Genomic DNA, 53,714 nt, shown 5'->3' with positions numbered 1-53,714 from the left:
ACGCCAGTTGCTGCGGAGCCGCTGTTGGGATACCACCCTTGCAGTACTGGGCTTCTAACCAGCCGCCGTGAACCGGCGGTGGGACAATGCCAGACGGGGAGTTTGACTGGGGCGGTCGCCTCCGAAAGGGTATCGGAGGCGCCCAAAGGTTCCCTCAGAATGGACGGAAACCATTCGAAGAGTGCAAAGGCAGAAGGGAGCTTGACTGCGACACCGACGGGTGGAGCAGGTACGAAAGTAGGGCTTAGTGATCCGGTGGTATTAAGTGGGAATGCCATCGCTCAACGGATAAAAGCTACCCTGGGGATAACAGGCTTATCACTCCCAAGAGTTCACATCGACGGAGTGGTTTGGCACCTCGATGTCGGCTCATCGCATCCTGGGGCTGTAGTAGGTCCCAAGGGTTGGGCTGTTCGCCCATTAAAGCGGTACGCGAGCTGGGTTCAGAACGTCGTGAGACAGTTCGGTCCCTATCCGGCGTGGGCGTAGGATATCTGAGAGGAGCTGTCCTTAGTACGAGAGGACCGGGATGGACGGACCGCTGGTGTACCGGTTAGACTGCCAAGTCTACGGCCGGGTAGCCAAGTCCGGAAGGGATAAACGCTGAAGGCATCTAAGCGTGAAGCCCCCCTCAAGATGAGATGTCCCATTCGAAAGAAGTAAACCCCCTTGAAGACGACGAGGTAGATAGGGCAGAGGTGGAAGTGCAGTAATGCATGGAGCTGACTGTTACTAATAGGGTGAGGGCTTGACCAAAAATCGCAAGGTTTTGAAAAAGATTCTTGACAAATATTCCACAAGGATGTAACATGTATGTAGTTTTGAAGGTGCAAACCTTTATATTCCTCCTTAGCTCAGTCGGTAGAGCATTCGGCTGTTAACCGAAGTGTCGTTGGTTCGAGTCCAACAGGGGGAGTTTAATCGGAGCATGAAGCCCGATTTGATAAGGCTCCATGGTCAAGCGGTTAAGACACCGCCCTTTCACGGCGGTAACAGGGGTTCAAATCCCCTTGGAGTCATTCGCTTCTGCGAAGAACTAAATAATATGGTGCCATAGCCAAGTGGTAAGGCAAAGGTCTGCAACACCTCTATCCCCAGTTCAAATCTGGGTGGCACCTCTTAAAGCTCTTGATTTATTCAAGAGCTTTATTTGCGCACAAAATTCCGGTGCAAAATAGGTTTGGCTTGATCTGAAGGGGGGGCGAGCTGCATTGAAAGTTCTTAACAGTTTCGAGGTGCAGTGCCGGAAGAAATTTTGGATTTGACGAAGGAGAAGAATTGAAATGAAAGAGGACAGACAGGACCTGACCACAGGCTCTATCTGGGGGAAAATGCTGTTTTTTAGTATCCCTCTGGTGCTGACCAACTTTTTGCAGGTGTTGTTTAATATGGCGGATATCGCGGTTATTGGTCAGTTTGCGGGCTCTTTATCATTGGGGGCAGTGGGATCCACTACTACGCTTGTAACTCTTTTTACGGGCTTTCTGATCGGTATGGGCGGCGGTACCAATGTTCTGGTGGCAAGATTTTTCGGAGCGAAGGATAAAGAGAGTACGATCAAGACGATACATACGGCTCTTTTGGTAAGTATGGCTGCGGGGATGATCGTACTGATCTTTGGACTGCTCTTTTCAAAAGGAATTCTGGAGCTGTTGAATACCAAGGAAGAACTTCTGGATGGTGCAGTACTGTATATAAGGATCTATTTTCTGGGAATGCCGGCAATGGCTCTTTATAATTTTGGTAATGCGGTGTGCAGTGCTTTTGGAGATACGAAGAAGCCTTTGTATTATCTGGGTGCAGCTGGCATTGTAAATATAGTATTGAATCTGTTTTTTGTAATTGTCTGTAAAATGGATGTGGCAGGTGTTGCAGCTGCGAGTATTATTTCCCAGTATTTATCTGCGTTTCTGATCCTCCGGGCTCTGGTAAAAGTGGGCGGGGATTATGCACTTCGTCTTTCCAAACTGAGGTTTGACAAGAGAATGGCAGGATACCTCATTCAGATCGGTCTTCCGGCAGGATTGCAAAATGGTATTTTTCAGGTGGCAAATCTGTTTATCCAGGCAGGCGTCAATACCTTTGATGCTATAATGGTGGCAGGTAATTCCGCTGCGGCAAATGCAGATGCTCTTTTGTATGACTCCATGGCTGCTTTTTATACAGCCTGCGGAAGCTTTATGGGGCAGAATTACGGTGCAGGGAAAAGAAAAAGAGTGCGAAACAGTTATCTGGTCAGCCTGGCTTATTCCTTTGGAATTGGAACCATAGGTGGTATTGCACTGGTTATATTCGGCAGACAGTTCCTGGGACTTTTTACCAATGATCCTGCGGTTGTGGATGCCGGAATGAAACGACTTACGATTATGGGATTCAGTTATGGATTTTCTGCATTTATGGACAGTGCCATTGCAGCTTCCCGTGCTCTTGGAAAGAGTGTTATTCCTACGGTTATTGTAATTATAGGATCCTGTATTTTCCGAATGGTATGGGTAAATACGGTGTTTGCCTACTTTAAGACGATTCCGTCTTTATATCTGCTGTACATTTTCTCATGGGGAATTACGGCAGTGGTGGAAATTATATATTGGGTACATGTATACAGGAATACAAAAATTGGATAAAAAATCCCGGGCATATGTGCTTCATAAAGGAAGCGGTGCCCGGGTGTTTTTTGTCTGGAATTATGTGAAATTATTCAGCTGCTGTAACAGATGTAATGTGCGGGTTTACGCCCTCATACCAGTACAGGAAGCCTTCCATATCGATCTTATCGCCAATGTTCAGAGCTTCTACGGCTTTGTAAACATCGCTGTCTTTGTCACAGAGATAAGACTCTACTGTGAAAGTATAGGTTTCGCCGTTAAGGGAAACGTTGAAGTAAAGGTCATCTCCCTCAGAACCGGATCCATCGTAATTGTAAAGGTAAGCTACATCATTTCCGTCAGCATCCTGTCCGGCAGCTTCTACGGTCATTCCCTTGAAAGATACCAGCTCGTTCTGATGATCGATCAGCTCGTCCTTACCAAGAAGATCTGTTACATCAAGCGGCTCTGCGATGTATTCACCGTCCTCAATCTCGAAAGAGGAAACATCAGCAACCTCAATCTCGCCAGACCATTCTGCTTTATATCCGGTTACTTTGATCTTAGTTCCCGGAACCAGCTTCTCATAGTCTTCTTCGGAGCATGGCATGTTATAAATGAAGTATGCGCCATCTTTGTCCTGGGTATAGAAGGTAGCCTTATCTTCCCACCAGGACTGCTTTGCCTGTACATAGGTCTCGATGGTAACCTCGTCATCAACAGCTGCTGCAAGGTACTCGTCATGGGTCATAACACCTTCGGATTTCACATCTGCGTCTTCTGCAGTGCTGTCAGCAGCTTCTGTGTCATCAGCAGTTTCCTCTGCAGCAGTGGTATCCTCAGCCATAACAGCTGCCGGGAATGCAAAGGTAAGAGAGAGAGCCATCAATAATACAAGTCTTTTTTTCATAGTTTCTCCTTTCTGGGTACGTAAGTTTCAGATGTCTGACAAGGTGAGTGTAAAGTCATCTGTCAAAAACGATTGTACACAATCACCTTTATTATAAACAAAATTATGGGGAAATCAAGCTTAAATATTACGCTTTTTTCTTTAATCTTTCGATGAAAAGATAAAGTAGGATCAGACCCCAGACTATTGCCAGACTTCCAAGAAGAATTCTGGATTCTGCCGGAAGAGGACCAAGCTCTTTTTTTCCAGAGGACTGGTCTGAGGAAATCTGATCCAGGTGATACAGGGAGGTTACATCGCTGTAAAGTTTATCAATATAGGCATCATCAATCTCCTGTTTTCTTCGGACAGATTTGGTCACGCTTTCAATCAGCTGTCCTGCGGCATCACGTAAAGAAGCGGAGCCGTTAAATACAGGGGTGACAAAAGTATGCTCCATATTGTCAAGGAGCAGCCTGGAAGCTTTTATTTTTACATCGTAGTAAGTGGAATTGTCTTCCCCTTCCCTGGAAAGATAATCCTGATACTGGTCGGATTCCTGGGCTTTGCTGGTAACCGGCACATAACCTTCCGTTTCAGAATAAGCGGTCTGTACGTCATTTGTGAGCAGATACTGGGTAAAGAGCCAGGAGGCCAGCACTTCCTGAGGATCTTTCTTATTGAAGATACATACAGAAGGTCCCTGTGAAATCATCTGCGGATTATCCGGGTCAAACTGTGGAATGGTCATAACCTCTGTTTCAAAATCCACCAGAGCATCAGAACTGATGTCCACAAGAGGGGCGTTTGTACCCATCCAGGTGGAGCCTGCTGTGGAATCTATGGCAAAGATACATTGCCCTGCATTCAGGAAGTTAGCCGGATAACTGGAAATTTTAAAAGTGGAAAAAGCACCGGTTTTTACATGTTCAGCGATGGTATCCAGCAGACTTGCCGTGGTGTCGTTAAAAAGCTGGATTTCTCCGCTGTCAGTGGAATATCCTGCTTTTTTCTGCTTTAGCATTTCAATCATCATATTGTCTGTGGATTTGTCTATAAATGGAATCAGTACATTCTGATCGTTGACCTTGTAGGTTCCATCTTCATTTTGCGCCATGGCGGCTTCACTTACTTCCCACACAAAATCCCATGTGAGGGTTTCCGGAAGGGTGTATCCAAGCTTTTCCACATAGGTTTTATTTACATAGCAGGCTTCTGTGGAGCGCATGAAGGGAAGGGCATAATAGTGACCGGAAAATGAACACTCCTGTAAAAAACCGGGAATGATCTCATCTTTTTTCACTGAGGAGAACGCAAGGTTGTCGCCGCCAAGTCCGTAGCTGGAATCTGCCATCAGATCGTCCAGAGGGACAACGGTATCGCTTCCCGTAAGGTAGGTGGCAATATGGTCCGGGTAGGTGATACATACGTTCGGAGTGGTGCCAGTGGCGATGTTGGTGATTACATCGTTGTAGATTTTGCCGTAGTCCGTGTAAAGCCGAAGATCTACGGTGATATTGGGGTACAGGGCTTCAAAATCGGATATTGCCTTTTTATAGATTTCGGTCTGGGTTTTGTTTGTGTCGTTTTTGGCCCAGAAAGTGATCTCGTAATCTCTGGAGGTGTCAAATTCCCCGGGAATGGTAAAGGCACTTTGGTCCTTCGCGCCATGACAGCCTGTAAGCAGAGTCACGGAAGAAAGGGCAGCCAGGGAAAAAAGCAGGAAAGGCTTTTTGTGGAACGCTCCAGGATGTTTTTGTCTGAATAATCTCATCCTTTTGTACCTCCTCTTGAAACTCCTGACATAATCTTGTTTCTGAAAAGCAGGAACAAAATGATCAGGGGCAGGGAAATCACAACCACTGCCGCCATCATGGCAGGGACATTTTCACGCCCAAAACCGTTTTCGCGAATCTCCTGAATTCCGTTGGAAACCAGATAGTAGTTCTGGTCATCGGTGATCAGTCTTGGCCATATGTAGGAATTCCAGCATTCGATTACCTTCAGGATAGCAATGGTGACCATGGTAGGCTTACAGATGGGAATCATTACCTTGCAAAGGTATTTCAGATCTGAGGTTCCGTCCACTTTGGCTGCACGGTAAAGCTCATCTGGTACCTGTTCAAAATTCTCTTTCAGAAGATAAATATAAAATACGGAGGTGACAGATGGCAGGATCAGCCCAAGGAAAGTGTTCCGCATATCCAGGTTGGTGATGGTCACAAAATTGGTAATGATCACAAGTTCGTTTGGAATCATCATCAGGGAAAGGAATAAAGTGAAAGCCAGATTTTTCCCTCTGAATTCAAGCCTTGCAAAAGCAAAGGCGGATAGTGTGATCACAACCATCATAATAGCGGTGGTGGCAACTGTGAAAATCAGTGTGTTCAGCAGATATTTTCCCAGGGGCACTGCTGTAAAGGCATCTGCATAATTCTGCAGGGTAGGCGTCAGTGTAAAGAAGGTGGGAATGTGCTCTGCATTGTAGGAACTGTAGCTTTTTACAGAGGTAAGAAGCATCCAGTAAAAAGGAAACAGTACGACCAGAGCCCAGATGGTGAGCAGCAGGTAGACAAGGATGTTTCCAAGGGAATGCCGTCTGGCGGCAGTATGCTCCGATTTTGTAAACTGAGTGGTATCTTTTTCCATGTTTTCTCCTTTATGAAGACTAAAGCGTGTCTGAAAAATCATTCCTGCAATCTGCACGCCCCACTTTGCGGTATATTTTGCCCGAAAATACCTTTCAGACAAAGAGAGTGAATCTTCATAGTTACGAATAGTATACATGCTTTTTGCTTACAAGCAGGTTTATGCAGGTGATTGTCAAAACAATAACAAATAGCAGGATCGCTGCTGCTGAGGCATAGGACGGGTAGCCGCCGCCATTTCCGTAAAGCATGTCGTAAACATAGCCTACGATGGTGTTCATGCCAGCTGCGTTTAAGTCTGTGCCAAAAAGGGCAACTGCATCGCTGTAAGCCTTGAATGCACCGATAAAACCAGTGATGATCAGATAGAAAACAGTGGGGGAGATCATCGGCAGGGTAATCCGGACAAAAATACGGAATCTGGAGGTACCATCTACCCGGGCTGCATTGTAATAATTCTGGTTTACAGAAGCCAGGGCACTGGTAAGGATCAGTACCTTAAATGGCATAACGATCCAGATGGTATAAATGCATAATACCAGCATCTTCGCCCAGTATGGTCCGTCAATAAAATCTACAGGTCCCTGTCCGAACAGCTTCAGCACCAGGTTTATCAGTCCGTCAGAATAAGCAGTTTTTTTGAAAAGGATCATAAATACCAGTCCCACGGCCAGTGTATTGGTTACATATGGCAGGAAGTAAATGGTCTGGAAAAGTTTTTTCAGAGCTTTCACAGAGCTTAAGGCAACGGAAATCAGAAGTGCCAGCAAAGTGGAAAGGGGCACTGTGATCACAACCAGGATAAAGGTATTCCGGATCGCCTGGAGAAAATATGGGTCATGAAGGACGTAGGAATAGTTGTACATACCTGTCCCATAGTAAGTCTGGGAAGCGGAATTATAGCCCTCTTCAAAGGAATAGATAAAAACATCGATAAGAGGGTAGACCATGAAAATACCCAGAAAAAGCATAGCCGGCAGAAGGTACAGCCAGCCTTTGAAGTTTCGTTTGTTCATAGGAGCCTCCCTTTAAAGGTTGATCCGTTCACCAGTATCATGCCGGAACAGGAAGATCTTGTTTGGCTTGATAGAAAAACGGACGGTTTTTGCATCAAGCCGGATCTGGGTGTCAGAGCTGATGATGGAGCGGATCACAGGATTTACGGAGGATGCATGGGTGGAGACAACGGAGATGTCACGGCCCATTACTTCCATGCCGCCAAGCTGGCAGCAGAGCGCTCCCTTCTCATCGGGGATAAATCCCTCCGGACGGATTCCCACAGAAACCGGCTGGTCGGAGATCCCAGGTGTGAGAAGAACTGCATTTTCACCGATGTAAAGGCTTCCGCCACGGATCTGTCCCTCGAATACATTGATGGGAGGGGTACCAAGGAATTTGGCTACAAACAGATTTACAGGGCTGTCGTAAACGTTCTGGGGCTTCCCGATCTGTTGTACCACACCATCCTTCATGACTACGATCATGTCGGAAATGCTCATGGCCTCCTCCTGGTCATGGGTGACAAAGACAGTTGTGATCTTTGTAGCCCGCTGGATCTTGCGGATCTCTTCCCGGGTCTGGAGGCGGAGTCTGGCATCCAGGTTGGAGAGCGGTTCGTCGAGAAGCAGTACGCGGGGCATTTTTACAAGTGCACGGGCAATGGCTACGCGCTGCTGCTGACCGCCGGAGAGCTCGGAAGGACGTCGGTCCATAAGCTCTGTGATCTGCACCAGACGGGCTGCATTCTGAGCCCGCTCATCCATCTGGGATCTGGAAAGCTTGTCCTTTCCTTTCAGATTCTGAAGAGGAAAGAGGATGTTCTGCTTCACTGTGAGGTGGGGGTAAAGTGCATAATTCTGAAATACCATACCAACGCCGCGCCGCTCTGGGGGAAATGAAGTCACATCATCATCGCCGAAAAGAATTCTGCCGCTGGTTGGTTTCTCCAGGCCGCAGATCATATTCAGGGTAGTACTTTTCCCGCAGCCGGAGGGGCCGAGAAGTCCGATCAGCTGACCGTCAGGAATTTCGAAATTGAAATCGCTTACAGCTGTGACCGGCTCCTGAGCCTTTCTTCCACGGGGCGGAAACTGCTTTGTGAGATGTTCTAATACTATTTTCATAATTTCGCTCCTAAATGTTTAATAAAGGTAACTGTCCAGTACCTTCACAGTTACCCGCTTCGCACTGCAGCGGAAAGCCTTTTTCAAACATGCGCTGGATGTCGCTGGAGGCGACCAGCCGCAGGCGGAGAATCCTGCAAGCAGGATTCTGTTTTATTGGGATTTCTGCGAACTGCGTTCCAAAAAACACTTTGCAGAAAATAGCTGCTTAATAAAGTAATTATAGCGAATTTGCATGAGTTGTACAATGAAATTTGGAAAAAAAATCCTCCTGCCTGTCTGGCAGAAGGAAATAAGGTTAAGATTAAGATTCGGGATTGTCAGCAGAAGCGTTGTCAGAAGAAGCAGAAGTAGTATCTGTGCTATCCGTTTCAACGCTGTCAGGTGTGGAATTTGTACTGCTCTGAGGCATAAGTGCAAGCTCCAGGGAAGTGTCTGCATAGAATGTATTTGCATTATAGAGATAAAGTACTTCCTGAATTTCTTCTACCTGCATCAGTTCTTCCAGATCGTCATAGAAATAACGAGGGTCTACCATAACAATCTTGCGGTAGTAAGGTGCCAGGAAAGGTATCAGGCTGTTTGCGTAGGAGTCTTTGATCACAAGTAAGGTACGGTTTTCCTCTGTAGGGGTGGTGATCACAACCTTGCCATGGTTTCCGTTAAAGAACATGGCGTATTTGTCTCTGGTTTCCAGCTTGCTGGTATCGTAAAAGCTGGCCGTTTTTTTCTGTTCGTCTACATAATTTACAACAGAGGAAGGAACCGAGTCATCTCTTGGAAGAAAGACATCCATTTCCTCTTTCTCAGAAGCACGGAAACCGCTTTTTGCGGAAAGGGTTCCCTGGAAGCTCATGGAAACCGGGAGCTTGTCGTAGGAGATGGAAGAAGAATCGATTCCAAGTACCTTTGCAAGCTGCATATAAGCGAAGTAAGCTCCCTGAGTAGTCCAGTGATGGTCTGTGTGGTAATAAATTCCGTCATCCTTGTGCTGGGAAAGGGTGTCACGCACATCCACGAAAGTGACACCTGCCTTTTCAAGAGCAGTGGCAGTTGCGTCCAGATAAGGATTCTGGTCAGTGGCAGCAGCCAGGGCAGGGAGCTTATCTGAAAGGATATTCACGGCATTTGGCGCAATCAGCGCATACTGGGGTAGATCAGAATGTCTTGCTGCAAAATCTGTCATAGCGTTTACGGTACGGTTCAGACGCTCCTGGGAGGGTGCTGTAAAATCCTCCATCAGGTAACCGTTTTCGCCAAGAAAAACGCCGTTTTCCTCCGTATTTCCAAGGATACGCTGAGCTGTGGCGCGCAGTGTGATCCACCAGTCACGAAGGAAAAACTGGTCATTTACATAGGTTTCATAACCATCAGCAAATTTGCCGGATGTGAGCTGTGAAACGCTGATAGCCGGACGGGAGGCCAGCACACGGTTTTCCTTCTGGGAAAAGCCCCGGTCCGGAACTAAAAAATTGATTATCAGTACTGCCAGGATGAAGATTCCGAAAAGGCATCCGGTCAGGTGATAAAAATAGCGGTATCCGTTTGGTTTCTTTTTCATGGGTCCTCCAATTAATATGGTACCAGTTCAGGGCTTTTTCAAATTTACTCTAGAACTGCTGATACATAAATGGTGTGTAGGAACTGTAGATCATATACGCAATACAGAGGAAAAACAGGATTGCGTTTATCACTGCGGCAAGGTAAGTATTGCGTCTTGCAAGGCGCTTGAAATACTGGTAAAGCCCCGGACGGCAGCTGATCACGGAAATGATCATCAGGATCAGTCCGGATTTCAGTGCATACAGGGAGGCACGGTCTGCGAAGCAGGAAGCTCCCAATCCAAACATGGCTCCCAGCATTTTTCCTATGGTTGCAGGTGTGGTCTGGCTGAAAAATACCCAGCCGATGATCACGGCAAACATGGTATATAAATTGCGAAGCCAGACAGGTGCTTTCTCAAGAAAACGTCCAAGAAGGAATTTCTCTGCCAGAAGAAGGAGACCGTAGTAAACACCCCAGAACACAAAGTTCCAGCTGGCGCCATGCCAGAGACCGGTAAGTGCCCATACCACAAGGATGTTGCGGATATGTCGGCCTGTGGAAACACGGTTGCCTCCCAGTGGGATGTAGATGTAATCACGGAACCAGCTTCCAAGAGAAATATGCCAGCGGCGCCAGAATTCAGAGACGCTGGTGGAAATGTAAGGATAATCAAAGTTCTTGTTGAAATTGAAGCCCAGCATTTGTCCAAGACCGATGGCCATATCGGAATATCCGCTGAAATCGAAATACAGCTCCAGTGTATATGCGCCAATGGCAAGCCAGGTTCCCACAAAAGAGGTAGTACCGGAAGCCTGAAGGGTGGTGTACAGAGCGGAAAGATTGTCTGCAAGGAGAACCTTCTTGGAAAGCCCCTTGATAAAGAGCTCTGCACCTGCACCGAGGCGCGTTGTGTTTATACTGCGGCGGCTGATGGATTCCGAAATGTCAGTGTAGCGGACAATGGGTCCGGCTGTCATGTGCGGAAACATGGTGCTGTATACGGCATATGGAAAAAATCCTTTACAGGGTTCTGTTTTTCCCATATAGATGTCCAGGATGTAGGACAGATTCTTAAAGGTATAGAAAGAAAGTCCGATGGGCAATGCAAGCTGCGGATAGGTAAGCTTCAGTCCTGTGACACCGCTGACGGTATCAAGAAGAAATCCCCAGTATTTGAAAAATCCCAGGATCAGAAGGTTGATCACTACTGCGAAAATAAGGTTTCGCTTGCGGGACGGATCTTCATCGGTTATTTTCCCAAGCTCTTTGCCCATGTAATAATTGAAAAAGCTGGAAAACAGCATAAGAACCAGATAGGTAGGATCTCCCCATGCATAAAAGAAAAGGCTTCCTGCGAAAAGTACCGGATTACGGGCCCTGGCCGGCACGAAATAGTAGATCAGCAGAAATATGGGAAGAAAACAAAATATAAAAATTACACTGTTAAATACCATAACGTCAATTCTCCTATATCATGGATAATAAAGCCTGGCGAAGTTCCTGGGCGTTTTCACCGCAGAAATACCAGACATAGGCACCGCGCTTTTCTACAGAAGCTTCTCCGAGAAGTGCCATCTGATCAGTTCCATAGCCTTCGAAAATGTTCTTCTGACTTTCAAGATGAGCCTGAGCTGCTTCTAAATAGGCGCCTGCCTCAGAAGAAGAATTAGCCTTAACTACCAGAACTTCGTCTACAGACATTGGGGAGGCTGCTTTACGGAAAAAGTAGCTGTCTATGTCATTCTCATCAATCTGATAAAAACGGCGAAGACCGGAAACCCCTGGCTCACTAAGGTCCGTAACACCGGAAACCTGTTCAAGGGATGCAGATATTTTGTCCATGGATATGTCTGCTGCGTAGTCGGACACATAGAGGCGTCCCAGATAGACAACCAGGAAAATTACCATGACGGATTTTATGATAAGGGAACCGGTAAGCTTGAAATCAGAAAGGATGCTGGTTCCCTGATTTTTATTTTTCTTCAGATTGCCGCTCAGTTTGCCGGAAAAATCTGAGAGGATATTTCGTTTGGTATTCAGCTTCATACGAGACCTGCCCTTTCTGCCATATAAGTAAGCCATTTGGGGTAGTAGTTGTAAACCATATGCTCACCATCCGGCTCATACATGCTTTCGTCTACAAGGAATGTATCGTCTATAAAAGTGCATCCCATTTCGTCACAAAAGTCCCTGAGTGCCTGATTAAAGCTGTCATAATAAGCAAGGGCAGGACTTTGGTCGATGGCGCTTTGCTGGATGGGAAGAATGCTGTTGATGTAAATGGCAGTATCCGGAAGAGCATTCTGGATCTGTTTCACTTTTACACGGTAGGCGTCAATAAAAGCAGAGGAATCACCATTGTAAATTTCCAGGTCATTTGCTCCAAAGGACAGGAAAAATACGCTTGGATTCAGACTGATGGCGGTATTGATCTGGTCATCTGCATCGTCAATACGAAGTCCCAGCTTGGCAACTACAATACTGGTGTCAAGAAAACCATATTCTGCAATTGATTCTGTAATAGAGTCCCCTACAATAACAGTTCCCTGAAATGCCTGTTTAATTTGTACATCTGTGAGAATATCGCCAAGAACACCCTCCTCTGAGTCCGATCCGGTGGGCTTTTCTTTCTCGGAAAGTGCACGGATCGCATCCTCTATACTGGAGATATCGGCTGTTTCAAGCTTCTGAAGACGTTCAACTGTTTCCTGACATTGTTTGTCAGTATTGCCTGAACGAGAGCAAAAAAAAGCTACCCCTGCAGCCAGCACTACGACAGCTGGGATAACGGCAAGAATGGTTTTGTTGTTTTTAATATTTTTCAAAATTTAATTCTCCGATAAAAAATTAGATATAATGGAACTGTTCCCTGTTTGAACAGTTACGACATAATTCATTTTCCTTCGACATTCATTATAATACCACAGGGAAAAACTTCAAGTATAAAAATGGATTTTTTATATAGGAAATTATACTCTTTTTCCGGCTTTTTGTGGACGAATTTCACGAAAAGGTTTATACTGTCCAAAAAGAACCGGAGGATAACAGGAGGTTAAATGATGGAAGAGAAGAAAAGCAAAATTTTAAGAGGACAGATTCCAACATCTGTATTTTATATTCTTTTTGGACTGTGTCTGGCATTGATGCCTGTAGAAACGGTGAATGTTCTGTGCAAGGTGGTATTTGGGCTGGTTCTGATCGGGGCCGGTGTTTATCACATTCTGATCTTTGTTCTGGAAAAGGATAATTCTACCATACTGGATCTTTTTTCCGGTGTGATCGTGTTGGTGATCGGTATCTTTTTGTTTATGAATCCAACTGTGGTTGTGAAACTGCTGACTCTTATGCTAGGAGCTTTTATTCTGGTGGACAGCATCTGGATGATGCGCGGCAGTATGAAACTAAAGAAGCGCGGGCAGGGCGTTTGGAAGGCATTTCTGGTTGAAAGTCTGATTTTTATAGGACTTGGAGTGCTGATCCTTGTAAATCCATTTTCTGAAATCAGGATGACCGTGCAGATTTCAGGATGTATTTTTGTGGCGAACGGAGTGCTGGATATTATTTTTTATCTGATTCTGAAACATGGGCTGAAAAAAGAGATTCAGGATGGATCAGCTGGTGATGGAAAGAAAGAGGATAAAGTGACAGATGCTGATGTGGCTGTGAAAGATGCTGAAACACCGGACTCAGGTTTTGAACCTGCGAAGAAGGTTGACACTGAGACAGTCGAATCTGGTGCTGAAAATACAGGTGCTCTGGAAGAACAGACAGATCAGGAAGAGCAGACAGATCAGGAAGAGCAGGCGGATCAGGAAGAACAGGCAAGTCAGAAGCCGGAAGAAGAGGAAATTCTGGAGGAATGGAAGGATTGAAGCGGAACATTGTGATCATGGATTTTTCTGGAATTTACCAGGAAGAGCAGTTCTATGAGGGAGAGCAGATTTCCTGGATAGACCTGAGTGATATTTCAGGAACCAACTGCTATTGCGATGGAGATGCCCAGGCGCAGATTCTGGAACGAATGGAAAAATATCCGGTTTCCGGAATTTATTTTATGGATTCCGGAAATTATCATTATATGAGCAGAATCGGGATCGGGCGGGTGAAAGAGCCCTTCAACCTGCTGGTATTTGACAATCATACAGACATGCAGCTTCCTGCTTTCGGAGGGCTTTTGTCCTGCGGGGGGTGGATTGCAAGTGCACTGGAAGAGGTAGAAAAGCTTCATGAGGTCTGGCTGATCGGGCCGGATGAGGAAGCGTACGGGCAGGTGGAAGAACCCTTTAAGGACAGAGTGCATTTTTTGTCCAGAGAGAGGCTGGCTGAGGCAAGGCCGTATATGGCTGAGAAAAAAGGTTCTGAGGAAGAATTGATCAGAAGCTTGGAAATTCCTGCCAATATACCGCTGTATATTTCCATTGATAAGGATGTGCTCTGTCCGGAGGAGGCAGCCACTACCTGGAGCCAAGGAGATATGACTTTAGAAGAGATGTTGAAAGTACTTCTGGCATTGTGCTCTCATTTTGAAAAAGAGAATGGAAAAATCCTGCAGGTGGATATCTGCGGGGAATGTGATCCGGATAAGAGTATGGAAAGTCCTAAAAATGATCATGCAAACAAGGAACTTTTAAGGTTCTGGAAAAAATGGTTTTGAGTGGAGAGAATAATTTATGAAAAATGAACTTCTGCGGATTGGTCCATTTACGGTCTATGGGTACGGACTGATGATCGCCATTGGAATTCTGGCAGCTTATTTTACCGGAGAATACAGGGCAAAAAAGCGGAAACTGCCCTATGAACACGTTTTTTATCTGGTGGTATGGTGCGTAGTGGGAGGATTCCTGGGCGCCAAGATCCTGTATTGGATTACAGAATGGAAAAGTATCCTGGAAAATCCTGGGTTTCTGAGTGCTACTCTGACCGATGGCTTTGTGGTATTTGGTGGAATTGTTGGTGGAATTTTCACGGCGTATGTATATTGCAGGGTAAAAAAACTGAATTTTCTGAAGCTTTTTGATACGTTAATGCCTTCTGTAGCACTTGCACAAGGATTTGGAAGAATTGGGTGTCTGCTGGCAGGATGCTGTTACGGAAAAGAAACGTCCGGTGCTTTTTCCATTACGTTTCATACGTCTGCTTTTGCACCAAATGGGGTGGCGCTGGTTCCTACGCAGATTTATTCCAGTATTCTTGACTTTCTTCATTATGGTTTGCTGCTCTTGATTTTGAGAAGCCAGAAAAAAGATGGAGAGACAGCGGCGGCATATCTGATTTTTTATAGTGCAGGAAGATTTGTGCTAGAGTTTTTTCGCGGAGATCTGGCAAGAGGAAGTGTGGGAGTGCTTTCTACGTCGCAGTTTATTTCAGTCTTTACATTTTTGGCAGGAATTGTGATGTTGGTACAGAGAAAACACGCTTCAAGTCATTGAAATGAAAAATAAAGCATACTCTTAAATGAAAAAGCTTTAAGGGGCAGTTATGGGAAATAAAGACGCGGGCAATTTGAGTATGCAGGAGTCAGTTTCACCGGCACAGAACGAGATGTATGCGGATTTTATTGTAAAATATATGGACGATTTTCAGGAAGACCTGGGCGATGTCCCAGGTTTTAGTTTTCAGAAAATAAACGGAATTTACGGGGTAGTTTATGCACCCTTGACAGAAATTGGAAGGTGGAATATCAATACGTATTCCTACAGTTCTATTCCAAAATGTTATACGCATATGGATCTTGGAGGCCTTAGTGCTTCCGGAATTACCCGGCTTCAGGAACAGCCCTACCTTCAGCTGAAAGGAAGCGGAACAGCTGTTGCGGTTGTGGATTCCGGAATTGACTATCGGAATCCGGTTTTTCAGAACGAAATGGGCAGCAGAATCCTTTGCATCTGGGACCAGACCTTAGAGGGAGATGGGAAAGAAGTGCCTTATGGTCGTGTCTTCTGGAAAAAGGATATTGATCAGGCACTGGCTTCCGGAAATCCTCTGGAAATTGTGCCCTCTGTGGATACGGATGGCCATGGAACCAGAATGGCTGCTATTGCGGCTGGAAATTATTTTCCTGAGGAGAATTTTTCTGGAGCCGCACCAGAAGCCATACTGATCATTGTGAAAGTGAAGCCTGCGAAAAAATATCTCCGGGAGTTCTATCTTTTCCCTGCAGAAGCGGAGCTTTTCCAGGAAAATGACATTATGATGGGAATGGATTTTGCAGTGCGAATTGCGAATGACAGAAGAATGCCTCTTTCTCTGTGCCTTGGAATTGGCAGCAGCCAGGGAGCACATATCGGGAAAAATCCACTGAGTCTTTATGTGGATTATATTTCCCAGTATTCGCTGATCTCAGTTTCTGTTGCAGCTGGAAATGAGGGAGCGGCAAGACATCATTACGCAGGCCGCCTTACAGAGAGAGAAAACCAGGCATTGGCGGAGCTTCGCGTTGGAAACAAGGAGCCAGGATTTACCATGGAATTCTGGGGCGAGCCGCCAGAAATTTATAATCTTTCTTTGCAGTCTCCTACAGGGGAAACTCTGGATATCAGCGCTTCACTGGGGGCGGTGACGCAGGAATTATCTTTTGTCTTTGTGGAAACAAGGGTGAAGGTAAATTATGTTTCTATTGAGAGGCAGACCGGATACACGCTGGTATATTTTCAATTTATCCAGCCGGTACCTGGAATCTGGCGTATTTTTGTTAGAGGAAGAGATGGGCAGAATGTAGGATTTCATATGTGGCTGCCGGTTCAGGGGCTGATTTCGGAGGAAACCTATTTTCTGGAACCATCGCCTTATAATACAGTGACGGCACCTGGAGATTCGCTGGAGAGTATTACCGTGACTGCTTACCAGTATCGTGACAACAGCCTGTATGTCCAGGCAAGCAGAGGCTTTATGCCAGATGGAAATGTAGTTCCACAGGTAGCAGCCCCAGGTGTCCAGATCCGGGTACCCCAGTTAAACGGTCTTTACGGAAATGCCTCCGGCACCAGCCTTTCTGCCGCTCAGACTGCCGGTGCGGCTGCACTTTTGTTCGAATGGGCGGTGATACGTGGGAATCAACCCTATTTTACCGGCTCGAGCGTGAAAAATTATATTACACGAGGGGCGGAGCGTGAAGAACGGATGCAGTATCCCAATCGGGACTGGGGATTTGGGAGAATGGATCTTTATCATACATTTGAGTTATTGGCGTGATAAAAAGCCTTGATAAAACTTGACACAAAATATTGATTCTTTGTATAATAAACCCATAAAATATGGAGAAAGCCTTACGAAGAATGTTTTATCAGAGTAATTGATAGACATAAGAGAAAAGTCGCGAAAATAATCTGATTTAAAAGGAGAAGAATATGAGCCTGAAGATTGAAAAGAAAAATGAAGGAACAAAAGATACTGTAATGCTGTCAGGAAGATTGGACACAACCACAGCTCCTGAATTGGATGTTTTTGCAGAGAAGGAACTGGCAGATACACAGGAACTGGTGCTTGACTTTGCAGATCTTGAGTACATTTCATCTGCTGGTCTGCGTGTGCTTTTGAAATTGCAGAAGGTTATGAATAAAAAAGGAAGTATGAAACTGATCCATGTGGGAGATGTTGTAAAGGAAGTCTTTGAGATTACAGGGTTTACGGATATTTTAACAATAGAGTAACACGCGCAGCAGGTCTGGCAGGTTTTAGGAGTGGTCAGAGAACTTACCATGTGAGGAACCGGTTCAGCGCGCATTTAATAAAGGAATTCTGTATTTTGTGCAGGATTCTTTTTTACATAGTGCAGGAAAAAAGGTATGGTTACCAGGCGGGATGGAAACAGAAGCCTTGGTAGCGTATGGGAAAGGAGCTGTGAAATTTGAAAAGTATTACAGTGGAAGCAAAGATAGAGAATGTGGATAAAGTTACGGAATTTGTAAATGAAGTGCTGGAAGAAAAGGATTGTCCGTTGAAGGTTCAGATGCAGCTGGATGTTGCCATAGATGAGATATTTGGAAACATTGCTTATTATGCTTATGGGAAGGGCAGCGGAAATGCCACAATACAAATTGAAATGGAAGATAATCCGCCGAAAATCACATTGACTTTCATAGACCAGGGAATTCCTTATAATCCACTGGAAAACAAAGATCCGGACATTACACTGGATATTGAAGACAGAGAAATTGGAGGGCTTGGAATTTTTCTGGTAAAGAAAACCATGGATGAGCTTTCTTATGAATACGCTGACGGACAGAATATTTTAACCATGAAAAAAGAACTGGTATAAGATTAAAAACAAAAAAGATAAATGTTTACAAAAATAGACTGACTTTTTTGTGAATATTAAATACAAATATTTTAAGCCAACCTAATTGTTTTTGTACGCCTTATTTGGTATACTGTATAAAACAAAAGAAAGCAGGAAAATATTATGAAGAGAGGCAGTATTTTTGAAACGGATGGTATCCCGCGGATACAGGAAGCCCTTCCTCTTGCGTTGCAGCATGTTGTTGCAATGATCGTGGGATGTGTCACCCCTGCCATTATTGTGGCAGGCGCAGCAGGGCTTGAGAATAAGGATCAGGTCATTCTTATTCAGGCAGCTCTGGTAGTTGCTGCGCTGTCTACTTTACTCCAGCTTTTTCCCATTGGGAAGAAGTACAGGATTGGTTCAGGACTTCCAATCATTATGGGTGTCAGCTTCGCATATGTACCAAGTATGCAGGCCATTGCGGACGGATACGGAATCGACACCATTTTGGGAGCCCAGATTGTAGGCGGTGTTGTTGCCGTTATCATGGGAATTATGGTAAAAAAGATCAGGGTATTTTTTCCGCCTCTGATCACAGGAACAGTGGTATTTACCATCGGACTTTCCCTGTATCCCACTGCGATCAACTATATGGCTGGTGGAACCTCTAATCCGGATTATGGCTCCTGGCAGAACTGGCTGGTGGCTTTCTTTACCCTTGCAGTGGTAACAGTCCTGAACCACTTTGGAAAAGGAATCTGGAAGCTTTCTTCTATTCTGATTGGTATGCTGGCCGGATATGTGGTATCCATTCCATTCGGAATGGTGGATCTTTCAAGCGTGGGCAAGGCAAGTGTATTCCAGGTACCACAGCCGTTGCACTTCGGAGTGCATTTTGAGATTTCTGCATGTGTAGCCATCGGACTGCTTTTTGCAATTAACTCAATTCAGGCAATCGGTGACTACTCTGCAACTACTATCGGTGCTATGAACCGGACGCCAAAGGATTCAGAGCTTCAGGGTGGTATTGTAGCTTATGGTATTACCAATATTCTTGGAGCCCTGTTTGGAGGACTTCCAACTGCAACATACAGCCAGAACGTTGGTATTGTCACCACGACCAAGGTTATCAACCGCTGGGTTCTGGGGCTGGCAGCTGCTTTTCTTGGAATTGCCGGATTTGTTCCGAAATTTTCAGCACTTTTGACCACGATTCCCCAGTGCGTATTGGGTGGTGCTACAGTTTCCGTATTTGCATCTATTGCTATGACAGGTATGAAGCTGGTGGCTTCTGCAGAAATGGATTACCGTAATTCCTCCATTGTAGGTCTGGCTGCAGCACTTGGTGTGGGTGTTTCCCAAGCAAATGCAGCACTTGCCACACTTCCTGCATGGGTGACTACCATTTTCGGAAAATCTCCGGTTGTGCTGGCGACGATCATAGCAGTCTGTCTGAACCTGATCCTGCCCAAGGCTAGGGATGAGGAGAAAGAAGAGAAAATTCATGACAGCCAGGTTCAGGAGAAACTGGAAGAAGATCATAAGATGTTTGGAAATGGTCAGGAATAAGGCAGAAGGAATCATGGATTTTTGCTGATTGTGTGAAAAATAAAGAAAAAGTAAGAACTCCTTTGTTCTGTAAGATCAGTTAGAGCCTTTTTTAAACACGCTCTAACTGATCTTATAGAGAAAGGAGTTCTTTTCTTTTTCGTGAGCCACAAGAAAAACATGTAGAATATGTTTCGCCCTGTTTAAATCATGATACAGTATAGGGGATTTTCTGCCGGCTCTGAACTCAGAACGGCGTGGTTATTTTGTTACTGTTCACTGGTAACGTTATTTTCTGTATACGCAGACCGGAAGTCCGTCTTCGCCCATAGGCAGCTCTACATTTCCTTGAATCAGTGGACTTGCATAATGGATGAAATCCTCTGTTACGTCAGAACCGTCCTGGCTGATCCAGGAAAGGGGAACGGTTTTTTCCTCATTACAGATTTCATTGACATCCTCAAGTCCGCATCTCATCTGGTAAACGCCCTCAGAGGTCTCCTGACGGATGAAAGATACCATTTTTCCAGTTTCGCCTTTCAGTGCAGCCTGAACGCCGAAAATACCGGCTGTAATGGCCTCCTGGCGGTCCGTGTCAGAGAGCATGGAGGCACTGCAGCGCTGGCTTACATTCAGTTCAATGGAGCGGGCTTTCACGCCAAGTCGGCTTCGCACCAGGTTTTCCAGATATTTGCCGCAGCCTGCCAGCATTTTATGACCAAAAGTATCGGTGCCTACAGAATTGTCATATTCGCAGATAAAAGTTCCTTTATTATCATGAATGCCTTCGGAAACGCAGACAACAACATTACAGTTTTTTTCGAAGCAGGCTTCTGTTTTTTTCAAAAATTCTTCTGTATCAAAGGCTGTTTCCGGAAGATAAATAAGAAGCGGGTTATCGCCGGTATATTTGCGGGCGAGAGCGCTGGCCGCTGTGAGCCATCCGGCATGACGTCCCATGATCTCTACGATGGTCACGGATTTTTTTTCATAAACATTGGCATCCAGGGTGATTTCACGGACTGTGGAAGCCACATATCTGGCAGCACTGCCAAATCCAGGAGTGTGGTCGGTATGCACAAGATCATTGTCAATGGTCTTCGGCTCTCCGATAATGCGGATGTCACTGCCAATCATGGCTGCGTAGCGGGAAAGCTTGCTCACAGTATCCATGGAATCGTTGCCGCCGATGTAGAAAAACCAGCCAATATTCATCTCCTCAAATTTGCGGAAAAGCTCTGGATATACCGGATCTTCCAGAGATTCCGGAAGCTTATAGCGGCAGGAGCCCAGGTAAGCGCCTGGGGTGTAGGTAAGATATTTCAGCTTTTCCCCGGGAAGTGCTTCTTCAAAGTCAAGAATGGTGCCCTTCAGAAATCCTTCAATACCGTTTATCATGCCATAAACATGTCCGATTTCTTCCTGTTTTATGCCCTCAGAAACTACACCATAAAGGCTGCTGTTGATAACTGCAGTAGGTCCGCCGGATTGTCCGACGATCAAGTTCTTTTTTTCCATTTTAATGAAACCTCCTGTTGTTCTTAGCGCCTGTTTGAAAAAGGTTTGCTGCAAAATATACCACAAAGGGGGCGTGCAGATTGTTGAAATGCTTTTTCAAACAGGCTCTGGTATTTTTATTATAACAGGAGAGAGCGTATGTGGCAAATGAGAAAAATCCGATTGTGGGAAAAGGCAGGATGGATTATAATAAGAAGCAGGGAAACTGCAGGAGCGTATTTGAAAAGGCTTTCTGCAAGATGTGCGTCACAAAGTGGGGCATAAAGATTGCCGGAATGCTTTTTTAAACAGGCTCCAGTGAGAAAGCTGGGATTATATATGGAAAAAGAGCGTGATATGCGGTATGAAAAATTCCAGACAACAGGACAGGAGCGGATTCGGCTTGCCTGCGCATTGGAAGGATTTTTTTTAGCAAATGAGTGCGAAGAAGAGAAAAAAACTGCCTATGGCCAGTATCTGAAGCGAAGGATCCGCCCTGCTATGGAAGCTTTGATCCGGGAAGAGAATGTGGGGAAAATGGAGCTTTTGGAGAATTCTGGCTGGTTTGGAGCAGAAGAACTGGAGAATTTTATCTGTACTGCCAGAAGAGAGCGAAAGCTGGAGAGCCTGGTGTGGCTGATGAGGTTAAAGAATCAGAAATACGGATATAAAGAGAAAAAATTTGACCTTTAGCAGGAAAGAAAGCGAAACTATGCAGGATAATAAAGAAAGAAAAATGTCTGAAAATACAGGCAGTTCCATAAAGAAAAAAAGGAAATACCAGGAAATGGGAATGAAAATCCTGCATACCTGCAGAAGTGAAATCTGTGCAAGATTTCCGTTTTTTTCTTATGCATCAGCAGCCCTTTCGGTGGTCGTGGAGGCAAAAATGTTTCCGAACAGCATGGGAAATGAGAGCTCTTCGCAGTCCTGGATCCATGGAATTGGAACTGACGGTGAGAGGATAATAGCAGACCCTGTATTTCTGATCTATACGTGGGCAGGGAATCCAGAAAGGCTGAAAAGAGGTTGTCTGCACATGTTATTTCACTGCCTTTACCAGCATCCTTTTTCTGACAAAAAGATGGAAGAAAGATTGTGGAATGTGGCCTGTGATCTGGCTGTGGAGCTTCTGATCTGGCAGAATATTCCGGAAAATTTATGGCAATATTCGTCAGAAGAACTGCAAAAAAGAAGACAGATTTTTGAATTTTTTAAAGGCAGAAATTGCTCTGCTCAGGTACTTTATCAGCTTCTGAAACAGGAAAAATTCCCTTTTAATATTGAAGAGCTGGAATCTCTTTTTTCCTTTGATGATCATTCTTTATGGAGTGTAAATCCATGGAAAAGGGAACAAAAACGGTGCAGGTGGGAAAAGATTCTTACATATACCACCCTTGGAAGGGAGCGGCAGAAGCATCGGATCGGAGCAAGTTCTGGAAGTAAAGAAGAGGAATTGGAGGAACTGTACAAAAGCCGATATGATTATCGGAAATTTCTCCGAAAATTTGCTTTTCCCAGGGAAGAAATCCAATTGGATGAGGATAGCTTTGATTATATTTTTTATAATTTTGGAATGGAGCAGTATGGAAATCTGCCGCTGATCGAGCCGTTGGAATACAAAGAAGTGAATCGTCTGGAGGAATTGGTGATCGCCATTGATACCTCTGGTTCCTGTTCCAAGGAGCTGGTCCGGAGATTCCTTGGAGAGACTTACCAGATCCTCAGCACCCGGGAGAATTTTTTTAAGAAAATGAAAGTATATATTGTCCAATGTGACTGTTGTATTCAGTGGTACCAGGTGATCCATTCAGAGGAAGAATGGAAAGAATATATGCAGAAGATAACCATACAGGGACGGGGCGGAACCGATTTCAGGCCTGTTTTTGAACTGATCAGAAAGGAACAGGAGAAGCGGGAATTGCAGAATCTGAAGGCTTTGATCTACTTTACTGACGGAGATGGGATTTATCCGAGACAGAAACCGGATTATGAAACGGCCTTTGTATTTGTGAAAAAGACGGAAAATATGAGACTTGTGCCGGACTGGGCTTATAAACTGGTTATCGGCGAAAGGATAAAAATATGAATATCAAAGACGCAAAAAATGAGATTATCCATACCCTTGCTGCTTATCTGAAAAAGGACGGGAATGGAGTTTATACCTATTCTTTGGTACGGCAGCGCCCAATCCTTCTGATCGGTCCGCCGGGAATCGGGAAAACTGCAGTTATGGAGCAGGTCGCAGCCGAATGTAAGGTGGGCTTGGTGGCTTACACCATCACGCATCATACTCGTCAGAGTGCAGTAGGACTTCCCAAAATTGTCACCAGGAATTACGGTGGAATGGAAATTGATATAACAGAATACACCATGAGTGAAATTATTGCTTCTGTGTATGAGTACATGGAACAAACGGGAAAAAAGGAGGGAATCCTTTTTATAGATGAGATCAATTGCGTGTCAGAGACGTTGGCCCCGGCTATGCTGCAGTTTTTGCAGAACAAGACCTTTGGAACCCATAAGGTGCCGCAGGGATGGATTATTGTAGCTGCTGGCAATCCGCCTGCATACAACAAATCGGTCCGGGAATTTGACATTGTTACGCTGGATCGTGTAAGAAAGATTTCCATACAGGCAGATACAGATATATGGCTGGAATATGCGGGGGAAAAGGGCATACATGGCGCAATTTTGTCCTATCTTTCCCTTAAAAAAGAGAATTTTTATATGGTGGAAAATACAGTAGATGGCAAGTTTTTTGTGACTGCCAGAGGTTGGGAGGATCTTTCCGAAATCCTGAAAAGTTATGAGGAACTGCAAGTGGAAATCGGAGAGGAACTGATTGGGGAATTCCTTCAAAAAGAGGAAATTGCAAGAGATTTTGCCGGTTATTACAGACTGTATGAGAAGTATAAATCTGATTATCAGATACAGGAAATTCTTGATGGAAATGTAACTACCAGGCAGCTGAAGACTTGTTGCGATATGGGAAAAAAAGCATCTTTTGAAGAACGCTTTACTGTAACCGAAATGCTTCTTGAAGCTGTGACAGAAAGAATTTCAGTCTTTCAGAAAACAGATAAAAAGACAGAAAAACTATACGAAAATCTTAAATTGCTGAAGATTTTTTTGCAGGAAAAGAACAGTGTAGAAGCTATGGAACAGTTTGTTGCTTCCAGAAGAAAAGCACTAGATGCGAAAATCTGTTCAGAGCTTCTGACAGCAGAAGAAGCTGCCAGGGAAGAGGAACAGATCAGAATTCTGGAAGAGTATTTTTTCCAATTGAAAGAGCTGCATATTTCTGGCGTGACAGAAGGAATAGAACAAATCGTCGAACGGTTTGGCAATGTTTGCAGATTACGAAACGAGAAACTTGAGGAAACGAAGAAGATGCTGGAACATGCCTTTTCTTTTCTGGAGGAATGCTTTGGGGAAGGGCAGGAATTGCTGTTGTTTGAAACCGGTCTGACAGGAGATGACAGATGCAGTATTTTCATCTCTCAGTATGGCTGTTCTTCTTATTTTAAACATTGTGAACTTTTGCTTTACAGCAAAAAAGAAAATGAGCTGAGGAAAGAGTGCAGGGATTTGCTGGAAGAATAAGTGAAGAATGTAGGAATTACTGATGCTGAAGGTATGGCGTGTATAATAATCTGAGCACGAAATCATGCTTTGCATGATCTCGCGCCGCAATCCTGAGACAGAGGTTGCAGGAAAATTTTATAGCCTATATAATATAGAGAGATTTTAAAAGTTTGATATATGCGAAACTTCAGATTGTGTGAATAATATTGGTAGAAGGAGGTTGCCATGAGTGAAGATAAGAAACCCAAAAAGAAGAAAAAAGCAGGAGATATATTTCTCACAATTGTACTGATTGCTGCAATCTGTATATTTTGCTACGCGGCATATAATCTTTATCACATTTATACAGAGTATAAGAAAGGCTCAGATGAGTATAATGCGATTGCCCAGATGGCGGTGACAGAGCGTGATCCGGATCAGGACAGTACCAGTGACAGTGAGGAAACAGTAGGACCAGACGGACCGACTCTGAAGGCCCCGCTGGATATTGATTTTGATTCTCTTCGAAGCATTAATACAGATGTAATCGGCTGGATCTATGTGGAGGCACTTGATGGTGTCAGCTATCCGGTGGTAAAGGGAACTGACAATGACCAGTATCTTCATATGACTTATGAGAAGAATTATAATTTTGCCGGAACTATTTTCATTGACTATGAGAATAAGGCGGATTTCAGTGACTGCAATACGCTGGTATACGGTCACAATATGAAGAACGGGACTATGTTTGGACAGCTGAAGAATTTCAGTAAGGATGATTCTGCTTACAATAAGAGCAAATATTTCTGGATCTTTACCCCGGAGAAGACTTACCGGTATGAGATTATTTCTGCGTATACCACAGCGGTAAACAGTGATACATATACACTGTTTAAGGGACCTGGACAGGAGTTTGTGGATTATATGAATAAAATAGTCTCCTATTCTGATGTTAAGACTACACCAGGTGAGTTGGGCGTAGACGACAAGATCGTTACCCTTTCCACATGTACCGGTAATGAGTCTACCCGTTATGTGGTTCAGGGAAAAAGAGTGGATACTTTGGATGTTGTGAAGAAATCAGACAGCACGAAGCAGACAGGTGATAATTAGAATCGGATCTTCTTGAAAAAAGCATGCAGACCTGTAAACGGCCGGGAAATTTCTGCAGGGCTGCAGAGGGATTTTGAGAGAGATATCGGAAAGCATATTACTGAAAAATGTGTACCGTATAATGATTGGAGGAATGGACATGAGTAAGGAAGTGGAAAGGCTTCAGGAGCTGATCGACCAGTACGATAATATTGTATTTTTCGGAGGAGCAGGAGTTTCTACGGAGAGCGGGATCCCGGATTTTCGAAGCCAGGACGGACTTTATAATCAGAAGTATGATTATCCGCCGGAAACTATTTTAAGTCATACCTTTTTCATGGGTCATCCTGAGGAATTTTATCGTTTTTATCAGGACAAGATGCTATGCGATACAGCGAAGCCGAATGCAGCTCATCTGAAGCTGGCAGAGCTGGAAGAGGCTGGAAAGCTGAAAGCAGTTATCACCCAGAATATTGATAATCTGCATCAGATGGCAGGCAGTAAACATGTACTGGAGCTTCACGGAAGTGTATACCGGAATTACTGTATGAGATGTGGGAAATCCTATGACTTCAAATATATGAAAGCAGCGGAAGGGGTTCCAAGGTGTTCCTGCGGTGGAATTATCAAGCCGGATGTGGTTCTTTATGAAGAAGGACTGAATGACCGCACTATCAATGAGTCTGTGCGTGCTATTTCCCAGGCGCAGGTTCTTATTATAGGAGGGACGTCTCTGGCAGTTTATCCCGCGGCAGGATTGATCGATTACTTTTCGGGAGAACATCTGGTAGTGATCAATAAGTCCCCGACGCCAAGAGACCGGTATGCAGATCTTTTGATCAAGGAGCCTATCGGACAGGTGTTTTCCCAGATAAAAGTTAATAAATAATGTGCTGGAGAAAGGTTCTAAAGCAAAAATGAAGCAGGTAAATAAGGAGTTTATATATGGCAGCAGTTGTTTATGAAGTTGGAGATATTGTTACCTTGAAGAAGGGCCATCCATGCGGCAGCAAAGAATGGGAAATCTTAAGAGTAGGTGCAGATTTTCGCCTGAAATGCATGGGCTGTGGACATCAGATTATGGTACCGCGGAAGATGGTGGAGAAAAATACAAAAAATCTTCAAAAAAAGGAAAAATAATGCTTTACAGCCTGAAAAAAGTATGTTAGAATTAAAAATCGTGATATATAAAATATCCTTGCTCTTTGACAGGCAAAGGGCCAACAGACCATAAGGAGGTAAGACAAGCATGAACAAGTACGAGTTAGCATTAGTTGTTAGCGCAAAAGTTGAAGACGAAGTACGTGATGCAGTAGTTGAGAAAGCTAAAGGATACATCACTCGTTACAATGGCGTTATCACAGACGTTGAAGAATGGGGTAAGAAGAAATTAGCTTACGAGATTCAGAAAATGCATGAAGGCTTCTACTACTTTATTCAGTTTGAGGCAGACGCACAGTGTCCGGCAGAAGTAGAAAGACATGTACGTATCATGGACAACGTATTAAGATACTTAGTTGTCAGAAAAGACGCATAATCTTTTTGCATAATCGGATTTAGAAAGCACCATTAAGAGCCCGTTCACTTAGTATATTAAGAGAGGTAAGAAGAATGAACAAAGTAATTTTAATGGGACGCTTAACAAGAGATCCTGAGGTAAGATATTCCGCAGGAGAGAATGCACTGGCAATTGCCAGATACACATTAGCGGTAGACAGAAGATTCCGTCGCGATGGAGAAGCAAGTGCTGATTTCATTCAGTGTGTTTCTTTTGGACGTACGGCAGAGTTTGCTGAGAAGTATTTCCGTCAGGGACTGAAGATTGCCGTTACAGGTCGTATTCAGACCGGAAGCTATACCAACCGTGATGGACAGAAGGTTTACACTACAGAGGTTGTTGTGGAAGATCAGGAGTTTGCTGAGAGCAAGGCTTCCAGCGACAGTTATGCTGCTTCCCATCCGCGCACAAGTGCACCGGAGGCATCTATGCCGAACCCGGGAACCGCTGCAGAGGGCTTTATGAACATTCCGGATGGCATTGACGAGGAATTGCCATTTAACTAGAGCTTAGCTCTTAGAACTGAATAAAACAGGAGGAAAACCAACATGGCTTACAATAATAGAAGCGAAAGACCAGATTCTCCAATGAAGAGAAGAGGCGGCCGCAGAAGAAAAAAAGTTTGCGTATTCTGTGGTAAAGAGAATAACGAGATCGATTACAAGGATGTAGCAAAATTAAGAAAATATGTTTCCGAGAGAGGAAAAATCCTTCCTAGAAGAATCACAGGAAACTGCGCGAAACATCAGAGAGCTCTGACTGTTGCTGTTAAGAGAGCACGTCATCTTGCTATGATGCCATACATCCAGGACTAATTTGGAAGTGTTTACCGCCATCCGGAAGGATGGCGGTTTTTCTATCTAGAGCGTGTTTGAAAAACCATTTCCGCAATCTGCACGCCCCACTTTGCGGTATATTTCACCCGAATTCGGTTGCCGTAGCCCACTACGGCGCCCTCATCCGGGCAAAATCTCCCACAAATTGTGACGCACATCTTGCAGAAAGTCTTTTTCAAACACGCTCTAATCTTCTATGGAAAAATCCTCAGAAATCTGTTATACTATCTGGCAAAGGCGTATTTTGCCTGTCACTATGTAAAAGGTACCTGAAGATTTGTAAGTGAGGATAAACTTATGAATAAAAAACTGAAATTCAAGGGATCCATGAAGCAGTTCATGAGGTGGCCACTGTATCTGACCATTCTTCTTATATGGCTGGATATTCTTATTTTTATGATAAGTGTGAAAGCAGGAATTCTTGCTACACTTGGAATTGTGGTATATATTGTGGCCGCACTTCTGCTTACCCGCTTTCACAGGCCGCTGATTCTCAATGATCTGATCGCGTTTGCCAATCAGTATGAATCTCTTGAGAAGCGTCTTCTGGATGATCTGGCTCTTCCTTATGCCATTATGGACACCAATGGAAGAATGATCTGGTCCAACAAGGTATTTGCAGAGCTTACCGGGAAAGAACAGCTGTATAACAAGCACATTACCACTATTTTTCCGGAGATCACACCGGATAAACTTCCTGTACCTGAGAAACAGGAGATCACAGAGATGAGCACCAACTTTGGTGACAGGATCTATCGTGTTTCCATGCAGCTGGTTACTATGAAAGATGTGGTAAATGAAGCCCGTATTCTGGAAAATGTGGATGCAGACATTAATCTTGTGGCAATGTTTTTCTATGATGAGACAGAGCTTCAGGAATATATTCAGAAGAATGAGGATGATAAGCTGGTAGTTGCTCTGGCATATCTGGACAATTATGAAGAAGCTCTGGAAGGTGTGGAAGAAGTCAGAAGATCCCTTCTGATCGCACTGATCGACAGGAAAATCACCAAGTATTTTTCCAATTTTGACGGACTTGTACGCAAGCTGGAGCGGGATAAATACTTCCTGATCATGCGTCAGAGTTCCCTGGAAGCATTGAAAGAACAGCGTTTTCATATTTTGGATGAAGTTAAGACGGTCAATATTGGTAATGAAATGGCAGTCACCCTAAGTATCGGTATTGGTCTGAACGGCGCAAACTATCTGCAGAATTATGAATATTGCCGTATTGCCATTGAGATGGCTCTTGGACGCGGCGGTGACCAGGTAGTAATTAAGAATGGAGATTCCATCGCCTATTTTGGCGGAAAATCCCAGCAGGTGGAGAAAAATACCCGCGTAAAGGCCAGAGTGAAGGCACAAGCGCTGAAAGAGTTTATGAGCACCAAGGATCGTGTTGTGGTTATGGGACATAAGATCACAGACGTAGATGCCCTTGGGGCTGCAATCGGTATTTATCGCGCAGGAAAGACCCTTGGCAAGCCGGTCCATATTGTAGTAAATGATCCGACCACATCCATCCGTCCGTTGATGGCGGGGTATATCAATAATCCGGATTATGAGCCTTCCATGTTTGTAGATTGTGCCCAGGCAAAGGATCTTGTGGATAATAATACAGTTGTGGTTGTGGTGGACACAAACAAACCAAGTTATACAGAGTGTCAGGATCTTCTTTATCTGACCAGGACGATCGTGGTGCTGGATCATCACAGAAGAGGCAGTGAAGTGATACAGAACGCAGTACTTTCCTATGTGGAGCCATATGCATCCTCCACATGTGAGATGGTTGCCGAGATCCTTCAGTATTTTGACGAGGATCTGCGTCTTCGCAGCCTGGAGGCGGATTGTCTGTATGCAGGTATGGTAATTGATACCAATAATTTTACTACACGCTCCGGCGTGCGTACTTTCGAAGCAGCTGCTTATCTTCGGAGAAATGGCGCAGATATTACAAGAGTCCGCAAAATGCTTCGGGATAACATTGATGCATATAAGGCAAGAGCGGAAGTTGTCCGCACTGCCCAGATTTACAGAAATTGTTTTGCAATAGGAAGATGCCCCAGCGAGGGGTTGGAAAGTCCTACAGTAGTAGGAGCCCAGGCCGCAAATGAGCTTCTGAATATTGCAGGTGTGAAGGCTTCTTTTGTTCTTACTCCATATAATAATGAGGTGTATGTAAGTGCCCGTGCCATTGATGAGGTCAATGTGCAGGTTATGATGGAGAGAATGGGCGGCGGAGGTCATCTGAACATTGCCGGAGCCCAGGTGAAGGCTACAGAAGATGAGACAGAGAAAATGATCAAAGATATTATAGATCAGTTATACCAGGAAGGAGAATTCAAAGAATGAAAGTAATTTTACTGGAAGATGTAAAAGCCCTTGGAAAAAAGGGAGAGATTGTAAACGTCAGTGACGGATATGCAAGAAACATGATCCTGCCGAAGAAGCTTGGACTTGAGGCAACTCCAAAGAACTTAAATGATCTGAAGCTTCAGAAGGCAAATGAAGAGAAAGTCGCCCAGGAGAATTTAGAAGCTGCCAGAGCTTTTGCCAAGAATCTTGAAGATAAAGAGGTTATTCTTACTCTTAAAGTGGGAGAGGGCGGAAGAACATTTGGCTCTGTTTCCACAAAAGAAATTTCAGAAGCTGCCAAGAAACAGCTGAATCTCGATATAGAGAAAAAGAAACTGGTACTTCCAAACCCGATCCGCAATCTTGGCGTAACAAATGTACCGGTTAAGCTTCATCCTAAGGTAACCGGAAGCCTGAAAGTATGGGTAAAGGAAGAGGCATAAGGGCTACTGTGAAGAAGTGTAAACAGTAATGCATAAAGCTGCAGGAGAGGATGTTTTTTACGAAATGGAAGAAGCATTGATCAAGAGGATACTTCCTCACAGCATTGAAGCGGAACAGTCCGTTATTGGTTCCATGATCTTGGACCGTGATGCCATTCTGGTAGCATCAGAGATTCTTACAAGTGATGACTTTTACCAGAGCCAGTATGGTATTATTTTTGATGCCATGGTGGAGTTATGTAATGAAGGAAAGCCGGTGGATCTGATCACTCTTCAGAACCGTCTGAAAGAGAAGGAACTTCCACCAGATATCAGCAGTATGGAATATGTAAGAGATCTGATTTCTGCAGTTCCCACTTCTGCCAACGTAAAGTATTATGCCAATATTGTCAGCGAAAAGGCTGTCCTTCGAAGACTGATCAAAGTGAATGAGGAAGTGGAAAATGCCTGCTATATGGAGAAAGAAGGCACACAAATGATCCTGGAGGAAGCGGAGAAGAAATTGTTTAATGTTCTTCAGAGACGCTCCAGTGATGAGTTTGTGCCTATCCAGCAGGTGGTTTTGAATGCGGTGAACAATATTGAGAAAGCTTCCAAGATGAAGGGAACGGTAACTGGTATTCCTACCGGTTTCGTGGATCTGGATTACAAGACCTCCGGAATGCATGCTTCAGACCTGGTGCTGATCGCAGCCCGTCCGTCTATGGGAAAAACTGCTTTCGTTCTTAATATTGCCCAGTATATGGCATTTCGTAAGGACGTTACGGTAGCGATATTCAGTCTGGAGATGTCCAAGGAGCAGCTTGTAAACCGTCTCCTTGCCATGGAATCTCATGTGGATTCCCAGAATATGAGAACTGGTAATCTGAAAGACGAGGATTGGACCAAGCTGGTGGAGGGTGCAGATATTATCGGACGCTCTAATCTTATTATTGATGATACCCCCGGTATTTCCATTTCCGAGCTGCGTTCCAAGTGCCGAAAATACAAATTAGAGCACAATCTTGGAATTATTATGATTGATTATCTTCAGCTGATGAGTGGAAGCGGACATTCTGATTCCAGACAGCAGGAAATTTCCGATATTTCACGTTCCCTGAAAGCACTTGCCCGTGAGATCAGCGTTCCGGTCATTGCACTTTCACAGCTCAGTCGAGCTGTAGAGCAGCGCCCGGATCACAGACCTATGCTTTCTGACCTGCGAGAGTCGGGAGCTATTGAGCAGGATGCTGATATGGTAATGTTTATCTACCGTGATGATTATTATCATAAGGATACGGAGAAAAAGGGAATTGCTGAGATCATTATAGCGAAACAGAGAAACGGTCCTATTGGTACCGTTGAGCTGGTATGGCTGCCTCAGTATACACAGTTTGTAAATATGAAAAAATAAGGAAATGCTGATTAATTATGGTATTTCTTCGAAAAGGCCGGCATGTTATGTCGACCTTTTTTTCTTGCATTTGAAAGACCTTTTGTTATAATAAAAACAGTGAATTATGCTATTGTCCATACGGATGCTGTCTGGCAGCCAGACCGATTTGTTTTGTGGACAGCAACAATTTCATGAGGAGGGGTAGTATGGAAAAATGCTATACCGTGGCTGAGACTGTGAAGCTGACAGGGGTGAAATCTTATGTCCTTCGTTACTGGGAGGATGAACTTTCCCTTCCTATTCGCAGAAATGAGCTGGGGCATCGCTGCTACACCCAGGATGATATTCAACTGTTTTTGAACATTAAAGAACTAAAGAACAGAGGCTTGCAGCTTCGGGCGATACATGATCTTCTTCCAAAACTTACAAAAAAAGAAGGAATGGAAGTAATCGTGCCGGAAGAAAAGGATAAAATACATTTACTGGAATCTGAGAGTATAGAAAAAGAAGAGAATGAAACAAGAGATACACTTCGGGAAGAACTGCTGGAGAATGTTCAGAATTTTAAAGCGGAGCCAGATAAAAAGATTCTGGAGTTTCAGGAGATATTAGAACGTCTGATTACTCAGGAGCTTCATGCCAAAAAAGAAGGAGAAGACAGGTGGCGCACTCTGGATGCAGCCATCAGGAGACAGCAGATGGCAAGAAGAGAAGCAGCTGCATCTTCGGAGAAGAAGGGAAAAAAGAAAAACGGAGTGTAGAATGTGTTTGAAAAAGGGGAGCTCCATAGGAAGCTCCCCTTCATGCTATCATCACTTATGTGGGAAAATCAACCCTCGCTGATAGCGCCTGTAGGACAGGCATCAGCACAAGTTCCGCAGTCCATGCAGGAATCTGCATCGATTACGTAATGATCATCTCCCTGAGAAATAGCACCTGCTGGGCACTCGCTCTCGCATGTTCCACAGCTTACGCACTCGTCAGAAATTACATATGCCATTGTTATATCCTCCTTTAATCTCTTTAGTTCCCTTATGATTACTGTTCACAGAGTGAACAGAAACCCTTTCTGGGATATGAGTCTATTCTAATATATATGTCAAAGGATATCAAGTACAAAATTATAAACAAAATTTTAGAATTGTGACGGTTGCGCAAATGTGTATTTGGTATTATAATAGTGGAACGTGGAGAGTTACTGCCGGTTTTGATGTAATGGCAGGGAATTTTTTACGAGAGAAGCAGTTGCTGGTCAGGTATGAACAGTAACTCGATATAAAAAAGGAGGAAACAGATCATGGCACAGGTGACAAAAGATATGCTGATTGGTCAGCTTCTTCAGTTAGATCCTAATATGGCTGGTATTCTTATGGCATCCGGTATGGGATGTGTAGGATGCCCATCCGCACAGATGGAATCTCTGGAGGAGGCTGCTATGGTACACGGAATTGATGCTGATGTTTTAATCCAGCAGCTGAACGATTATCTTGCAGGCCGTTAGTATATAGTTTCTTGACGGGCTGTTCCGGTTGAGAAGGTAACCCCGACAGAGTATATACGAACTTATAATAAAAAGGACTGGCGATTTGCCAGTCCTTTTTAATAAGGTTTTAGAGCGTGTTTGAAAAAGGCTTTCTGCAAGATGTGCGTCACAATTTGCGGGAATGATTTTTCAAACACGCTCTAGCATGTTCAAAATGTCTGCGCAGCGTGCAGGCATTTTGGAATTGTCAGGCGGAGAATCCTGCAGGCAGGATTCTTTTTATTTCAGATTTTTGCAAGCTGCTGCAAGGCTTTGCGGGAAATGAGCTCACCATGTTCCTTTAAATGAGCCTCTCCGGCAGCAGTAAAAGCGCGTCCGCTGCCGTATTCAGAAAGAATATTGCATACTTTATTGAATTCTTCTGCTGTGCAGGAGGATTGATGTACAATCAGCTGGTAAAGGGAATTCTCATCCTTGTAAAGGGTATTGATGCCTTTATAGAATCCATCCAGTCCATGTGCGGCAGCAATGACATCATCCAGAGTATGGAAAGTATAGAGCCGTATCAGGTTTACAGAAACTTTCCGGGTATTGGAAACAGATTCAGAAGCTTCCGTACTTCTGGAAGTCCTGGAAGCTCCAGATTCTTTGACCTCCTTGTTACTGGAAGAAGCTCCCTGAGAGGCTGCTTTCTGTGTCTCCTCATATAATTTCTGGAAGATATCGATGATATTATCAGCACCATCGAAATGAAGGGTATCCTGCTTGGTTTTTTTATATGGTGAAAATTTGGAGAAACGAGTGTCAAGTTCTTCGGGATCCTCTACCTTGGTGACAATCAGAATGACACTTTCACCGTTTACGGGAATTGCCTCGATCATCAGCGGGATGTTATCAGCTTCAAAGCCAAATTCAATCTGAGCCTGCTGCATCATTTCACGGAAAAGCTTCTTGGCTTTATCTGTGCCGTAGGCAAGCTCGCTGATACGGATCTGGTGGCTGTCCAGATCTTCCTTTGTAAGAGTACAGCGGATTTGATTGTCACTGATTTTTTCTATTTTCATATGATCACATCCTGTTCTTGGAAATAGTGTTTATTATTAAAAGATTACCATAATCAGTTGTTAATGCTCACTTCGCGAATAACAACACACTTCGCGATGCACAGAAATCATGCATTCGCATTATTTCGCGCCGGGTTTCCCAGGTTTTCTGTGAACTATATTCACAAAAACACCTCGCGGAACACTACCAGTGAACAGTAACAATCAGCTATCTTGATTCCTCATTGTATAATATATGTTTCAAAAGTGCAATAGGAAAAAAACAGGTAAATTCAGTTTGTAAATTTCAGTTGCAACTTATTAAATTTTTCGAAACAGAATGGAAAAAAAGAATAAACTGGTAAAAATCTATTGCATAATGGAAAATGAATCCGTATAATGGGGAACAAGAAAAAAGAAATGGATCTGTGACTCACAAGCAATTGAGAACAGAGATAACACAGATTCGTATTAAATATTAACATTAACATCTATTTTTTCTAAAAACAGCGTCGATTTATCATGCAGCGTATCAGCTGGGGCGGTGTTTGCATTCCCTGAAGATGAAATGAGTTCACATTCCGTCTCTTTTTTCTGCAAAATGATTCAGGTGTTTTCTGAATCCATAAAGGAGGAAAGGAGGTTAGGACACGAAGCGTATATCACGATCAGGAAAGGAAGAATCCTGCAGATCGCTGGAGGGTGAGCTGAATCAGTATGAAGAACTGGGAATTGCTCTTTATCTGGAAGGGCTGCCCAGTGATGCCAGAGCCATTGCAAAAGCCTGTCAGATTGCAGATGGCGGAGGATATATGCGGGATTATACAGAGGACGAGAATGGGCATATAGCCCGTGTGGATTTCGATTTTGTAATCGATGATCAGCAGTTGTAAGCCATGAATATTCAGTACATACCGGAATTTCTTCAAGACCAGCAGTTTCCCCCTACTCATGCTTTGGCAGGAAGAAATTTCCGGTGCTGCTGATTGCAGGAATGCTTTTTCAAACACGCTCTAGATACCAACATTCAATAATGTAAACAAATTGTAAAAAGTCGAATTATGTAATACAATCCTGAAAAAAATATGTTATAATGATAACCGACTGTGGAAAAGTCCGCAGCAGATATCAATTAGACGTTCACTGAGAGGATAAATATTTTATGAAGAGAAGAATTAATCCTGTAGTAGTGGTGTGCATGCTGATCGCAGCAGTTACCCTGATCGGAATTGTTACAACCCTGATCATGCGCCGCATTCCTACCAGGAAACAGATGGATTTGACTGAATATTATGGACAGACAGACGATTCAGAAGCCGTAATTATAGTAGGTACCCAGATTCTGGAGCAGAAGGCAGTTATGTCTGGCGAACAGCCATATCTTCCTGTAGATGTGGTGGATAGTTATCTGAACCAGAGATATTACTGGGATGAAGAAGGTCAGCAGATTCTGTACGCTACTCCGTCGGAGCTGATTTATACACCTGCTTCCACTGAGGCGGGCGGTGATGTATGGCTGAAGGACGGAACCGCTTATCTGAGCCTTGATTTTATAAAGAGATATACAGATCTGGATACTTATGTGTACCAGCAGCCAAACCGTATAGCGATTCAGAAGGATTTTTCAGGCGTATCAGTTGTCACAGCAACTAAGGATACATATGTGCGCTACCGTGGAGGAATCAAATCAGAAGTACTATCCAAGGTAAACAAAGGAGATAATCTGATCCTTATGGAAGAACTGGAGAACTGGGATCAGGTAGCCACATGGGACGGTTATATCGGATATATAGAGAAGAGCAGTGTAAGTGATGTTCAGAATCTGAATATGGACAGAAAAGCAGTTGGGGAATCTTATACTTATCTTACCATGGACCAACCAGTGAATCTGGTATGGCATCAGGTAATGTCCACAGATGCCAATGCAGGACTTTCAGAGGCTATTCAGAATATGACCGGAGTGAATGTAATTTCACCAACCTGGTTCTATGTAACTGACAACAATGGTAATATTATCAACAATGCTACAGCTGATTATGTATCTCTTGCCCATGAAAAAGGGCTGAAGGTATGGGGACTTGTGGACAATTTTACGCAGGACATCAGTACTTATGAGGTATTGTCCAGAACAAGTTCCAGACAGAATCTGATTTCACAGCTAGTGAATGCAGCTGTTGGAGCTGGAATTGATGGAATTAATGTGGATTTCGAGCAGCTTAGTGAGGACGTGGGCGTTCATTTCCTGGAGTTCCTCCGGGAGCTTTCTATAGAATGCCATAAGAACAATCTTGTTCTTTCCGTAGACAATCCGGTTCCAGAGGATTTCACCAGTCATTATGACAGGGCTGAACAGGGCAAGGTAGTAGATTATGTCATTATTATGGGATATGACGAGCACTACGTTGGATCCGAGGAAGCGGGCTCAGTAGCGTCTCTTCCCTGGGTGGAGAAGGGAATTCAGGATACTATCGCTGAAGTTCCGGCGCAGCGTGTGATCAATGCAGTTCCATTTTACACAAGATTATGGAAAACAGAAGCTGGCAGCTTATCTAGTGAGGCAATTGGCATGGATACTGCCCAGGAAGTAGTAAATACAAATAATGCCCAGGTATACTGGGACAGCGATGTAAGTCAGAATTATGGAAGCTTTGAGAAGGATGGATGCACTTACCAGATCTGGATTGAGGATTCTCAGTCTATTGCAGCGAAGGTACAGCTGATACAGAAATATAATCTTGCCGGTGTGGCAGCATGGAAATTGGGATTTGAGAATAGCAGTATCTGGCAGGTGATCACAGATAATCTGTCTGCGTCTAATTAAAACAGGTACTATTTTACGAAGCATATTGCTGTGAGGGTACTGAACAGTTACGCCTTTTTCAAACATGCTCTAATACACGAATGATAAAAACACTCTCTGAGACATATAAATAATGTGAAGGTCGTGAACAGCGACAAAAGACGAAAGTTTAACGATAACATTATATATTATATGCCAGGGGGTGTTTTATATTGAAAAAGCATATAGTGGAGCTGATTATGGGATGTCTTTTGCTGATATGCTTTTATTATCTTTCCCGCGAGGCGGCAGCAGTATCGGTAGAGATGAATCAGAAGCAGGTAATTGTGGTGGATTGTGGTCATGGAGGAATGGATCCAGGTATGATCGGGATAGACGGTCTGAAGGAGAAGGATGTAAATCTTGCCATTGGCCTGAAAGTGAAAAGTGCATTGGAAAAGAAAGATTTTCAGGTGGTTATGACCAGGGAAACAGACGTGGGATTATACGATGAAGACTCTAATAATAAGAAAGTACAAGATATGCAAAAAAGGATTTTTCTTATTCAGGAAGTAAAGCCTGTACTTGCAGTAAGTATCCATCAGAACAGTTACGAAGATTCTGGGGTGAAGGGTCCTCAGGTTTTTTATTATCGGGACTCTGTTAAGGGAGAAGAACTGGCGGAAATAATTCAGGAGAAACTGAATGATTATCTTGAGGTGGAGCGGCCAAGGCAGGCGAAAGGAAATACTACTTATTATCTTTTGAAACGAAGCCCGGGGATATTGAATATTGTGGAGTGTGGATTCCTTACGAACCCGGAAGAAGCCGGAAAACTGTTACAGGATGATTATCAGGAAAAAGTAGCGGCAGCAGTGGCTGACGGTGTGGAAGAATACATAAAAAATAATGAACAATGAGAATCCTCTGTTAATGAAAAAACATTTCAGTTTATCAAAAACTATACACTTTTCAGAAGCTGTGGATTCTGCTATACTGGACTGGAAAAAATAAGCGAGGGAAAATACCATGTTAGGATGTGTTTATCTGATTCTGGCAGCATTATTGGGTAGGGAAATTACCCATAATTTTTTGCCGGAACAAAGAATGAGAGAAAAAGGAATCACGCCCTTGTGGGTGACTTTTGCAGCGTCATTTGGAAGTGGTGTGCTGCTTATGACCTGGGCTGTCTATATAGCAGCATGGCTGCTAAGCGTGTACTCTGAAGCGGAGAACCCCCTCTTTGGAGCAAATCTGATGGTGATGGCAGCTGTGGGGATATTTTTGCTCTTGTGCTGTTATAGAAGAAAAGGTTCTTTTGGGAAATTTATTAAAAGACTTTCCGGCGAGGTTCCTCCAGCGAAAGAAATCGTGTTCTTATTGATTTTACTGGCGGGAATTACCTGGATCATGGTATTTGTATTTCATGTTAGTGACGGATATTTGTATTCCGGATTTACTGTATTTGGTGATTATGCCCCTCATACAGCGATGATGAGATCATTTTCGCTGGGAAATAATTTCCCCACGCAGTATCCTCATTTTGGTGGTGAGGATGTAAAATACCATTTTATGTTTCAGTTTCTGACAGGAAATCTGGAATATCTTGGAATGAGAATTGATGTAGCGTACAATGCCGTAAGCAGTCTGTCACTCTGGTGCTTCTTTAGCATGCTGTATTCTATGGCGAAAAGGTTCTTTGACAGTATAAGTGCCGGAGTGCTTTCTGTTTTGTTTGTTGTATTTCGAAGTGGAACTGCTTTTTTCAGATTTGCATATGAACATTTACAGGCTGGTGATCTATGGGAGACTCTGGCCGGGAATACTGCTTTTATTGGATATACCCCCAATGAGAACTGGGGACTTTGGAATTTTAATGTATATTTGAATCAGCGGCACTTGGGATTTGGTCTTTTGATGGCTGCGCTGGTATTATGGATTTTCCTAGACTGGGTGGAAGAAAGCTGTGCAGAGAAAGAGAAGGGAATATTGTGGCTGAAGAACAGATTTCTTACAAAAAAAGCATGGATGTTTAAGAAACCCGATACAGCTCTTTTTGCCGGAATGCTATTGGGTCTGTGTTCATTTTGGAATGGAGCTGCTGTAATTGCATGTCTTCTGATTCTTATGGGATTTGCCTTTTTTTCTGATGGAAAACTTGACTATCTGATTCTGGCAATTGAGACAGTTGTGTTCTCGGAAATTCAATCTAAAATGTTTGTATGGGGAAGTGTTGTATCACCTTCTGTATATTTTGGATTTCTGGCAGAAAAGAAATCACTTCCAGGCATAGCTGTATATTTATTTGAAATAAGCGGCATTGTTTTCCTTGGCGTTTTAGTACTGCTGTTTTTTCTGAAAAGAATGGAAAGAGCAGTTGCAGTGAGTATACTTTTCCCAACAATCTTTGCATTTGTGGCGTCTCTTACACCAGATATAAACGTGAATCATAAATATATTATAATATCTTATGCATTCCTTGCTGTTTTCTGGGGTGGCGCTGTAAGCAGATTGTTTCATTGGAAAGGTGCTGTTGGGAAAATTTTGAGTTTGATTCTGGCACTTAGTCTGACCATAACAGGAATTTATGATTTTGCAGTAATCCTAAAAGATAATGATTCGGGACATCGGGTTTCTGTGAACCTGAACAGTGGACTGACCAGCTGGCTTGCAGAAAATCTGAAAAAAGACGATCTGATTTTGACACCGGAATACAGTATAAATGAAGTCACTATGTCAGGGGTTATGATGTATCTGGGATGGCCTTATTATGCATGGTCCGCAGGCTATGATACTTATTACAGGGCTGCCAGGGCAGTAGAGATCTATACAACAGCCAGCGCACAGGTACTAAAGGAAACAGTTGAGGAAGAACAAATTACATATATCCTTTTTGAGGAAGGTATGAAATTTGAGGAGAAGGAATGCCGCGAAGATGTGATTGCGGATACATATCCTCTGGTGTATCAGTCAGATGACGGGAGAATAAGAATTTATGGAACAAAAGAATAAGAAAAAAATCAGTACACAAACAATAATTAAACTTCTGCTGGCGGTGGTGCTGCTTGGCCTATCTGCATTTTTACTGAAAGGTGATGTGTGGACTTTCTGGACATGGTGGCTTCTGGCGGGAGTGATGGGATTTGCTGCGATGCCTGTTACAGGAAGACTGTTCTGGCGTTTTGAGGACAAAGGATGGATTTTTTCTAAGGTACTGGCGATTGCTGCAACAGGTTTTCTTACCTGGTTTCTGACAGCTATCAGACTAATCCCTTTTAATGCCCTGACTTGTGCTGCTGTAACAATCCTATGCGCAGTTATCTGTTTTTTCCTTCTTCGAAAGGAATCAAAAGAAAAGACAGAATGTTTTCCAGTTGACAGGATTTCTCTGATTTACTGGGAAGAATTATTGTTTTTCCTTGCATTTCTTATGTGGACATATCTGGCAGGATTCCGCCCTGCTGCATATGGAACCGAGAAGTTCATGGATTATGGTTTTATGGAAGCTATGATGAGAAGCACCACACTTCCGGCAAGAGATCTGTGGTATTCAGAAGGACATATTAATTATTATTATGGCGGTCAGTATTTTGCTGTTTTTCTTACCAAGCTTTCCCATACAAAGGTGGAACTGACTTACAATCTTATGCGTACCTTTGTAGCCGGACTGGCTTTTGCAATGCCATTTTCCCTTGTTTACCAGATGATGTCAGACCGTATGAAGGGACAGCAAAAAAGTGAAAAAGTAATAAAAGGACTTCCTTTTGCAGCTGGATTTACAGCTGGTACAGCTGTTTCCATTGCAGGAAATATGCATTACGTAATTTATGCGCAGATCATTCCCCTGATTGAGAAGCTGACAGGTAAGGAAGTGAGCAGCTACTGGTTTCCGGATGCTACCCGCTATATAGGATATAATCCATATCGTGAGGAAGACCGGACGATACATGAATTTCCCTGCTATTCTTTTGTACTGGGGGATCTTCATGCTCATGTGGTAAATATTATGTTTGTACTTCTTGTAATAGCACTTCTTTATGTATGGCTAAGGGGTGTGCGCAAGAAAACAGTACCGGTTGAGGCTTCCATGAAAGATGGAAAATTCTGGAAAGAGCAGCTTCTTATGCCTCATCTTCTGGTAATCAGTGTGCTTCTCGGAATGTTTCAGTGGACAAATTTCTGGGATTTTGTAATTTATTATGTAGTAACTCTTGGAACGGTGCTTTTTGCCAATATTATCCGTTTCCAGGGAAAAATAAAGAAAATCATTGTTGTAACTTTTTCACAAATGGCAGAAATCTATCTGCTTGCCTATCTTGTGATCCTGCCATTTACCTTACAGTTTGACACTATGGTGGATGGAATAGGAATTGCCAAGTACCATTCCTATTTCTACCAGCTGCTGGTTCTCTGGGGACTTCCGGCAGTTCTTACCATTACATTTGTAATTTCTATGCTCTGGGAAAAACTGCGGGGGATGGAGCACAAGAGCCTGTACCGTCTTATAAAAGCTATCCGCACGGCAGATCTTTTTGCCATTATTATGGGACTTTGCGCTATTGGTCTGGTGGTAATCCCGGAATTTGTTTACGTGCGTGATATTTATGAAAATGGAAATGCCAGGGCAAACACTATGTTCAAACTTACTTATCAGGCATATATTATGTTTGCACTGACTATGGGATATGGAATTTACAGACTTCTGGCTGTTACCAGACAGAAAGTGTTTAAGATCATTTCCGGAATCTGTCTGTTTTTCCTGATCTGGACGGTAGGATATTTTGGAAAAAGTGTGGATTCCTGGTTTGGAAAGGTTTTGAATCCGTCAGGCTATCAGGGGCTTTATGCTCTGGGCTATCTGGATACGGATTTTTCAGAGGATGTGTCTGCAATCCAATGGCTAAAGGAGAATATTAAAGGGGCTCCGGTAGTGCTGGAGGCAAACGGTGACAGTTACAGCGGTTATGAGCGTGTTTCTGCAGCTACAGGTCTTCCAACAATTCTTGGCTGGTATGTACACGAATGGCTCTGGAGAAATGATACAGATGATCTGAACCGGAAACAGGCAGATGTTATGAGCATTTATACTTCACAGGATGAGACCCAGGTAAGAGCTCTTCTTACGGAATATGGTGTTTCCTATATCTTTGTGGGCTCTAAAGAAAGAGAGAAATATGAGGACAGCCTGAATAATGCACTTCTTCAGTCACTTGGAGAAATTGTATTTATGGATGAAGATTCCGGCACTTATATTGTTAAGGTGGATTGACAAGGCTTTTAAACAGGTGTTATATTAAAGAATGCTGAAAAAATAATAGAAAGCTGGATTAAAATGAAAGCAGAAATTGTAGCCATGACGGCAGATGCTATTGACCATGCGGCACTTGCCAGAGGCGGAGAGATATTGAAACAGGGAGGACTGGTGGCATTCCCTACAGAAACTGTTTACGGTCTTGGAGGAAATGCGCTGGATCCTATGGCTTCGAAGAAGATATATGCAGCCAAGGGACGTCCTTCGGATAACCCGTTGATCGTTCATATTGCAGATTTAAATGCACTGGCCCCAATTGTAAAGAAAGTACCGGAGAAGGCGAAGATACTGGCAGAGAAATTCTGGCCTGGTCCCCTGACTATGATTTTTGAGAAATCAGATCTGGTTCCATTGGAGACAACTGGTGGTCTCAACAGTGTAGCTGTGCGTTTTCCAAGTGATCCCATTGCAGCGGAGCTTATTTTGCAGGCAGGGGGATACGTGGCAGCGCCAAGTGCAAATACTTCCGGACGGCCAAGCCCGACTACAGCACAGCATGTTGAGGAGGACTTAGGGGATGCCATTGAGATGATCATTGATGGAGGTCCTGTGGGAATTGGCCTGGAGTCAACGATTGTAGATTTTACCGAGGACGTGCCGGTGGTTTTAAGACCCGGTTATATTTCACTGGAAATGCTCCAGGAGGTTCTTGGCGATGTGAGAATGGACAAAGGTCTTATAAAGCCTGATAGTAAAGTTCATCCCAAGGCGCCGGGAATGAAATATCGGCATTATGCACCGAAAGCAGATCTTGCAATTGTGGAGGGCCCCACAGAAGAAGTAATAAATGCCATTAATCAGTTTGTAAAGGAAGATCAGGCAAATGGACTTCAGGCGGGGATTATTGCCACAGAAGAGACTATTTCCAGATATCCCTGTGGAACTGTGAAGTGTATTGGAAGCAGAGAGGCAGAGGAAACCATTGCTCATAACCTTTATGAGGTGCTGCGTGAATTCGATCAGTGCCAGGTAAGCAAAATTTATTCCGAAGCTTTTTATACCCCAAAAATGGGACAGGCAATTATGAACCGGCTTCTAAAAGCAGCCGGTCACAAAATAATCAATATAAGGAGAGAAGAACAATGAGAGTAGCATTAGGTAGTGATCATGGCGGATTTGAACTGAAACAGGAGATTATCAAATATCTGGAAGAAAAGAATATTGAGTATAAGGATTACGGCTGCTACAGCACAGAATCCACAGACTATCCGATCTATGCAAAGAAAGTTGCACATGGGATTCTGGACGGAGAGTGTGAGCTTGGAATCCTTGTATGCGGAACAGGTATTGGTATTTCTATCACTGCAAACAAAATTAAGGGAATTCGTGCAGCAGTATGTACAGACTGCTTTACTGCTGAAGCAACCAGACTTCACAATGACGCAAACATCCTTGCGCTTGGAGGCCGTGTAGTTGGACCTGGACTTGCAGTTAAGATTGTGGATACTTTCCTGAATACACCATTTTCAGGAGATGAGAGACATATCCGCCGAATTGCTCAGATCGAGACGGAATAGGAAGGAGAGCTCTTCTATGGAGAACACAAATCAGAAAAACACCGGGAATATACAGATCGCGCCTGTAAGTGCTGCATCAGATCTGAACCACAAAAGAGAAGGTTACCTTACCTGGGACGAATATTTCATGGGAGTTGCCATGCTTTCCGGTATGCGCTCCAAGGATCCCAATTCACAGGTAGGAGCGTGTATTGTCAGCGACGATAATAAAATTCTTTCCATGGGATATAATGGTTTCCCAAAAGGCTGTTCCGATGATGAATTTCCCTGGGCAAGAGAGGGAGAGCCTCTGGATACCAAATATCTGTATGTGACCCATAGCGAGCTCAATGCAATTTTAAACTACCGTGGAGGGAGCCTTGAGGGAGCGAAAATGTATGTAACTCTTTTTCCCTGCAATGAGTGTGCCAAGGCAATCATCCAGGCAGGAATCAAGACTCTGGTCTATGATTGTGACAAATATGCAAGCACTCCGTCAGTCCTTGCTTCCAAGAGAATGCTGGACTCCGCCGGTGTACGCTATTATCAATACAAGAGAACCGGACGCGAGATTTCGCTGACGGTGTAAGTTAAAGAGGTTTGTTGTGGAAAATACGAAAGAAAATACAGATTTGAATATGGGCAGAGCGAAGAATGACAGATGGAAAAAGATACTGGGAATCATTTTGAACATTGCTTTGCTTCTGCTTATAGATGGATTGTTGGTATATACTTTTATTAACGAAGGAAATCGTATATATAAAGGAACAATCATTAAAATATTACTAATTGTTACAGGAAATATTTTGTTTCTTGTTCTTCTGTTCTGGGGGGAGAAAATCTGCAGTGTAATTAAAAATACCACTTTTTTGAAAATAGCAGATGTCATATTGCTGCTGGTAACTCCTGGAATTGTATTTATGCTTGTCCAGATGGTCACCTGGGTGTCGGGATATAAGAATAAGGCAGTGTCAACATTTAAAGGCCTGGTTAAGATGTCATTACTGATGGAGCAGCCTTATTTGACACTGAATCTTATTATTTATGCAATATTTTTTATAATACTTATTATTTTATTCAGGAAAATCAATATTGCTTCTTCTGCGTTGTGTTACCTTTTTATAATCCTTGCAATGGTAAACTATTATGTAATGGAATTCCGTGGAGAACCATTCCAGCTTCTTGACATTGTAGGAATGGGAACGGCAGCAGAAGTTGTTGGAGAATATAGCTTCAAAATCAAACTGATGCTTGGAATTCCACTGATCTATGCCCTGGTATTTGGTGAGTTTGTACTGAAATTCCAGAAACTGGAGCTTGGAAAAAAGAGCAGAAAGAATACAGCTGCCCGGTTTAGTGTACTGGCTGTGATCGTGATTACATTATGTTTTACTATAAGACCTATCCTCCAGAAGCTTGACGCTGTTACTTTATGGCAGATTAACCGTATTTATAAAGAACAGGGCTACATTTCCTCTCTTGTTAAGGAAATCAAGTATTTTTATATCGAGCAGCCAGAAGGCTATTCTGTTGGAAAAACCGTAGAACTGGCACAGGAAATTGAAGATGGGGAAAATATTGTTTCAGAGACAGACAAGGGTGAGTCTGAAGAAAGTGTTGATAATACAGCTGCAGATACTTCTGAAACAGTAACACCGAAAAATATTATCCTGATTATGAATGAAAGTCTTACAGATTTTGAAAGTGTAGGGAAAATAAAGTCAAATGTAGAAATTTTGCCATACATAAGAAGCCTTAACAAAAATGTAAAACATGGACAGCTTCATGTACCTACATTCGGAGCCGGAACTGCCCGTTCTGAATACGAGGCTCTTACAGGAAACAGTATGAGCTTTTTGCCATCCGGAAGTGTTCCTTATCAGCTTTATGTGCGGGATCCGGAGTATGGTCTGGCAGATATCCTGAAATCCCAGGGATATTACACAATTGCCATGCATCCCAACAAGGCTCATAACTGGAACCGGGCCTCTGTTTATCCATGCATGGGATTTGATGAATTTATCAGCCTGGAGAACTGGGGAGAGGAACACAGAGAGCTTCTTCGAAATTATGTAAGTGACAAAGCAACATTTGAAAAGATCATCAGCCTTTATGAAGAGAAGGATGCGGATGAAAAATTATTTACATTCTGTGTAACCATGCAGAATCATGGCGGTTATACAGTAGAAGACAGAGCTGGATTTGAACCTACTGTAAAGCTTGGATATGATACAGAGTATCCTCTGGCTGAAACGTATTTATCGTTGGCAAGAGAGTCTGATTCAGCATTTAAGGAATTGCTGGAGTACTTTGAAAAAGTAGATGAGCCTACCATGATTGTTATGTTTGGGGATCACTGGCCTAAGATTGAAGAAGAATTTATGGCGAAACTTTTAGGCGGCAACAGGCAGAGCCTGGGACTTGTTGAAAGCCAGCAGTCCTATACAACTCCCTATGTGATCTGGACAAATTATCCATCTGAGACAGTAGAGGAAGATTTCAGTGCTAATTATCTGGGAAGCTATATGCTTCAGCTGGCTGGTCTTGAAATGCCAGGCTACAACCAGTTCCTTATGAATCTGAAAGAGCAGCTTCCAATCATCGGAGTTGGTGCTGTTTGCGACAAAGATGGAAACTGGTATGCCAATGATGCGCTTCCGGACGATTACAAAAAACTGATGACGGATTACAATATTCTGGAATATAACAATCAGTTTGAGAAAAAGGATGTAATAGAGAGCTTGTTTACTATTGGCAATTAAGAGGTGCGTTTATGAAAAAACTGTCACAAATGTTTTGCAACCTTTTGTTAATGGCAGTAATTGATGGGCTGCTGATCTATACAGAGCTTGGAACAGCCCATCCTTTTCAGGGAGATACCAAGAAAATATTGCTGATTGCCATTGGTAATCTGATATGGATTTTATTGGTTTTGTGGGGAGACAGACTAAGTGATGCCTGGCATACCTGCAGAATATCAAAAGCAGCGGATGGAATTTTACTGATTCTGTCCGCTCCTGTTATGATAGGGGCAGTGCAGATGATCACCTGGCTTTCCGGAAAAAGAAATAAATCAGTGAATTATCTGGGAAGTCTTCTGAAAAAGGTTACTTCCCTATCTTTTATGAATCTTATAGGGAACCTGATCGTCTGTTATGTTATTCTTGGTATATTGATCCTGCTTTTTCGAAAAATAAAGACAGCTTCAGCTGTATTTTGCTGGCTTCTGATTTTGCTGGCATTGATCAATTTCTTTGTAATGGAATTTAGGGGAGAAGCTTTTTTTCTGTTGGATATTACAGGAATTGGAACTGCTGCAGATGTTGCAGGAGAATATGAGTTTAAAATACCTCTTATGCTTGGCATTCCGTTAACGTATTCGCTGGTATTTGTCCAGTTTATCCTGAAATTTCAGAGACTGGAGTTAGGGAAAAAAAGCAGAAAAAATTTGATTGTGCGGTTAGCCTTTTTAGCTGTGTTTGTTGTGGCAATGGCAGTGGGATTTCGGCCTTTGATCATGAAGCAGGAAAATGTTTCATTGTGGAATGTAAACAAGGAATATCAGAATAAAGGGCTGGTATATACTTTTGCAAGAGAATTCCGGTTTGTTTTTGTAGAAGAACCGGAGGGATATTCCGTGGATGCGGTAAAGAAAATTGCAGAAAAAACTGAAGGTGATCCGGCTGAAAGGCAGCAGGAGCCAGATGTAATCCCTGAGAATATTATTATGATCATGAATGAAAGTCTTGCGGATTTCGAGAGCATTGGGAGTGTCAGATCAGATGTGGAAATATTGCCGTATATTCACAGCATTGATAAAAATGTAACACATGGAAGTCTGCATATGCCCACTTACGGTGGCGGAACAGCAAGATCTGAGTATGAGGTACTTACCGGAAACAGTATTACGTTTCTTCCTTCTGGCTGTGTTCCTTATGAACTGTATGTCCGGACTCCGGAGTATGGAATGGCAGATATTCTGAAATCTCAGGGATATTATACAATTGCCATGCATCCCAATAACGGACATAACTGGAACCGCGACCAGGTATATCCGCAGATGGGCTTTGATGAGTTTTTGAATCAGGATAACTGGGGCGGAGAATATCAGGATAAACTGAGAGGCTTTGTAAGTGACCAGTCTGTTTTTGACAAGATCATCAGCCTGTATAAAGAAAAAGAAACAAATCAAAAGTTGTTTACTTTCTGCGTAACCATGCAGAACCATGGCGGATATTCCCAGAGCACTCTGAAGGGATACGAACCAGATGTAAAACTGAATTATGAAACAGAATATCCGGAGGCACAGACGTATCTGTCACTTGCCAGAGAGTCGGATAAAGCGTTTCAGAATCTTGTAGAATATTTTGAAAAGGTAGACGAGCCGACCATGATCGTCATGTTTGGAGATCACTGGCCTAAGCTGGAAGAAGGCTTTTTAGCAGAAGTTCTCGGAAAAGACAGGGAGAAGCTGGACCTTTTTGAAAGCCAGGTGACGTATACAACTCCATATGTAATCTGGACAAATTATTCTTCCGAGACTGCAGAAGAGGATATCAGTGCCAATTATCTGGGAAGTTATGTGCTGTTTAAGGCAGGGATTTCCCTTCCGTTTTATAATCAGTTCCTTATGAAACTGAAGAAACAGCTGTCGGTTATTGGTGTTGGTGCAGTGTGTGATCAGGAGGGGAACTGGTATGCTTCTGAGGATCTTCCGGACAATTACAGACAGTTTTTGAGCGATTACAATATTCTGGAATATAACAACCAGTTTGAGAAAAAAGATGTAATAGAGAGCTTGTTTACATTGAAGTAATAAAAAGTACCCGGATAAAACAGATGCGGTGGATGGTAACACTGGCTGTTACTGGTCACGGAGTGAACAGTAGCCACTGGCTGTTTTTTGTCTGGGTATTTTCTGTTTCGCCACTTGACATATGGGAAAATTTCGCATAAAATAAACAAGACTTAACGAGCAAATTAAATAAATGAAATGGCAATGAAGAGAATAGTACATGAGGAGCAATCTCAGAGAGAAATCCAGGCCGACAGGCAATGGTGTGAGGATTTTGTGCGCAAGTCATGGAACCGGCCTCAGAGCTCCGCACAATTGAAGTGCGGCGTCTGTCCTACGTTATCAGGATAATTGAGTGAGCAGTGGAGCAGTCATTTCCAGTGCTAATCAGGGTGGTACCGCCGAAGCCTTTCGGTCCCTTTTGCAGGGATGGAAGGTCTTTTTTTATGTGTTTTTCAAATAATACATGGAATTTACCAGATTTCCCTGGTGTTTAAATATTAGAAATCAAAAAGGAGAAAAATCATGGCAAAAGAAAAGAAAATGGTAGAAGCTATCACTTCCATGGATGTGGATTTTGCACAGTGGTATACTGACGTTGTAAAAAAAGCGGAACTTTGCGGCTATACAAGTGTAAAGGGATGTATGGCAATCAAACCAGCAGGATATGCAATCTGGGAGAATATTCAGAAAGAGCTTGACCGCAGATTCAAAGAGACAGGCGTAGAGAATGTATACATGCCAATGTTCATTCCGGAATCCCTTCTGGACAAAGAGAAGGATCACGTAGAGGGATTTGCACCGGAAGTTGCATGGGTAACACACGGCGGACTTGATCCTCTTCAGGAGCGCCTTTGCGTACGTCCTACATCCGAGACTCTGTTCTGTGATTTCTATCAGAAAGAGATCCAGTCCCACAGAGATCTTCCGAAAGTATATAATCAGTGGTGTTCAGTAGTTCGCTGGGAGAAAACAACCCGTCCGTTCCTTCGTTCCCGTGAGTTCTTATGGCAGGAAGGACATACAGCCCACGCTACAGCTGAGGAAGCAAAAGAACGTACCATCCAGATGCTGAACTTGTATGCAGACTTCTGCGAGGAAGTACTTGCAATCCCGGTTATTAAAGGTCAGAAGACAGAGAAAGAGAAATTTGCGGGTGCAGAGGCTACTTACACAATCGAGTCTCTGATGCATGATGGAAAAGCACTTCAGTCTGGAACCAGCCATAACTTTGGCGATGGATTTGCAAGAGCATTCGGCATCCAGTACACAGATAAAAACAATCAGCTTCAGTATGTACACCAGACATCCTGGGGAATGACAACTCGTATGATCGGTGCTCTGATCATGGTTCATGGAGATAACAGCGGACTTGTTCTTCCACCAAGAATTGCTCCGGTTCAGGCTGTTGTAATCCCGATCCAGCAGAGAAAAGAGGGCGTTCTGGAGAAAGCAGAGGAGCTGACACAGATTCTGAAAGCAGCTGGAATCCGCGTAAAAGCAGACGTTACAGACAAGAGCCCGGGATTCAAATTCGCAGAGCAGGAAATGCGTGGTATTCCGGTAAGAATCGAGTGCGGCCCGAAGGACATCGAGAGCGGACAGGCTGTTATCTGCCGAAGAGATACCAGAGAGAAATATATTGTGAAGTTCGAAGAACTTGCTGCTAAGGTTCAGGAAGTTCTGGACACAATGCAGAAGGAAATGCTGGAGCGTGCAAGGGCCCACAGAGATGCTCACACTTATGTAGCAACAAATTACGAAGAATTCAAGGAAACCATCAACACAAAACCAGGTTTTGTAAAAGCTATGTGGTGTGGTAACCGTGAGTGCGAAGATAAGATCAAAGAAGATGTTCAGGCAACATCCAGATGTATGCCGTTTGAGCAGGAACATTTAAGCGATGTCTGTGTATGCTGTGGAAAACCTGCCAAGAAAATGGTATACTGGGGACGTGCTTATTAATAACAAAAGGGATTGCTGTTTATTTTGCAATCAGTAGTCAAAAAGGGGCAAAATTATTTTGCCCCGCTTTGTTTTTCAAGGCAGAGAAGTTTTGTTTTAAATCAGAGGCAGGTGATAAAGATGGTATTTGAAATTCCACAAAAAGTTGAAATAATTATAAATATTCTGGAAAAAGCTGGTTATGAGGCCTATGCAGTAGGCGGCTGTGTCCGCGATGCCCTTCTGGGAAGAACTCCAAATGACTGGGATATCACAACCTCAGCCAAGCCGGAGCAGGTCAAAGCCCTGTTTCACAGAACCGTAGATACAGGAATCGCTCACGGAACCGTAACAGTGCTGCTTGAAAAAGAGGGATTCGAGGTTACCACCTACCGGGTGGATGGCGAGTATGAAGATGGCCGTCATCCGAAAGAAGTAACCTTTACGGCCTGCCTGGAGGAAGATTTGAAGCGTCGGGACTTTACCATCAACGCCATGGCCTACAATCCCAGGAAAGGGCTGGTGGACCTTTTTGAAGGACAGAAAGACCTGGAAAACAAGGTGATCCGCTGTGTTGGTGATCCTCTGGAACGTTTTACAGAAGACGCTCTTCGCATTATGCGTGCTGTACGTTTTTCTGCGCAGCTTGGTTTTTCCCTGGAAGAAGAGACCAGAAAAGCTCTTTCTGTGCTTGCACCAAATTTAAAACATGTAAGCGCAGAGCGGATCCAGGTGGAACTTGTAAAACTTCTGGTATCCCCTCATCCGGATTATCTGCGGATTGCCTATGAAGCGGGTGTTACCAGGGAATTTCTGCCGGAATTTGACCGCTGTATGGAGACACCTCAGAACACTCCACACCACTGCTATAATGTGGGAGAACACATTCTCCACAGCCTTTTGTATGTGAGGGAGGATAAGGTGTTAAGGCTGACCATGCTCCTTCACGACATTGCCAAACCTGTTGTACGAAAAACAGATGAAAACGGCAGGGATCATTTCAAAACACATGCTTCTGTGGGAGAAAAAATGTCCAAGGAAATTCTGCGCCGCCTGAAGTTTGACAATGACACCATTTCCAGAGTGAGCCGCCTGATCCGCTGGCATGATCTGCGCCCGACTCCGTCACCGGCTGAGGTGCGGAAAGCCATCAATGTAGTTGGGGAAGACCTTTTTCCCATGTGGATGGAAGTCCAGTATGCGGATAACAAAGCGAAAAGTGATTACCGTGGGGAAGAAAAAGCTGCCCGCCAGGCCGGAGTTCGAATGACCTGGGAAGAAATTATGGAAAAAGGCGAATGTGTTTCCATGAAAGGCCTTGCAATTACTGGCAGTGACCTGATCGCAGCCGGAATGAAGCCTGGAAAAGAAATGGGAAGTGTGCTCCATGAGCTTTTGGATGCTGTGCTGGAGAATCCGGAACTGAACAAGAAAGAAGCACTTCTTGCCCTTGCTTTTGCAGCCGATAAAAAACTTCTTTAGAATAACATATCCCTCCCACTCATAAGATAGAAGGTATCTGAAGACCTTTGGCATATGTGAGTGACGGGGGGATTTTTATTGTATGATTATGGTCTTAGCACCCTGACCCAGTATGGAATTGAAGTGAAATCTTCGTCCAGGACCCGGGGAGCATTGGTATGTCGTACAGAACAGGGAATTCTGCTCCTCAGAGAGTTTCACGGCTCCGAAAAAAAACTGCTTTTTCAGCAGGAAGTGTTAAAAAAACTTTCCCGGGAAGGCTGTCTGGTTGATACTTTTATTGAAAATCAGGAAGGCTCTTTGGTTACCAGAGATAAGGATAATATTCCATATACCCTTCAGAACTGGTATGAAGGCAGAGAGTGTGATACCAAGTCCAGGGAAGATATTATAAGAAGTGTGCAGATTCTGGCAAGGGTACATAAATTTATGAATATGCCTGTGGAAAAAGCCTACATGGCGCGTTCCCTTGCAGATGAATATACAAGGCATAATCAGGAAATCCGCAAGATCCGTAAGTTTATCCGCCAGAAAGGTGCCAGTGCCAGATTTGAAAAGGAATTTCTGGGCAGTGTGCAGTGGTTTCTGGAAAAAGGGGAAAAAGCACTGGAAATGCTTGTAAAGTCGGACTATGAAAAACTAAGGGACAAGGCGGGCGAAGAGGGGCTTCTATGTCATGGCGAATATAATCAGCACAATGTTCTTCTTTGTAAAAATCAGGCTGCTGTGACAAATTTTGATCACTTCAGCTTTGATATGCAGATCAGCGACCTGTACTGTTTTATGCGAAAAATCCTGGAAAAATATAATTGGGATGTTTTTCTGGCCAGGCGGATGCTGGAGCAATATGACAAAATACGTCCTATTTCCTCTGGAGAATGGGAAAACCTGCAAATCCGTTTCACATATCCGGAAAAATACTGGAAACTGGCAAATTACTACTTTTCTCATAACAAAGCATGGATTTCCGGCAAGAATACGGAAAAGCTGGAAAAGGTAATTGCCCAGAAGAAAATATGGGGGGATTTCCCTGAAAAATGCTTTGGAAAATCCCCTTTCTAGCGCAAAAACCTTGACAATACAGGGCAAAAGGTATATA

General features: G+C 43.6%; 50 protein-coding genes, 3 tRNA genes, 1 rRNA gene and 1 pseudogene. 42 read left to right on the top strand and 13 right to left on the bottom strand.

Going from position 1 to position 53,714, the window contains the following annotated elements; all coding sequences use genetic code 11:
* From AB5642_RS01060 to AB5642_RS01040, 5 genes are all read left to right on the top strand, one after another.
* Positions 1 to 756 (top strand): 23S ribosomal RNA (locus tag AB5642_RS01060); the annotation flags it as partial.
* Positions 757 to 843: 87 nt separating this feature from the next.
* Positions 844 to 916: transfer RNA gene (locus tag AB5642_RS01055), tRNA-Asn, on the top strand.
* Between the two features lie 31 nt (positions 917 to 947).
* Positions 948 to 1,019, top strand: a tRNA-Glu gene (locus tag AB5642_RS01050).
* 28 nt (positions 1,020 to 1,047) lie between these two features.
* Positions 1,048 to 1,118: transfer RNA gene (locus AB5642_RS01045), tRNA-Cys, on the top strand.
* 165 nt (positions 1,119 to 1,283) lie between these two features.
* Positions 1,284 to 2,624, top strand: a complete 1,341-nt coding sequence (locus AB5642_RS01040) for an MATE family efflux transporter (RefSeq protein WP_173735909.1) — start codon at positions 1,284 to 1,286, stop codon at positions 2,622 to 2,624.
* Positions 2,625 to 2,694: 70 nt separating this feature from the next.
* On the opposite strand, the gene AB5642_RS01035 is transcribed toward AB5642_RS01040, so the two are convergent.
* The 3 genes from AB5642_RS01035 to AB5642_RS01025 all read right to left on the bottom strand — a co-directional run bounded on the left by AB5642_RS01035 (position 2,695) and on the right by AB5642_RS01025 (position 6,123).
* On the bottom strand, positions 2,695 to 3,495 hold the full coding sequence (locus AB5642_RS01035) for a hypothetical protein (RefSeq protein ID WP_173717580.1): 801 nt from the start codon (positions 3,493 to 3,495) through the stop codon (positions 2,695 to 2,697).
* A 127-nt stretch (positions 3,496 to 3,622) separates the two neighbouring features.
* Positions 3,623 to 5,248 (bottom strand): ABC transporter substrate-binding protein, encoded by a 1,626-nt coding sequence (locus AB5642_RS01030; RefSeq protein ID WP_368371409.1) that lies wholly within the window; start codon positions 5,246 to 5,248, stop codon positions 3,623 to 3,625.
* Complete coding sequence (locus AB5642_RS01025; protein ID WP_118583645.1) at positions 5,245 to 6,123, bottom strand: carbohydrate ABC transporter permease; 879 nt, start codon at positions 6,121 to 6,123, stop codon at positions 5,245 to 5,247. The genes AB5642_RS01030 and AB5642_RS01025 overlap by 4 nt, the downstream gene beginning before the upstream one ends.
* Here AB5642_RS01025 and AB5642_RS01020 point away from each other — a divergent pair.
* On the top strand, positions 6,067 to 6,234 hold the full coding sequence (locus AB5642_RS01020) for a DUF6783 domain-containing protein (protein ID WP_368371408.1): 168 nt from the start codon (positions 6,067 to 6,069) through the stop codon (positions 6,232 to 6,234). The two genes, AB5642_RS01025 and AB5642_RS01020, sit on opposite strands and share 57 nt — an antisense overlap.
* Positions 6,235 to 6,244: 10 nt before the next feature.
* On the opposite strand, the gene AB5642_RS01015 is transcribed toward AB5642_RS01020, so the two are convergent.
* From AB5642_RS01015 to AB5642_RS00990, 6 genes are all read right to left on the bottom strand, one after another.
* Positions 6,245 to 7,138, bottom strand: a complete 894-nt coding sequence (locus tag AB5642_RS01015) for a carbohydrate ABC transporter permease (protein ID WP_294674181.1) — start codon at positions 7,136 to 7,138, stop codon at positions 6,245 to 6,247.
* Between the two features lie 12 nt (positions 7,139 to 7,150).
* Positions 7,151 to 8,245, bottom strand: coding sequence for an ABC transporter ATP-binding protein (locus AB5642_RS01010; protein ID WP_173715683.1), 1,095 nt, complete (start codon positions 8,243 to 8,245; stop codon positions 7,151 to 7,153).
* A gap of 304 nt (positions 8,246 to 8,549) precedes the next feature.
* The gene (locus tag AB5642_RS01005; protein ID WP_195590811.1) at positions 8,550 to 9,806 is read right to left on the bottom strand and encodes a DHHW family protein; all 1,257 of its coding nucleotides are present in this window, start codon (positions 9,804 to 9,806) and stop codon (positions 8,550 to 8,552) included.
* 49 nt (positions 9,807 to 9,855) lie between these two features.
* On the bottom strand, positions 9,856 to 11,244 hold the full coding sequence (locus AB5642_RS01000) for an MBOAT family protein (protein ID WP_237925922.1): 1,389 nt from the start codon (positions 11,242 to 11,244) through the stop codon (positions 9,856 to 9,858).
* A gap of 13 nt (positions 11,245 to 11,257) precedes the next feature.
* Positions 11,258 to 11,836 (bottom strand): DUF4358 domain-containing protein, encoded by a 579-nt coding sequence (locus AB5642_RS00995; RefSeq protein WP_237925921.1) that lies wholly within the window; start codon positions 11,834 to 11,836, stop codon positions 11,258 to 11,260.
* Complete coding sequence (locus AB5642_RS00990) at positions 11,833 to 12,615, bottom strand: GDSL-type esterase/lipase family protein (protein WP_173718863.1); 783 nt, start codon at positions 12,613 to 12,615, stop codon at positions 11,833 to 11,835. Before AB5642_RS00990 ends, AB5642_RS00995 begins: the two co-directional genes overlap by 4 nt.
* A gap of 231 nt (positions 12,616 to 12,846) precedes the next feature.
* On the opposite strand from AB5642_RS00990, the gene AB5642_RS00985 reads away from it, so the two are divergent.
* From AB5642_RS00985 to AB5642_RS00955, 7 genes are all read left to right on the top strand, one after another.
* Positions 12,847 to 13,662, top strand: a complete 816-nt coding sequence (locus AB5642_RS00985) for an HdeD family acid-resistance protein (RefSeq protein WP_148463144.1) — start codon at positions 12,847 to 12,849, stop codon at positions 13,660 to 13,662.
* Positions 13,650 to 14,444: an arginase family protein gene (locus AB5642_RS00980; protein ID WP_368371407.1), complete on the top strand. Its 795-nt coding sequence runs from the start codon at positions 13,650 to 13,652 to the stop codon at positions 14,442 to 14,444. The genes AB5642_RS00985 and AB5642_RS00980 overlap by 13 nt, the downstream gene beginning before the upstream one ends.
* A gap of 16 nt (positions 14,445 to 14,460) precedes the next feature.
* A complete protein-coding gene (locus AB5642_RS00975; protein WP_148463146.1) occupies positions 14,461 to 15,219 on the top strand; it encodes a prolipoprotein diacylglyceryl transferase in 759 nt (252 codons plus the stop codon).
* A gap of 49 nt (positions 15,220 to 15,268) precedes the next feature.
* Complete coding sequence (locus tag AB5642_RS00970; protein WP_148463147.1) at positions 15,269 to 16,981, top strand: S8 family peptidase; 1,713 nt, start codon at positions 15,269 to 15,271, stop codon at positions 16,979 to 16,981.
* A gap of 155 nt (positions 16,982 to 17,136) precedes the next feature.
* A complete protein-coding gene (locus tag AB5642_RS00965) occupies positions 17,137 to 17,439 on the top strand; it encodes an STAS domain-containing protein (protein WP_173715676.1) in 303 nt (100 codons plus the stop codon).
* 197 nt (positions 17,440 to 17,636) lie between these two features.
* Positions 17,637 to 18,047, top strand: coding sequence for an ATP-binding protein (locus AB5642_RS00960; RefSeq protein WP_195992535.1), 411 nt, complete (start codon positions 17,637 to 17,639; stop codon positions 18,045 to 18,047).
* Between the two features lie 144 nt (positions 18,048 to 18,191).
* Complete coding sequence (locus tag AB5642_RS00955; RefSeq protein ID WP_173718859.1) at positions 18,192 to 19,580, top strand: uracil-xanthine permease family protein; 1,389 nt, start codon at positions 18,192 to 18,194, stop codon at positions 19,578 to 19,580.
* Between the two features lie 267 nt (positions 19,581 to 19,847).
* Here AB5642_RS00955 and AB5642_RS00950 read toward each other — a convergent pair whose 3' ends face one another.
* On the bottom strand, positions 19,848 to 21,077 hold the full coding sequence (locus AB5642_RS00950) for a 6-phosphofructokinase (protein ID WP_173735899.1): 1,230 nt from the start codon (positions 21,075 to 21,077) through the stop codon (positions 19,848 to 19,850).
* Positions 21,078 to 21,217: 140 nt separating this feature from the next.
* On the opposite strand from AB5642_RS00950, the gene AB5642_RS00945 reads away from it, so the two are divergent.
* The 15 genes from AB5642_RS00945 (at position 21,218) to AB5642_RS00875 (ending at position 33,043) form a co-directional block, all read left to right on the top strand.
* A complete protein-coding gene (locus tag AB5642_RS00945) occupies positions 21,218 to 21,364 on the top strand; it encodes a hypothetical protein (protein WP_368371406.1) in 147 nt (48 codons plus the stop codon).
* Between the two features lie 31 nt (positions 21,365 to 21,395).
* The gene (locus AB5642_RS00940; protein WP_294675184.1) at positions 21,396 to 21,749 is read left to right on the top strand and encodes a hypothetical protein; all 354 of its coding nucleotides are present in this window, start codon (positions 21,396 to 21,398) and stop codon (positions 21,747 to 21,749) included.
* 94 nt (positions 21,750 to 21,843) lie between these two features.
* Complete coding sequence (locus AB5642_RS00935; protein WP_368371405.1) at positions 21,844 to 23,145, top strand: VWA-like domain-containing protein; 1,302 nt, start codon at positions 21,844 to 21,846, stop codon at positions 23,143 to 23,145.
* On the top strand, positions 23,142 to 24,662 hold the full coding sequence (locus AB5642_RS00930; RefSeq protein WP_368371404.1) for an ATP-binding protein: 1,521 nt from the start codon (positions 23,142 to 23,144) through the stop codon (positions 24,660 to 24,662). The genes AB5642_RS00935 and AB5642_RS00930 overlap by 4 nt, the downstream gene beginning before the upstream one ends.
* 207 nt (positions 24,663 to 24,869) lie before the next feature.
* Entirely contained in the window at positions 24,870 to 25,736 is an 867-nt protein-coding gene (gene srtB, locus AB5642_RS00925) for a class B sortase (protein WP_368371403.1), read from the top strand.
* A gap of 139 nt (positions 25,737 to 25,875) precedes the next feature.
* Entirely contained in the window at positions 25,876 to 26,604 is a 729-nt protein-coding gene (locus tag AB5642_RS00920; RefSeq protein ID WP_173715670.1) for an NAD-dependent protein deacylase, read from the top strand.
* A gap of 56 nt (positions 26,605 to 26,660) precedes the next feature.
* A complete protein-coding gene (locus tag AB5642_RS00915) occupies positions 26,661 to 26,855 on the top strand; it encodes a DUF951 domain-containing protein (RefSeq protein WP_173715669.1) in 195 nt (64 codons plus the stop codon).
* A gap of 109 nt (positions 26,856 to 26,964) precedes the next feature.
* Positions 26,965 to 27,252 carry a 30S ribosomal protein S6 gene (gene rpsF, locus AB5642_RS00910; RefSeq protein WP_117851485.1) on the top strand — a complete coding sequence of 96 codons (288 nt, stop codon included), beginning with the start codon at positions 26,965 to 26,967 and terminating at the stop codon, positions 27,250 to 27,252.
* Positions 27,253 to 27,326: 74 nt separating this feature from the next.
* A complete protein-coding gene (locus AB5642_RS00905; protein ID WP_118583680.1) occupies positions 27,327 to 27,779 on the top strand; it encodes a single-stranded DNA-binding protein in 453 nt (150 codons plus the stop codon).
* A 42-nt stretch (positions 27,780 to 27,821) separates the two neighbouring features.
* Positions 27,822 to 28,088: a 30S ribosomal protein S18 gene (gene rpsR / locus AB5642_RS00900; protein ID WP_118583682.1), complete on the top strand. Its 267-nt coding sequence runs from the start codon at positions 27,822 to 27,824 to the stop codon at positions 28,086 to 28,088.
* Positions 28,089 to 28,117: 29 nt separating this feature from the next.
* Positions 28,118 to 28,396, top strand: coding sequence for a DUF6783 domain-containing protein (locus AB5642_RS00895; protein WP_368369245.1), 279 nt, complete (start codon positions 28,118 to 28,120; stop codon positions 28,394 to 28,396).
* 10 nt (positions 28,397 to 28,406) lie between these two features.
* On the top strand, positions 28,407 to 30,461 hold the full coding sequence (locus AB5642_RS00890) for a DHH family phosphoesterase (protein WP_195380042.1): 2,055 nt from the start codon (positions 28,407 to 28,409) through the stop codon (positions 30,459 to 30,461).
* Positions 30,458 to 30,907 (top strand): 50S ribosomal protein L9, encoded by a 450-nt coding sequence (gene rplI / locus AB5642_RS00885; RefSeq protein WP_118583688.1) that lies wholly within the window; start codon positions 30,458 to 30,460, stop codon positions 30,905 to 30,907. Before AB5642_RS00890 ends, rplI begins: the two co-directional genes overlap by 4 nt.
* A 64-nt stretch (positions 30,908 to 30,971) precedes the next feature.
* On the top strand, positions 30,972 to 32,300 hold the full coding sequence (gene dnaB, locus AB5642_RS00880; RefSeq protein ID WP_118583698.1) for a replicative DNA helicase: 1,329 nt from the start codon (positions 30,972 to 30,974) through the stop codon (positions 32,298 to 32,300).
* Positions 32,301 to 32,488: 188 nt separating this feature from the next.
* Positions 32,489 to 33,043: a helix-turn-helix domain-containing protein gene (locus AB5642_RS00875; protein ID WP_173715668.1), complete on the top strand. Its 555-nt coding sequence runs from the start codon at positions 32,489 to 32,491 to the stop codon at positions 33,041 to 33,043.
* Between the two features lie 68 nt (positions 33,044 to 33,111).
* Here the strand turns inward: AB5642_RS00875 and AB5642_RS00870 are convergent, their stop codons facing one another.
* Positions 33,112 to 33,282 carry a DUF362 domain-containing protein gene (locus tag AB5642_RS00870; RefSeq protein WP_118583690.1) on the bottom strand — a complete coding sequence of 57 codons (171 nt, stop codon included), beginning with the start codon at positions 33,280 to 33,282 and terminating at the stop codon, positions 33,112 to 33,114.
* Positions 33,283 to 33,579: 297 nt separating this feature from the next.
* On the opposite strand from AB5642_RS00870, the gene AB5642_RS00865 reads away from it, so the two are divergent.
* The gene (locus AB5642_RS00865; protein WP_117851487.1) at positions 33,580 to 33,783 is read left to right on the top strand and encodes a DUF1858 domain-containing protein; all 204 of its coding nucleotides are present in this window, start codon (positions 33,580 to 33,582) and stop codon (positions 33,781 to 33,783) included.
* Here AB5642_RS00865 and AB5642_RS00860 read toward each other — a convergent pair.
* Positions 33,745 to 33,948, bottom strand: a complete 204-nt coding sequence (locus tag AB5642_RS00860) for a DUF6783 domain-containing protein (protein ID WP_368366866.1) — start codon at positions 33,946 to 33,948, stop codon at positions 33,745 to 33,747. The two genes, AB5642_RS00865 and AB5642_RS00860, sit on opposite strands and share 39 nt — an antisense overlap.
* Here AB5642_RS00860 and AB5642_RS00855 point away from each other — a divergent pair.
* Positions 33,926 to 34,090, top strand: a pseudogene (locus tag AB5642_RS00855) (hypothetical protein); the annotation flags it as partial. The gene AB5642_RS00860 and the pseudogene AB5642_RS00855 overlap by 23 nt on opposite strands.
* On the opposite strand, the gene AB5642_RS00850 reads toward AB5642_RS00855, so the two are convergent.
* A complete protein-coding gene (locus AB5642_RS00850) occupies positions 34,050 to 34,829 on the bottom strand; it encodes an adaptor protein MecA (RefSeq protein WP_148463156.1) in 780 nt (259 codons plus the stop codon). The pseudogene AB5642_RS00855 and the gene AB5642_RS00850 overlap by 41 nt on opposite strands.
* A 1,141-nt stretch (positions 34,830 to 35,970) precedes the next feature.
* Here AB5642_RS00850 and AB5642_RS00845 point away from each other — a divergent pair.
* The 12 genes from AB5642_RS00845 to AB5642_RS00790 all read left to right on the top strand — a co-directional run bounded on the left by AB5642_RS00845 (position 35,971) and on the right by AB5642_RS00790 (position 53,677).
* On the top strand, positions 35,971 to 37,629 hold the full coding sequence (locus AB5642_RS00845) for a glycosyl hydrolase family 18 protein (protein ID WP_187565729.1): 1,659 nt from the start codon (positions 35,971 to 35,973) through the stop codon (positions 37,627 to 37,629).
* A gap of 191 nt (positions 37,630 to 37,820) precedes the next feature.
* Positions 37,821 to 38,507, top strand: a complete 687-nt coding sequence (locus AB5642_RS00840) for an N-acetylmuramoyl-L-alanine amidase (protein ID WP_226815392.1) — start codon at positions 37,821 to 37,823, stop codon at positions 38,505 to 38,507.
* 109 nt (positions 38,508 to 38,616) lie between these two features.
* Entirely contained in the window at positions 38,617 to 40,599 is a 1,983-nt protein-coding gene (locus AB5642_RS00835; protein WP_195392095.1) for a hypothetical protein, read from the top strand.
* Complete coding sequence (locus tag AB5642_RS00830; protein ID WP_173718842.1) at positions 40,583 to 42,856, top strand: DUF2298 domain-containing protein; 2,274 nt, start codon at positions 40,583 to 40,585, stop codon at positions 42,854 to 42,856. The genes AB5642_RS00835 and AB5642_RS00830 overlap by 17 nt, the downstream gene beginning before the upstream one ends.
* An 84-nt stretch (positions 42,857 to 42,940) precedes the next feature.
* Positions 42,941 to 43,984 carry an L-threonylcarbamoyladenylate synthase gene (locus AB5642_RS00825; RefSeq protein WP_347562151.1) on the top strand — a complete coding sequence of 348 codons (1,044 nt, stop codon included), beginning with the start codon at positions 42,941 to 42,943 and terminating at the stop codon, positions 43,982 to 43,984.
* Positions 43,981 to 44,415, top strand: coding sequence for a ribose 5-phosphate isomerase B (gene rpiB, locus AB5642_RS00820; protein WP_118581537.1), 435 nt, complete (start codon positions 43,981 to 43,983; stop codon positions 44,413 to 44,415). The genes AB5642_RS00825 and rpiB overlap by 4 nt, the downstream gene beginning before the upstream one ends.
* Before the next feature lie 82 nt (positions 44,416 to 44,497).
* On the top strand, positions 44,498 to 44,983 hold the full coding sequence (locus AB5642_RS00815) for a dCMP deaminase family protein (protein ID WP_118581740.1): 486 nt from the start codon (positions 44,498 to 44,500) through the stop codon (positions 44,981 to 44,983).
* Between the two features lie 16 nt (positions 44,984 to 44,999).
* Complete coding sequence (locus AB5642_RS00810) at positions 45,000 to 47,156, top strand: LTA synthase family protein (protein ID WP_173718841.1); 2,157 nt, start codon at positions 45,000 to 45,002, stop codon at positions 47,154 to 47,156.
* Between the two features lie 11 nt (positions 47,157 to 47,167).
* The gene (locus tag AB5642_RS00805; protein WP_173718840.1) at positions 47,168 to 49,210 is read left to right on the top strand and encodes an LTA synthase family protein; all 2,043 of its coding nucleotides are present in this window, start codon (positions 47,168 to 47,170) and stop codon (positions 49,208 to 49,210) included.
* Between the two features lie 504 nt (positions 49,211 to 49,714).
* A complete protein-coding gene (proS, locus tag AB5642_RS00800) occupies positions 49,715 to 51,154 on the top strand; it encodes a proline--tRNA ligase (RefSeq protein ID WP_118581543.1) in 1,440 nt (479 codons plus the stop codon).
* 120 nt (positions 51,155 to 51,274) lie between these two features.
* Entirely contained in the window at positions 51,275 to 52,615 is a 1,341-nt protein-coding gene (locus AB5642_RS00795; RefSeq protein WP_173718839.1) for a CCA tRNA nucleotidyltransferase, read from the top strand.
* A gap of 78 nt (positions 52,616 to 52,693) precedes the next feature.
* Complete coding sequence (locus AB5642_RS00790) at positions 52,694 to 53,677, top strand: CotS family spore coat protein (protein WP_173718838.1); 984 nt, start codon at positions 52,694 to 52,696, stop codon at positions 53,675 to 53,677.
* The last annotated feature ends 37 nt before the right edge of the window (positions 53,678 to 53,714 follow it).

Source organism: Ruminococcus sp. 1001136sp1_2201st1_G3_2201SCRN_220225 (assembly GCF_040924365.1).
Lineage (GTDB): Bacteria > Bacillota > Clostridia > Lachnospirales > Lachnospiraceae > Blautia_A > Blautia_A faecis.
The sequence above is the reverse complement of the archived record's forward strand: the minus strand, read 5'-3'. Positions and strand labels throughout refer to the sequence as shown.

Coding starts and splice junctions, on each gene's coding strand:
- AB5642_RS00985 (WP_148463144.1), top strand. CDS start 12,847: ATGATGGAAGAGAAGAAAAGCAAAATTTTAAGAGGACAGATTCCAACA.
- AB5642_RS00835 (WP_195392095.1), top strand. CDS start 38,617: ATGTTAGGATGTGTTTATCTGATTCTGGCAGCATTATTGGGTAGGGAA.
- AB5642_RS00865 (WP_117851487.1), top strand. CDS start 33,580: ATGGCACAGGTGACAAAAGATATGCTGATTGGTCAGCTTCTTCAGTTA.
- AB5642_RS01040 (WP_173735909.1), top strand. CDS start 1,284: ATGAAAGAGGACAGACAGGACCTGACCACAGGCTCTATCTGGGGGAAA.
- AB5642_RS01015 (WP_294674181.1), bottom strand. CDS start 7,138: ATGAACAAACGAAACTTCAAAGGCTGGCTGTACCTTCTGCCGGCTATG.
- AB5642_RS01020 (WP_368371408.1), top strand. CDS start 6,067: ATGCCGTCTGGCGGCAGTATGCTCCGATTTTGTAAACTGAGTGGTATC.
- AB5642_RS00930 (WP_368371404.1), top strand. CDS start 23,142: ATGAATATCAAAGACGCAAAAAATGAGATTATCCATACCCTTGCTGCT.
- AB5642_RS00870 (WP_118583690.1), bottom strand. CDS start 33,282: ATGGCATATGTAATTTCTGACGAGTGCGTAAGCTGTGGAACATGCGAG.
- proS (WP_118581543.1), top strand. CDS start 49,715: ATGGCAAAAGAAAAGAAAATGGTAGAAGCTATCACTTCCATGGATGTG.
- AB5642_RS00950 (WP_173735899.1), bottom strand. CDS start 21,077: ATGGAAAAAAAGAACTTGATCGTCGGACAATCCGGCGGACCTACTGCA.
- dnaB (WP_118583698.1), top strand. CDS start 30,972: ATGGAAGAAGCATTGATCAAGAGGATACTTCCTCACAGCATTGAAGCG.
- AB5642_RS00980 (WP_368371407.1), top strand. CDS start 13,650: ATGGAAGGATTGAAGCGGAACATTGTGATCATGGATTTTTCTGGAATT.
- srtB (WP_368371403.1), top strand. CDS start 24,870: ATGAGTGAAGATAAGAAACCCAAAAAGAAGAAAAAAGCAGGAGATATA.
- rpsR (WP_118583682.1), top strand. CDS start 27,822: ATGGCTTACAATAATAGAAGCGAAAGACCAGATTCTCCAATGAAGAGA.
- AB5642_RS00890 (WP_195380042.1), top strand. CDS start 28,407: ATGAATAAAAAACTGAAATTCAAGGGATCCATGAAGCAGTTCATGAGG.
- AB5642_RS01030 (WP_368371409.1), bottom strand. CDS start 5,248: ATGAGATTATTCAGACAAAAACATCCTGGAGCGTTCCACAAAAAGCCT.
- rplI (WP_118583688.1), top strand. CDS start 30,458: ATGAAAGTAATTTTACTGGAAGATGTAAAAGCCCTTGGAAAAAAGGGA.
- AB5642_RS00805 (WP_173718840.1), top strand. CDS start 47,168: ATGAAAAAACTGTCACAAATGTTTTGCAACCTTTTGTTAATGGCAGTA.
- AB5642_RS01025 (WP_118583645.1), bottom strand. CDS start 6,123: ATGGAAAAAGATACCACTCAGTTTACAAAATCGGAGCATACTGCCGCC.
- AB5642_RS01005 (WP_195590811.1), bottom strand. CDS start 9,806: ATGAAAAAGAAACCAAACGGATACCGCTATTTTTATCACCTGACCGGA.
- AB5642_RS00955 (WP_173718859.1), top strand. CDS start 18,192: ATGAAGAGAGGCAGTATTTTTGAAACGGATGGTATCCCGCGGATACAG.
- rpsF (WP_117851485.1), top strand. CDS start 26,965: ATGAACAAGTACGAGTTAGCATTAGTTGTTAGCGCAAAAGTTGAAGAC.
- AB5642_RS00850 (WP_148463156.1), bottom strand. CDS start 34,829: ATGAAAATAGAAAAAATCAGTGACAATCAAATCCGCTGTACTCTTACA.
- AB5642_RS01035 (WP_173717580.1), bottom strand. CDS start 3,495: ATGAAAAAAAGACTTGTATTATTGATGGCTCTCTCTCTTACCTTTGCA.
- AB5642_RS00845 (WP_187565729.1), top strand. CDS start 35,971: ATGAAGAGAAGAATTAATCCTGTAGTAGTGGTGTGCATGCTGATCGCA.
- AB5642_RS00825 (WP_347562151.1), top strand. CDS start 42,941: ATGACGGCAGATGCTATTGACCATGCGGCACTTGCCAGAGGCGGAGAG.
- AB5642_RS00935 (WP_368371405.1), top strand. CDS start 21,844: ATGGGAATGAAAATCCTGCATACCTGCAGAAGTGAAATCTGTGCAAGA.
- AB5642_RS00915 (WP_173715669.1), top strand. CDS start 26,661: ATGGCAGCAGTTGTTTATGAAGTTGGAGATATTGTTACCTTGAAGAAG.
- AB5642_RS00920 (WP_173715670.1), top strand. CDS start 25,876: ATGAGTAAGGAAGTGGAAAGGCTTCAGGAGCTGATCGACCAGTACGAT.
- AB5642_RS00975 (WP_148463146.1), top strand. CDS start 14,461: ATGAAAAATGAACTTCTGCGGATTGGTCCATTTACGGTCTATGGGTAC.
- AB5642_RS00895 (WP_368369245.1), top strand. CDS start 28,118: ATGGCGGTTTTTCTATCTAGAGCGTGTTTGAAAAACCATTTCCGCAAT.
- AB5642_RS01000 (WP_237925922.1), bottom strand. CDS start 11,244: ATGGTATTTAACAGTGTAATTTTTATATTTTGTTTTCTTCCCATATTT.
- AB5642_RS01010 (WP_173715683.1), bottom strand. CDS start 8,245: ATGAAAATAGTATTAGAACATCTCACAAAGCAGTTTCCGCCCCGTGGA.
- AB5642_RS00995 (WP_237925921.1), bottom strand. CDS start 11,836: ATGAAGCTGAATACCAAACGAAATATCCTCTCAGATTTTTCCGGCAAA.
- AB5642_RS00970 (WP_148463147.1), top strand. CDS start 15,269: ATGGGAAATAAAGACGCGGGCAATTTGAGTATGCAGGAGTCAGTTTCA.
- AB5642_RS00830 (WP_173718842.1), top strand. CDS start 40,583: ATGGAACAAAAGAATAAGAAAAAAATCAGTACACAAACAATAATTAAA.
- AB5642_RS00875 (WP_173715668.1), top strand. CDS start 32,489: ATGGAAAAATGCTATACCGTGGCTGAGACTGTGAAGCTGACAGGGGTG.
- AB5642_RS00965 (WP_173715676.1), top strand. CDS start 17,137: ATGAGCCTGAAGATTGAAAAGAAAAATGAAGGAACAAAAGATACTGTA.
- AB5642_RS00940 (WP_294675184.1), top strand. CDS start 21,396: ATGGAAAAAGAGCGTGATATGCGGTATGAAAAATTCCAGACAACAGGA.
- AB5642_RS00905 (WP_118583680.1), top strand. CDS start 27,327: ATGAACAAAGTAATTTTAATGGGACGCTTAACAAGAGATCCTGAGGTA.
- rpiB (WP_118581537.1), top strand. CDS start 43,981: ATGAGAGTAGCATTAGGTAGTGATCATGGCGGATTTGAACTGAAACAG.
- AB5642_RS00795 (WP_173718839.1), top strand. CDS start 51,275: ATGGTATTTGAAATTCCACAAAAAGTTGAAATAATTATAAATATTCTG.